Consider the following 42,139-nt stretch of genomic DNA (forward strand, 5'->3'; position numbering starts at 1 on the left):
GAGGAAGCGGGGCTTCTTGTCGTCCGACGACCGGTGACTGGCATGGACGCGGATCAGGTAGGGGCCGACTCCTGCGGTGGCGAGATTTTTTTTGCGCACAGGTTCGTATCCGCTGTCGCACAGGGCGAGGAAGCCGGTTGTGGAGATCACGGTGATCTCTTCGACCTCGTCCCAGCCGCTGTCTGCTCCCGGGTCATCTCCGGCGTAGAGGGTGACGATGGGGTTCTCCAGGGTGCTGCCGGCATCGATGTGCAGCCAGTCTTTCTCGGCGGCCAGGAATCCGCGTCCGCGTGGCGGCTTGCCGGCGTCGGGGTCCATGACGGCCAAATCGCCCCACTCCTTCATCTCGAGCGGCCGGGTGCGGCCGTCGAGGAGCGGCCAGTTGGAACGCTGCATGGAGAACCCCTCGTGCTTGCATGCCTGCCGGTTGAGCTTCTGCAAGGGACTGTAATTTGTTCCGCCTCCGCTGAACCGTTGCGGTGCATGATTTCGGTTGGAGTTCGCTGTCGGGCTGGACCACGGGCGTCGTGACCGTTCGCGCAGTCCGTCCACACCTTCGGTTTCATATCGGCGCAGCCATGTGTAGTACATGGGACGGCTGATCCCGAAGTACCGGCAGGTCATCGCGACGTTGCCGGTGACTTCCTCGACATGACGAAGGACCGCCAGGCGCCGACGCACCTCGCGGTCCATCAGGTGTCGCGTCCGGCCGAATACTGGATCCGGCATGCTTTCCCTGATTGATCCAGGCGAATTGTTTGCTGCAGCATGATGATTGATCATGTGTCCGGCGTTCCGAGGTTGGACCGTGGACGGTCTTGTTCCCGCAGCTGAACGGGTTGCGGATTGATGGAGCCGGTGCGACGGCGCAGGTGATCGCGATTACGGCCGGGGCCGGTCGGTCCGGTCGAGTGTCCGGGATGTTCGGTCCCCTCTCGGCGGATGCACAACCGCTACGAGCGGCGGTTGTCCGACACTGCCGTGGGCGGGCTCGAGGTGGAAATACCTGCACCGGCGACCAGCTCGCATGGACACCGCCCAAACCGCCGACAGTGAGGCGAGCCGCATCATGGCTCATGACCGATCCCGTCGGGCCGTCGACGCCGATAACCACCCCGCCCTGCACTCGTTCGTTCGCGGTCTACGCCGCGACCAGGACGCCGCCACCGCAGGCTTCAGCATGGAATGGAATAGCGGCGCGGTCGAAGGCCACGTCAACCGGATCAAAATGATCAAACGCCAGATGTTCGGGCGCGCCAACCTCGACCTGCTCGGCCCGCCTGCGGGGATCCACCTGATGACCGGCTGCCGTCGGTGGCCTGTGCGTCCGTCGCGGAACTGGTTCGTCTGGGGAAGTGAACTCTCATCCGCCCGGGTGGGAGCACACCTTCTTCGGAGAGGAACTCTGCGATGACGATGCACCTGTTCAACCAGCTGCCCGACCGCGTCGGGGGTGTGCGATGAGCGCCGCGGCTGTCGTGGTCGAGGATCTGCATGTCGCCTACGGCAGAGCCTGGGCTCTCGACGGTGTCGATCTCGAAGTCGCCGCGGGGACGACGCTGGGCGTGCTGGGCCACAATGGTGCGGGCAAGACCACCCTGATTCGCGCCCTCACCACGCTGGTGCGGCCCACTGTCGGCCGCGTGCAGATCGGCGGCCGCGACGTGGTCGCCGACGCCACCGAGGTCCGCCGCCGCATCGGGGTGACCGGTCAATATGCCGGGCTCGACGAATTCCTCACCGCCCGGGAGAATCTCGAGCTGATCGGCCGCCTGGCCGGGCTGCGCCGCACCGCCCGCACACGAGCCGATGCGCTGATCGACCGGCTCGAACTGGGTGAGTACGCGGCCCGGCGGGTAGGGGAATTGTCCGGCGGTTCGCGGCGTCGAGTCGATCTGGCGGCCAGCCTCGTCGGTGATCCGGCGGTGCTGTTCCTGGACGAGCCGACCACCGGTTTGGATCCGCTTGCTCGCGCCGGGTTGTGGGGTGTTGTCGAAGAGCTCACCTTCGCGGGCACCACCGTCGTGCTCACCACCCAGTACCTCGAGGAAGCCGACCGGCTCGCCGACCACATCGTGGTCCTGTCTCGCGGCCGGGTCGCCGCACGTGGCACTCCCGCCGAGCTGAAACGGGTCGTCGGCGGCAAGGTCCTGCACGCCACCGTGCCCGCCCACCAGATCGCGGATCTGCCGTTCACCCCGGACACCGACCGGGCCGACGGCACCGGGGTGCGGGTGTCGATCACCGTCGACGACGTCCGCACCGCGACCGCGCTGGTCGCCGACCTGCACCGCGACGGCATCGACGTCGCCGACCTGGACGTGACCTCCCCGAGCCTCGACGACGTCTTCACCCATCTCGCCCACACCACCGGAGCCCACCGATGACCACCACCACAACCACGATCGGGCGTTCCTCGATCATCGACCAGCTCGCCGCCCTCACCGTCCGGAACCTGCGCACCAGCGCCCGCGTCCCGCAACTGCTGATGTTCTCGCTGACCATGCCGATGGCGATGCTCGTGCTGTTCAGCCAGGTGTTCCGCAGCGTCGCGACCGGGCCCGGTTTCCCGGCCGGGGTCAGCTACATCGACTTCCTCACCCCGGCCATGCTGGCGGTCTCCACGGTGATGGCCGGCACCAACGCCGGGGTCTCCGCCGCGATCGATCACACCAACGGCCTGCACGACCGCTTCGCGGCCCTGCCGATGCGGGCGACGTTGCCCGGGGTGGCTCGCACCATCAACGAGGCCGTGTTCACCCTCGCCCGAGCCGCGCTGCTCGGGATCGCCGCTGTCCTGTTGGGTTTCGACTTCCACGGCAGCGCAATCGACGGCGTCGCCGCGGTGATGGTCCTGGTCGTGCTGGCGGGGGCGATGAGCGCCCTGTTCGGGCTGATCGGCGACCGGCTGCGCCGCCCGGACGTGGTCCAGTTCGCCGGAATGATGGTGATGATGCCGCTGATGTTCATCTCGAGTGCGTTCGCGCCGATCCACACCATGCCTGGCTGGATGCAGGCGATGGCCACGGTGAATCCGGTCGCGCACGCCACTGATGCCCTGCGCGGGCACGTGCTCGGCACCGCCACCGCCGCCGACACTGCCACAGCACTGGTCGCGGCGATCGGGCTGTGGGTCGCGGTCACCGTTGTTCCCATCCTGGCCCGCCGGGTTGGACCGGCGCGCGTCCGCTGAGCGACGACACGCGCGACCGCCCCGTCCTTCTCCTCCGGCAGGAGAATGGACGGGGCGGGTTTGCGGGGGCGCTTTTTCGGACGCCGGGCATCCCGATGGCCTCTATCCCGCGAGGGGATAGAGGCGCTGGGAGTGCTGTTTCAGCGGATGTGCCCGGTGTGGGCGTCGGCGGCGCTCATTCGGTGGCGTCGAGCAGATGCAGTTCCTCCGCGACGATCAGATCGACCTCTTCGCTGGTCAGATCCGACAACAGGTGTGTCGTCAGCATCGCTCTCACCTCCTCACGGCGCTTCGGGGGAGTCCGTCGAATCGGGAAACCCGGAATCGACATCGACACCCATACAGACGTGACACACCGGATCAGGACGCAGGATGCGTCCGAACGCGATCACCGTCGTCGGTACCGGGGACCGCAAGACCAAGGCTCGCCACCACAGCGGTGGGCGAGGATGCTGGAGGGGGAGAGGAAACCCGATCATGAGCGAGACCACGGCCACCACCGTGACCACATCACAACCGCGACACGCTGATCTCGACCAGCTCTGGCGCCGCTTCTCCGACGACCTGCGGGCCTTCATCGCCCGCCGGGTCCCCCGGCCGGAAGACGCCGACGACATCCTGTCGATCGTGTTCCTGCGCATGGCCAAAAGCCTGGACAACGTGCGCGATCACGACCGGCTGCTGGGCTGGATGTATGCCATCACCCGCAACGCGATCACCGACTACTACCGATCCGCGCCCCACCGCCGCGAACTACCCGTCGACGCCGTCCCCGACAACCTCTCCCCGGGCGAGGAGGGACCCGACACCGGCGAGAAGGCGGAGAAGGAACTGGCCTCGTGCCTGGTGCCGATGCTCGCCGGGTTGCCTGCCGAGCAAGCCGCCGCGGTGAGGATGGTCGACTTCGACGCTCGCACGCACGCCGCCGCTGCCGGTGAGGTGGGTATCTCGGTGTCCGGGATGAAATCTCGCGTGCAACGCGGCCGCGCCGCACTCAAGGCCCAACTGCACGCCTGCTGCCAGATCAGCCAGGACCGCACCGGCCACGTGCACGACTACCAACCCCGCGACGGAGCCTGCGGCGGTGCAGCCGGCAGCGACACAGGCTGCGGCTGCGGCGCCACACCACCGTCCGACCAGTAGACCGGCCCACCGGTTCGGGATCCCGCCGCCGATCAGCTGCGGTTTTCACCACGATCAGACACAGGTGCGGTGCGAGCCGTTCGAGGCTCGCACCGCACCGTCCAGGGTCAGGCAGGATTACTGGCAGCCGCACCCGCCGCCGGCTGTGGCCGCCGGAGCGCAGCACGCCGCCTTTTCGCTCTGGTCGCAGCACGTGGTCTGCTGTTGGGTGCTGCAACACGAGGGCGCCGCAGGCTGCGGTGATGCGTCCGTCCGATCTGCCGCAGAGGCCTCGAAATCTTTCGGGTCGGTCATGGTGACTCCTTGATCCGTGGGGATGGGTACCAGGACAGACGAAGGAGAGCAGGAAAGGATGCACCCCCGGGGCCCTCGCGAACCTGTATGCAGGCATCGAAGGTGACCTCGAGATCGAAACGAACTACGGACGCCGCTGTAGCGCGCTCACCGCATCAGGTGGCCGTTGAGAAGTCCGAGGCGTCGGGTGGACGATGGAGACTGCCACGTGTGCGGCGCATTTCGGCCATGGAATCGAGGCGCGATGCCGGAACCGGTGACGGATCGAGGTGTGCTCGCCGCCGATCTGGAGCGAGTGCGGGCCGATTTCCACACTCTGCTGGCGATGGCGGGCGAGGACGACTGGGGCAAGGCCACGGCGGGGACTCGCTGGAGCAACGAACAGTTGCTGTTCCACATGCTGTGACCCTCGCCGATATCTACGCCTACCCCGGCCGCCATTACGACCACCATCGGCGTCAGCTCACGCTCACCGGCATGCGCTGAGCGCGGGCTCAAACCACCGGGCTGCGGCGTTCGAGGAACACGCTGTCGCGCCACTTTCCGTCGATCTGGGCGATGCGCTCCCGCATTCCGACGGTGCGGTAGCCCGCGGAGTGGTGCAGGGCGATCGCGGCACGGTTGTCCGGGAAGATCGAGGTCTGCAGCATCCACAGCCCGGCTTCGTCGGCTGCGATGACCTGCTTGTGTAGCAGCGCTTTGCCGACACCGCGCCCACGCATCCGCTCGGCCACATACACCGAACTCTCGGCCACGCCCTGGTAGCCCTCATCGCAGGAGGCGGGGCTGAGCGCGGCCCAGCCCACGACGTCGCCGTCGATCTCGGCCACCCACCGCTGCTGCGGCAACCATCGCGCCTCGAGGGTGTCGCGGTTGGGGACCTCGGTGGCGGGGGTGGCCGTGCGGGTGGCGATGCCTTCGCCGTAGATGCGGCGCACCGCCTGCCAATCGTCTGCGCCCATCTGCCGGACGGTGACGTCGGCGGGCAGGTCCTCGGGGCAGCAGGGGCGTGGGGTCAACACGCCCATGACCGCGTCGGCGGCATGCGGCAGACCGGTGCAGCAGGTCGGGTTGACCATCACGACGGTGGAGGTGCGGTCCTTGTGGACGCTGACGAACCCGACATCGGCGAGTTTGCGCACGTGATGCGACACCGTGGGCTGCCCGATTCCCAGTGCTTCGGCGAGTTCACCGACGGTGATCCCGGCCGGGCGGGTGGCGACCTGATGCAGTAGCCGCACCCGCGTCGGATCGGCCAGGCAGGCGAACCACTGCGCGTAGGTGGTGGCATCACCCACCGTCAGCGCGTCCACCCGGTCCGCACCGGCGGCGCGCACGACCGGCATATCCAACGAAGTCATAACCACCACTATATCGACCGACATCGATGCTTGCATTCATCGACGTACGTCGATAGAGTCCTCCATCAAGTTGATCGATGACCGTCGATGAAAGGATTTCTCATGGTGAACCAACTGCCCGTCGTGGTGGTCGGAGCCGGACCGGTCGGTCTGGCCGCTGCTGCTGAACTGCGTGAACGTGGACTGAACCCGCTGGTGTTCGAACGCGGCGCCACCGCTGGGGCGGCCGTGGGCGAGTGGAATCATGTGCGGCTGTTCTCCCGCTGGGCCGAACTCGTCGCCCCGGCCGCGCGCCGCCTGCTCGAGCCCAGTGGCTGGGCCGCCCCGGCCGAGAACACCTACCCAACCGGTCGGGAATGGGTGAACGATTACCTGATGCCGCTGGCGAAAGCCCTCGGCGAGGACGTGGTCGTCCTCGACACCGAAGTCGTGGGCGTAGCCCGCCGCGGCCGCGACCGGGTCGTGAACGCCGGGCGTGACAGCGAACCGCTGTCGGTGCACCTGCGCTACGGCGACGGCAGCGAAGACCGGGTGCTGGCGCGTGCGGTGATCGACGCCTCCGGCACCTGGGGCGCACCGAACCCGCTCGGCGGCGAAGGGCTGCCCGCGCTCGGCGAAACCGCTGCCGCGGCGGTGATCGACTACCGGGTGCCCGACCTCGATGACGACACCGTTCGCGCCCACTACGCGGGCAAGCACACCGTGATCGCCGGGAGTGGGCATTCGGCGTTGACCGCGATCATCGCACTGGCCGAGGTGGCGAAGAACGAGCCGGGCACCCGGTTGACCTGGGTGCTGCGCCGCGGGGAGGTCGGGTCGACTTTCGGTGGCGGTGAGGCTGATCAACTGCCCGCCCGCGGCGCGCTCGGGCGGCGCGCCGAACAAGCCCTCGACGCGGGTCTGCTCACCGTGGTGACCGGATTCCGCACCGCCGCAATCGAACCCACCGGCAACGGACGGCACGCGCTGGTGTCGGATGCTGGTCGGCGGATCGAGGATGTGGACCGGGTGGTGGTGTTGACCGGGTTCCGCCCGGAGTTGGCGTGGTTGTCGGAGATCCGTCTCGGCCTCGATCCAGTGCTGCAAGCGCCGGTCGAGCTGGCGCCGTTGATCGACCCGAATGTGCATTCCTGCGGCACCGTCTACCCGCACGGTGTGCGTGAGTTGTCGCACCCGGAACCGGATGTGTTCCTGGCCGGGATGAAAAGCTACGGCCGCGCCCCGACGTTCTTGGCGATGACCGGTTACGAACAGGTCCGCTCGCTGGCCGCCGCCCTGGCCGGAGACAACGAAGCCGCCGAACGCGTCGAACTCGTCCTGCCCGACACCGGCGTCTGCGGCGGCGCGGGCGTCTTCGACGAGGCGACCGCCGAGAAGACCGCCGAGGCACGGGAAGCCGCCGATGCCGCCACCGCCGCGGGCAATGGTGGTGGCTGCTGCGGTGGGGCAGCGACGGCACCGCAGGTGGTGTCGCTGACAGCACCGACCGCGCTGCAGCAGCTGCCGTTGACCGTGCCCGCTCGCTGAGTCGGACTGTAGTGATTGAGGCTGTTTCGGCCCCACCACAGCCGGTGACCACCCCGGCCGGGCTGCGCCGAGTGTTGGTGGTGCTGTGTGTCACCGAGATCACCAGCTGGGGAATCCTGTTCTACGCCTGCCCTGTGCTGCTCGGGCACATCACCACCGACACCGGCTGGTCGGCCACCACGCTGACCGCCGCCTTCTCCGCCGGACAACTCCTGGCCGCCCTCACCGGCATCCCCGTCGGCCGTTGGCTCGACCGCCACGGCCCGCGCGGGATCATGACCACTGGATCGGTCCTGGCGATCCCCGCGGTGATCATGGTCGCGGCGGCGCCGACGCTGGGATGGTTCGTCGCCGGGTGGCTGCTGGCCGGGGTCGCGATGGGCGCGGTGCTGTATCCCCCCGCGTTCGCCGCGTTGACCCGCTGGTACGGCCCCAACCGCATCCGCGCGTTGACGGTCCTGACCCTCGCCGCAGGATTGGCCTCCACCGTGTTCGCACCGTTGACCGCCGGCTTGGTCGCGCACTCCGATTGGCGGACAACGTATCTGGTGCTCGCGGTGATCCTCGCGGTAGTGACCGTGCCGGGGCATTGGTGGGGGCTGCGGTTGCCGTGGCCACCTCGTCCGGCCGCCGAACCCGAACACGCCCACCTCATCCATCCCGGGCCCGTGGCCCGCAGCCGCCCGTTCGGGGTGCTGGCGATCTCGTTGAGCGTCACCGGTTTCGCGTCGTTCGCCGTCGTGGTCACCCTGGTGGGGTTGCTGACCGAACGCGGCCTCGACACCACTCTCGCGGCGGTCGCTCTCGGACTCGGTGGCGCCGGACAGGTTGCCAGCCGACTGGGCTACGCGGCACTGGCCGCCCGCACCAGCGTCCGCACCCGCACCGTCGCGATCCTGCTGGCCATCGCCGCCACCACCGCCCTGCTCGGCTTCTTCACCACCGCGTGGGCGTTGATCGCCGCTGCGATCGCCGCGGGCATGGCCCGGGGCGTGTTCACCCTGCTGCAAGCCACCGCTGTCACCGACCGCTGGGGCAGCGCCCACTACGGCCACCTCACCGGCCTGCTGTCCGCGCCCCTGACCGTCACCATGGCACTGGCCCCCTTCGGCGCCACCGCCCTGGCCGCCGCGGTCGGCGGCTACGCCACCGCCTTCCTCATCCTCGGCGCCCTCGCCGCCGTGGCCGCGCTACTGGCCACCGCGAGCATCCCCGCGAAAGAACCACTCCCATGACCAACACTCTGCAGCCCGCGCCGTCGCCCGGCCGGTCACCGTCTACGCGGACCCTGGTCCGCGGCGGGCGAACCAGCGCCGCGGACGGCACGACGATCACCTACCTCGCCCGCGGCGAGGGCTGGACATCACTCCCGCTGCCGGAGGGTTCTCCACTGCCGAACTCGCCGCGCTACACAGCGACCCGCTGTGGATGTCGGAAATCGCGCACGGCCCCACCCTCGTCCCCACCATGCGGATCATGGCAAGCCTGCCAGCCGCCGTCGACCGGTACGCCGCGCTCACCCTGCCCACCCGGCTGATTGTCGGAACCGCCAGCGCCCCTACATCCTCGACGCGGCCGACCACCTCGCGGCTGCCGTGCCAGGGCTGACCCGCGAAACGCTGCACGGGCAAGGCCACCACGTCGACCACCACCTCCTGGCCGCCTCCCCGGCCGCGTTCACCCGATCCTGACAAACCGCTGAACACATAACTGAAGGAACGACCTTCATGAGCGACGCCATCGTCATCGGCGCCGGCCAATCCGGCCTTGCCGCGACCCACCATCTCCGCCGCCGCGGGCTCACCGTCACCCTGATCGAAGCAGGCCCCGAACCGGTCGGCTCCTGGCCGCGCTACTACGACAGCCTCACCCTGTTCTCACCCGCCGCATACAGTTCGCTGCCCGGCATGCCGTTCCCCGGCGATCCCGACCGCTACCCCCACCGCGACGAAGTCGTCGACTACCTGCGCCGCTACACCGCAACCCTCGACGCCGACATCCGGCTCGGTCACCGCGTGGACACCGTCACCCACGACGGACACACCTTCACCGTCCACACCGACACCGAAGCCGTGTTCACCGCGCCCCGCCTCATGGCCGCCACCGGCGCATTCGCCTCCCCGAACATCCCGTCCCTGCCCGGCCAGGACACCTTCACCGGAAAAATGCTGCACGCCAGCGAATATCGCGCACCACACGAGTACGCCGGACACCATGTGATCGTGGTCGGCGCAGGAAATACCGCCGTTCAGATCGCCGTCGAACTCGCCGCGCACGCCACAGTCACCCTCGCCACCCGACAGCCGGTGAAGTACGCGCCGCAGCGGCCACTCGGCAAAGACCTGCACTTCTGGTTCCGGATCACCGGCTTCGACACCCTCCCACTCGGACGATTCCTCATCCACCCGCCAACCCAACCCGTCCTCGACACCGGCCGCTACCGCACCGCCCTCGCCACCGGAAACCCCGTGAGACGGCCGATGTTCACCCATCTCGACGGGGACAAAGCCATCTGGGCCGACGGCGCACACCAGCCCGCGGACACCGTCATCCTCGCCACCGGCTACCGACCACACCTGCCGTATCTCACAGACCTCGGCGCACTCACCGACCACCACACCCCCCGCCACCGGCACGGACTATCGACAACCCACCCCGGCCTCGGCTACCTCGGCCTCGAATGGCAGCGCACCCCCTCCTCCAACTCCCTGCGCGGAGTCGGCCGCGACGCCCAACACCTCACACGACACCTCGAACGACTCTCCACCAGGCCCGAACGCGGCCAGCCGAGACGATGATGACGGACCCCCACCACGGCTGCTCACCCCTCCACGGTGGTGAGCAGCGAGTGCCATATCGAATCATTCAGCTGAATCTGAATACAGAAACGTATGTATTATCGATGTATGGAAACCGCGCTGCACAGCGACGCGCTGGCCCGGTTCGGGCACGCGTTGTCGGATCCGACCCGCACCCAGATCCTGCTGCATCTGCGCACCGCGCCGGGCTATCCCTCGGATCTGGCCGAGCGGATCGGGGTGTCGCGGCAGATCCTGTCCAACCATCTGGCCTGTCTGCGCGGGTGCGGGCTGGTCGTCGCGGTCCCCGAGGGACGTCGGAGCCGCTACGAGCTGTCCGACGCCCGCATCGCGGCCGCGTTGGAAGACCTGCTGGGGCTCGTACTGGCCGTCGACCCGGCGTGCTGCCCGGCCTCGGATGCGGAAGGGTGCTGCTGAATGGCCTCCCTCGGCATGCCCTCGTTGCCGTCGGCGGTCGGGCTCGGACCGGACCGCAAGGCGGTGCTGGCGCGGCGGATCCGCTGGCTGGTCGCCGCGACGATCTCCTACAACGTCATCGAGGCGATCATCGCCCTCACCGAGGGCACCCGGGTGTCCTCGACCGCGCTGATCGGGTTCGGGCTGGATTCGGTGATCGAGGTGTCCTCCGCGGCGGCGGTGGCGTGGCAGTTCGCCGGCCGGGACCCAGAAGCGCGGGAGAAGGTCGCGCTGCGGATCATCGCGTTCTCCTTCTTCGCCCTGGCCGCCTACGTCACCATCGACTCGATCCGCGCCCTGCTCGGCCTGGGCGAAGCCCAGCATTCCCCGATCGGGATCGGGCTGGCCGCAGCCAGCCTGGTGATCATGCCGGTGCTGTCGGCCTCGCAGCGCCGCGCCGGACGTGAACTCGGCTCCGCCTCCGCGGTCGCCGATTCCAAGCAAACGCTGCTGTGCACCTACCTTTCGGCGGTGCTGCTGGTCGGTTTGCTGCTCAACAGCCTGTTCGGCTGGTCGTGGGCCGACCCGATCGCCGCGCTGGTGATCGCGGTGATCGCGGTGCGCGAAGGCATCAACGCCTGGAAAGGCGACACCTGCTGCCCCGCTCCGATCACCCTCGGCACCACCGGACACAACTGCGACTGCTGCGACTAACTATCCCGAAACCGGAAGGACCTGCCATGTCCCGAATCCCGCAAACAGCTCGCAGTCGCTACCACCAGGAGATGGCGGCCGCGAAGTCTGCGCCCGCTGAGGATCAGCGGTGGTCACATCTCGAGCGGGCGCACATCCTGTCCCAGCCCGACCCATGGCTGCACACCCGCAACCACATCGCGATGTTCGCCCTGGCTGTGCGGCAGCGCGACCGCCGAGAAGCCGTCGGCCAGGTCATTCGAATCATCGTTGCGGCGCCCGGGTCGCTGTCGGGCCGATACCCGGAAGGCAACACCGGCCGCGCTCGTGTCGGCCTGCGCCAACCCATGCCGATCCCACCGGAGCTGGCCGCAGCGCTCGACCCTGCCGCCTGAGCCCATAAGCCGTTGCAACGGCTGTATCCAGCCAATCACCGCTTGGCACTACGCGACGCGGCCGAGGTCGAATTCGACAGATTGACATGGGAATCCCCCCGACCGGCCGCGTCCCTGAACGGCGTCAGCGTCCTGGCGCAGTTCGGCCCTGCGGGCAAGGGGGCGACCAATCAGCTCCCCGCCGGAACCCTGGGCGGCAAGATTTCGACCGACCGGCTCCGCGTCGGCGTCCACCTCCGCCCGGAGCGCTCACATGGGCAGTACACCCATTCCAGCATCCAATCCCGGGCGGGAAGTCGATCAGATGATGAGACCCGGGCTTAACTGTCCGTCGCGTGCAGGGACGCGGCCACGACCGGACACCTCTCGGCCATCTGTTCACCCGCTGTTAGCTTGCCCGGTAGTATCGATATCGATCAATATAGGTGTATGTCGAAATCGCAGCTTCCGATCGTGCCGGTGCAGTCGTGCACCGCCGCGCCGATCGTGCGTGAACCGTTGACCACCCAGGCCGTCGCGGAGCTGGCGGGGGTATTCAAGGCGCTGTCGGATCCGATCCGGTTGCGGCTGCTGAGCGCGATCGCTTCACGCGCCGGGCAGGAAGCGTGTGTGTGCGATTTGTCCGAAGGCATCGATCTGACGCAGCCGACGATCTCGCATCACTTGAAGGTGTTGCGTGAGGCCGGGTTGCTGGCCAGCGAGCGCCGCGCCTCCTGGGTGTATTACCGGGTGATTCCCGAGGCGCTGCAACGGTTGTCGGATGTGCTGCTGGTCGAAAGCGGCGCCGCGGCGGGGGCTGACGCGTGAACTCGGGTACCGCGCCACGGGACGATGTCGTGGTGGCGAAGCTGTCCACGCTGGATCGGTTCCTGCCGGTGTGGATTGGTATCGCCATGGCCGCCGGGCTGCTGCTCGGGCGCGTGATCCCCGGGTTGGGGGACGCGCTGGGAGCGGTCGAGGTCGACGGCATCTCGCTGCCGATCGCTATCGGATTGCTGATCATGATGTACCCGGTGCTGGCGAAGGTCCGCTACGACCGCCTCGACACCGTCACCAGCGACCGCAAACTGTTGGTCGGGTCGCTGGTGCTGAACTGGCTGCTGGGTCCGGCGTTGATGTTCGCGCTGGCGTGGTTGCTGCTGGCGGATCTGCCCGAGTACCGGACCGGCTTGATCATCGTCGGGTTGGCCCGTTGCATCGCGATGGTGATCATTTGGAACGACCTGGCCTGCGGAGACCGCGAAGCCGCCGCCGTACTGGTGGCATTGAACTCGGTGTTCCAGGTGGTCATGTTCGCCGTGCTGGGCTGGTTCTACCTCTCGGTGCTGCCCGGCTGGCTCGGTCTCGAGCAAACCACGATCGATACCTCGCCGTGGCAGATCGCGAAATCGGTGCTGATTTTCCTGGGTATCCCGCTGTTGGCGGGCTATCTGACCCGCCGCTTCGGCGAACGCGCCAGGGGCCGCGACTGGTATGAATCCGCGCTGCTGCCGCGGATCGGACCGTGGGCACTGTACGGTTTGCTGTTCACCATCGTGATCCTGTTCGCCCTGCAAGGTAAGCAGATCACCTCCCAGCCCTTGGATGTCGTGCGGATCGCGGTTCCGCTGCTGGCCTACTTCGCGATCATGTGGGGCGGGGGCTACCTGCTCGGCGCGGTCATGGGTCTGGGCTACGAGCGCACCACCACCCTGGCGTTCACCGCCGCGGGCAACAACTTCGAACTCGCCATCGCCGTCGCCATCGCCACCTACGGCGCGACCTCCGGTCAAGCACTGGCCGGAGTCGTCGGACCCCTGATCGAGGTCCCGGTCCTCGTCGGCTTGGTGTATGTGTCCCTAGCACTGCGCACACGCTTCCGCGCCACCACCACTGGCGCGCCCGCCGGTACTGCCTCGGCCGAGGAAAGGGTGCTCGAGCGATGACCACGACACCAGCGGTGCTGTTCGTCTGCGTCCGCAACAGCGGCAAATCGCAGATGGCCGCCGGGCTGATGCGTCGCGCCGCGGCCGGGCGCGTCGAGGCGTACTCCGCGGGAACCGACCCGGTACAGGGCCTGAACGCGCTGTCGGTGCAGTCGCTGCGGGAAGTCGGTGTCGATATCGGCGACGAAGTACCCAACCCATCGATCCGCGTCTGCTGCGCAGCGTCGATCTGGCCGAAGTCTGCATCGACATCACGACCGAATTCCCGAACCGTGAACCGAGGAAATCCTGCAGGCCGCCGACGTGATCATCACCATGGGCTGCGGCGACGCCTGCCCCCTCTACCCGGGCCGCCGCTACGAGGAATGGACCTCGACGACCCCGCCGCCATCCGACCCATCCGCGAAGAAATCGAAACCCGCGTCCGCCACCTGCTTGCCGAACTGGACATCCCCACCAACTGAAAGGCCAACTCGCTCATGGCATCGAAGCCCAGCGTCCTGTTCGTCTGCGTCCACAACGCCGGACGCTCCCAGATGGCCGCCGGATTCCTCACCCACCTCGCCGGAGACGCTATCGAAGTCCGCTCCGCAGGCAGCGCGCCCGCCGAGGCGATCAACCCAGCCGCGGTCGAAGCCATGCGCGAGGTCGGCATCGACATCTCGGACCAGTCACCCAAAATCCTCACCTTCGACGCCGTCGAAGCCTCCGACGTCGTCATCACCATGGGCTGCGGCGACACCTGTCCAGTCTTCCCCGGAGTCAGTTACCGCGACTGGGTGCTCGAGGATCCGGCGGGCAAGGGGGTCGAGGCGGTGCGCCCGATCCGCGACGAGATCAAAGCCCGTGTCGAGGAACTCGTCGCCGAACTGCTGCCCGCTCGCGCTTGAACTGAGGACATCGACACAGTCAGTGCATCTGGCGTCTACGAGAGCGCGCCCGAGGCAACGGCTGCGGAGCCGTCGTTCCGGTAACCTGGGTGCGGGAGAATCGGCGGACAGGTCGTCAGGAGACTGTCATGTCCGTGCCCAGCTCATCGCTTCCCTCGTGCGCGCCGCCGAGCTGGGGGTGTTTCTTTCCGACCAAGCGAGTTTCGAGTACGACCGGGGGGTCGTGGGCTGCGGTTCACCGAATCGCATGATTCGGCGCGGAATTCGACACGCTTTCGGGCGTAGCAGGCATCACCTTCAGCGGAGTTCCGCGAGTTCGTATTCTCGCCACTGGTCGGTGCTGATATCTGCGCTCGTTCAGGTTATCCGGGACCGCATCGCAGTCGTGGTGACGGAGTTAGGCCGCGGCGTCGGCCTTCTTCCGTAAACGCACCGCAGGACAGAGCCTTTCGCGCTCGGTCGGCTGGCATCGGATTTCGGCTCACGACCGTGCGCTGCTGCGGGTGGTCCGCACATCCTTCTTGCGGACATGCGCCGAACCTTCCGTGGCGATCGCGCGCGTTCTGCCATCTCGAGCCCAGCACTGGGGTTGAAGACGCGGTGTCCCAGCATGCCTACTGAATCCAGCAATCGGAGGGTTGACAGAGCAGGCGATGAGCCTGGCATCACCGAATTGGTTTTCCCCGATAGCCCGCCCGCGCTGACCGATGACGCGGCCAGGGCACTGCTTGCGCTTCTGCTTCGACATTCCCGCGAACACTCCCGCGAGAGGGACGACGATGCCGACCGAACCCAACGAACGGGCCGTGCCTGGACGAACTGCTGGGACTGGTCCCCGAAACCGTCGAAAACGCCGGTGATCAACGGTTCCCGTTCTACGGGCGCTGCTCGACCGAGGACAATCAGGATCCGGAGACCTCGTATGCATGGGGCGGAGGTATGGGTCCCGGAACTCGGCGGGCGTTTCGACCCACGCAACGTTACGCACTCGATGATGATCAGCATGCTCGGCGGGCTGAGTGAGTCCGAGCGCCAGCATGTTCAGCAGCGCACCCGCAGCTTGCGAGCCGTGCTCGGGCTGGTAAAGCAGGTGATCCGGATGCTGGCCCGATCCAGCGATTTCTGGCTGGATGACTGCTGGATCGTGGACTCCACCCCGAGTGCCGTGCGGCATGTCGCGGCCCACGGTCGCGCGTTCGGAGCTGGCCGGGTGGGCCGGGTACGGCTACTGCGCCTCGCATACGCGGTTCTACTGGGGGCTGAAGTTGTATCTGATGTGCAGGCCGGTCGGGATGCCGATCCTGCGGGCGCTGGCAGACCCGAACTTCGAGACACTGCTGGACGAGTACGGGATCACCATGCTGCGCCCGGCGCGCCAGTCATCCGGTCGCTGATCGCCTACGACCCCTGACTGACACCCGGATCAGGTGAGACATGCTAGAACCACGTGCATGGTGTACAGGTTCACGGCGCTGGTCGCGTGCGGACTCGATGATCCAGATGTAGACGACTGCATGATGGCGGGCGTGGCGGAGTCCGATGACGAAGATGGGTTCTCTTTGTTGTTCATGTGTGACTTCGACGAGCCCGACGAGCAGCAGGTGTCGCTGGGCATGGACACACACTGCCTTGTCACGCCCGACCAGGGCACTGCCTACGGCTGCGTACGCGCCGTGGAGTTGACCGACGACGTGTTGCGGGTGACTTTGGATCCCGAGTCGCTGGACGATCTCGGCCTGACCGATCCCGTTGTCGAGGCGTTACTGCGGGCACCGGCAGCGGACGTGGCACGCTTGCGGGCAGTACTGCCGCGCATCCTGATCTACGGACACCCTGATACCCGTCCGCGCCTGATCATGCCGTAGCGACTCACCAGCGGAGACAGCCGCCATCTGCCCCAACCGCACCGCCTCCCACGCGGCCACCCATCTCCTACGATCACCGACCGAGCTTCGGACTTACTCGTCTAGTTCCCGTGCGGTCGCGGCCACCTCGCTGCCGATGAAGCCGCCGCCGACGACCAGCAGCCTTGCCTCGGTGCCGAGTTCGGAGCGCAAAGCGAGCGCATCGTCCCGGCCGCGCAAAGTGTGCACGCCGCGTGGAGAGCGGTCTGGCGGCATGAGCTCGGGCGAGCGGCGGTGAGGTCATGCCTGTTGCTCATCGGGTTGGGTGCGGATGGCGAGAAGGTAGACGATTCCGAGTTCGTCGCCCGCCGCGAGGACCGGTTGCGTGGGTGACACGGCCAGGACCGTCCCGCGCCCTCGCAAGGGGAACGTTCGCTCGGGCCTGAGCGTACGAAGGTTCCACAGTCGCAGGGTCTGGTCCAGCGACACCGTTGCCAACCACGGTGTGCCGGGAACGACCGCGCTGCCGGTTACGTGGAAGCCGTGGCCGCGCAGGGTGGCCCGGGGGCGGAACGTCGGCAGGTCGAAGACGAGCACATCCCCGCCGCGGGTGACGACAAACGAGTCCGCACTGAACAGCGGCGCACGCAGGTCCCCTTCCGGAATATAGAGGGCGCTCTTGCCCTCGGCGAGATCCCAGCATCGCAGTTCCCGGTGCATTTCTCCGCCACTGCTGAGCCGACCGTCGGACACTGCGGCCAGATAGCGCATGTCCGCTGACGAGGCGAGCGACGCTACGCCGGTCTGGAATGCCGGCCCCCAGCGTGTGAACCTGCGCTGGCGCGGGATCTCCTGCCGCGAGCTGCTGGATGCGCGTCCCAGCTCGTGCACTATGACGCGGCCCGCGTCGTCGCCGGTGGCGACGAGCCCGGCGGACTCGCTGATCACGCAACCGCCGCGGCCCTTGGTTCGCTCGACCTTCCAGCCGTCGTCGAGACGCACCAACCGGGCCTCGTTCGCGCGTGCGTAGTCGCCCACGGCGGGCACGAAAATCAGACGGCGGCGGCGATCTACCTTCCATCTCGGCGGGAAATAGCGGTCGAGTCGGACGGCGGTCACGCCGGAGTGCACGTCGATGTCGAGTACCTGCGGTCCTCGCGCGTACCCGCCGTCGGTGGAGACGACGATCTGGAAGTCGTCGACGAAGGCGCATGCGGTGATCCCGTTGTGCCCGGCAAGCAGCTGCGCGCGGTGCGCGCCGGTCCGCGCATCCCACAGCTGCACCGAACCGGTCGGGTCGCTGTGTTCGTCGCTGTCGCCGCCACTGACGAACAGCGACCCGTCCGGGGAGAACACGCCGACGCTCACCTGTAGTTCATGGCGGGGAGCGTGCGAAGCAGAGCCGGTCTCGGTCGGCGGCAGCGGCCACGTCCGCACGGTGCAGTCCCGCGAACCGGTAATGAACACCGGTCGGGTCGGGGAGGCATCGCAGGCCTCCACCCAACTTCCGTGCCCCGCGAGCGTCACCCTGATCGCCCCGGTCGCTGCGTTCAGGACATACAAGGACTGGTCGCGTGAGCCCACCGCCACCCACCGACCGTCCGCTGACATTGCCACACTGGTGGGCGAGGGCACGGGGGTGGTCCATTCGACCTGGCTGAGCTCGCCGCGCGCGAGATTGACCGTGCCCGAGAGATTTCCGTGCATTTCGGTCCAGACAGTCGTTCCACGCGCAGGGCAGGCGATCGCGGTGATCTCACCAGCGCACGGACGCCGGGCAAGTTCCGCACCCGTCTCCCGGTCCCACACCGCCAGGCTGTTGAGATCTGACCGGTACCCGCTGTCTCCTGATACCACTGTGGCGCTGTCCGCGGCGAAGCGGACGCACGAGACCTCGTTCTCGTGGCCGACCACCGCGTGGTGCGTCGACCAGTCTCCGGTGTCCCAGATGACGACCTGGCGGCGATACCGGTCGCGCGCAGTCTCGCCGCTGTAGTCGAAACTGCCGCCACCCGTGACGATTCGGCGGCCGTCGGCCGACCAGTCACAGCTGCGCGCACTGAGGCCGGCACGGCCTCGCAGGACGGCGACGCGTTGGCCTGTCAGCGCGTCCAAGACCATCGGCGAGCCGCCGCCGACGACCACGAGGTGGCGGCTGTCGGGTGCCCAGGCGCACTCGGCGTTCCCTGATTTCTCCCCGTTGATGATCCGCCGCAGGGCGCCGGTCTCGGCGTCGCGGACGTGGAGGGACCCCCTGTAGTCCACCGATGCGATCCAGCGGCCGTCCGGGGAGTGGCGGCAGGCGGTGATCCAGTTCGATGACCCGCCTCCGCCCTCGCCGGGCTTGCGATGGCCGTCGTAGGTCAGCCCGAACTGCGGCGATGCGGTGTCCTTGTTCAGGTGTTGCAGCCAGAGACGGCGCTCCTGCCGCGCCGCCCAACGGCGCCCGGCCGCCGCGGCGACCGCGCTGGAATCGGGCTCGTTGGCGGCAACCTGAAAAGTGCCCGCGGGATCGTGGATGAGATCGGGAAGGGAGCGTGACACGAAGCGGGCGAACTCCATGGTGTGCCCGTCGGGTCTGAAAGCGACTTCCGCTGCGGCGTATTCGGCCAGCAGCTGCGGCGCCAACCGGGCCCCGATCTTGACCTCGATATAGTCGAGGTCGCATAGCGTCGCGAGGCTGCGCTGCCGGTCGCCGGACTGTAGGCGTTGCGCCATCAGTTCCTGAGCCTTGCGGAGGTTGGGTGCGGTCCGCGCCTGATCGAGGAAGCTGGGCTGGGCCTGGAAGTAGTCCCCGATGCGGGTGCGCACGGACCGCTCGCGCTCCGGGGTCGCCAGCACCCGCCGGTGCACCGCGGCAGCCAGGCTCTCGTGCAGAAAGCTCAGCAGACCCGAACGGTTGGCCAGTAGCGGCTCGGCTGCGAGATGGAAGGGGACCCAGTGCGCGGCCGGCAGCGGCTGCGCGCCCTCGCCGAGCAGGTCGAGCAACTCGGCAGGCGACATCCCTGCCGCGGCGCAGGCCAGCACAGCCAGGGCGGAGTCGACGACAGCGGCGCCGAAGTCATCGGCCCACCGCTGGATGATCAGGTCGAACAGCGCGGCCGCATCCTGGACACTCAGATAGCGCTCGATCATCTCGTCGAGCCGGTCGTGGTCGCCGAACTGCCGTAGCTCGTCGAGCATGCTGCAGGTGAACAGCGGGACTGCGGACTGTTCCGCGGCGACGATGCGTTCCAGCCGGGCATGGTCCAGTTCGCGGCGGTGCGCGGCGAGCAATCGCACGACCAGCGCCCGGCGTTCGGCGGTGTCCAAGGGCTGGACGGTCAGCCGCGGCCAGGAGGGATCGAGCGCGTCGAGGATGGGCCCCGGCGTCGTGGAGACGACCAGGCGCACCCGCGGATCGGTGCGGGCGGGGATCCAGGTGAGGTCTTCGCCGCCCTCCAACTGGTTGACCGCGTCGATCACCACAGCGAGCGAGCCGCCTGCCACGGCCTGCTCCAGGAATCGCGGGAAGGCTGCCTGTAGCTGCGGCAGACCGAACGGGACCTCCTCGGCGATGCTGTGCCGGCGGCGCAGTTCCACCATGAGCTCGCGCAGCAATTGGGCGGGTGTCGTGATGGCCGAGGTCACCCCGACGAAGTAGCCGAGCGCGGGCCGCTCGGGGTTCCGTCGCTGTCGGTGCGAGATCCAGTTGGCCAGCAACGCCGTTTTACCGAGCCCGGAATCCCCGCATACCACCAGCGGTGGCCCGCTGCCGTTGAAATGCGCGTCCAGGCGCGCGAAGTCGCGGTCGCGGGCGATGTAGACCTCGGTCAGCCGCCGACGTTGATCCCAGCCGGCGTCGTCGAAGCGATCCTTCGACGCCTCGGCGGCGGGAAACAGTGAGTCGATGAGGCGGGTGAAGTCCTCGAGAACCCAGGAGCCGAGTTCGGCCGGGTCGCGGTATCCCTCCCGCAACCGACACCGGCCGCTGGCTGCCGCTTCCCGAATCCGCTCCTCGAGCTGCTCGAGCCGGCCTTGCCTGTCTACGGACTCGACCGCGCTCAACGGACTGTCCGGCGCCGCGGAGTGTGGTGCCCGGAAGTAGAAGTGCCGACCTCCGACACCCGGCCCACCGGCCTGCAGGCCCTGCAGAATTTCCAACTCGGTGACCGATCGATCGCTTCGATCGAGGACCCACGGTCGCTCGGCCGCCAGCGGCCCCACATCCTGCGGGATCCAGCCGTAGCGATCGCCCAGCAGTCCGATGAAGTACGGCGCGCACCGCTCGACCTCGGCAAGACAGATCGGCAATACCCGGCCTTCCGCGGTCGCCTCGTCGGTGATGCCCCACCGCAGGTCCACCTCCGACCAGGACACCCCACGCGCGGCGGCGAGTTTGCGCAACTGCGGAAAGACGACCTTCACCAAGTGGTCGCGCTCGCCCTGCATGTCTCGGAACGTCGAGGACACGAAAACGCGCAGCTCGCGCTCTGCCACGCCGCCTCCCCTTCGAACTGATCAGCCGGGCTCGCCCTGCTATGACGCCTCGGGCACCCTTCGCTACCTGCGCACCGCGCCCTACATCGCCTGATACGACCCCTGCTTCATTCTGACTCAGAGATCAGTGCAGTGCAGCGGGAAGCGAAGATCGAAAGCCATCACACGGATCGGAGTGTCCGATCGTCGGTGGATCTGATACCGGTCCGACCGGCCGAGCCCGAGGGTTCGGTTCCGATGTCTTGAATGCCGTGGACACCGGCGAAGTTCACCCGTAACGAGTGAATCGACTACCGCCGGGCGCTTGGGAGTCTGGTTTCGTCACCGGTTCGACTATCAAGGAGGACGCAATGAGGTTTCTCGATGCTGCGGTTCAACTCCCGAACGACGACGGTTGTTGGCGCACTCTGCTGTTCCGTGGTGATCGGTTACTCGACCTCAACTGGAATCACGGCTACCAGGAATACAGGATCACTGACTACCAGAAAGAGTGGCAGAACCTGCCCCAATATTTCACGAGCGACCTCGATGCCGCCTGCCCGATCCCCGATGATAACGGCTGTTGGCGGACATTGCTTTTCAAAGGCGATCAGTTGCTCGAGTTGAACTGGGATCACGGCCCCAAGCAGTACACGATCAACCATTATCAGAAACAGTGGAAAAACATCCCCGCGTACTTTGCGAGCAACCTCGACACCACCTGTCAAATTCCCAATGATAGCGGTGGTAGTTGGCGGACACTGCTTTTCAAGGGCGATCAGTTGCTCGAGTTGAACTGGGATGACGGATTCGATCAGTGCCGAGTCCAGTTTTACGAGAAACAGTGGAAGAACATCCCCGACTTCTTTGCGAGCAACCTCGACGCCGCCTGTCAAATACCCAATGACGGCGGCAGCTGGCGCACTATGCTGTTCAAGCAGGACCAGATGTACGTCTTCACCTGGGATTACGGCGTACAATACGAAGGCCGCGTAGTCGATTACCCTGAGCCGAATAACACATACGTCTGGGAAAGGGCCTACCGCGCGCTCACGGAAGACTAAGTTCAGTCTCCCAATCGTCTGATTAGTCAGCTTGGGGGGTGGGCCGGTGGTGCATCATGTCCGTTGTGGCGAGGTCGGCGGGTGATCGGTTTCAGGTGTTGACGGACGGGCAGTGGGAGTTGCTGGAGCTGCTGTTGCCGAAATCCGAAGGGCGGGTATGTCGTAACTTCGCCGACAATCGTCTCGTGGTGGAGGGGATGCTGTATCGGTTGCGCACGAGTTCGCCGTGGCGGGATCTGCCGGAGGTGTTCGGGCCCTGGCAGGCGGTATGGAAGCGGCACCGCCGCTACGCCGAGGACGGCACGTGGGATCGGGTGCTGACCGCGTTACTCGCACTGGCTGATACGACCGGTGACCTGGACTGGGTGGCCTCGATCGATTCCACGGTCGTGCGGGTGCACCAGCACGGCGGCGGTGCCAGGCGCGACTCGGTGTCTGGGTTATGAACCCGCCGATCATGCGATCGGGCGCTCACGTGGTGGGTCGACGACCAAGGTGCATCTGGTCACCGATGGCCGCGGGCGGGGCTTGGCGGTGCAGCTCACGCCGGGACAAGCGGGCGACTCACCGATGCTCGCGCCCAGAACCTAGCCCTGCCCGACCAGGGGCGCGGTGCGCGTAAGCGGTCGCGGGCCAGGCCGCGGCGGTGGTCTGAACCGTCACGGGTTGGGGGCCGCTGATGGCCGGCCGGAGATTACTCGTCCTGCTCAATCCCATTGCACCGCGCCAGGTGGTGCGTGTCGACTCTCACCCTGCGATGTTTCGGATCGCCGCCAGCGCGTCGTTGATCTCCTCTTCGTAGAAGCCCGTGCGGTAGCGCGCTTCCTGGCTGCCCAGAAACTGAAAGGTGAGATCCAGCAAGCGTGGCCACACGTCGGCGATGGACGTCGGCAGGTGCCGCACGAGCTCACCGGTCGAGTCGGCCGCCTCCTCGTTGCCGTTGGACTGGCTCGCCGATGCTGAATTGTTCCCTTCGCCTTCGGCGGCGACCACTCTCACTCGCGCATCCGGGTCCAGTTGGCGGGGCACGAAGCGGACGAGTCGCTGCAGGCAGTCCTGGACTCCAGGGTTCCAGCCCAAGGGAATCAGGAGATCTTCCCGGACATTCACTATCTGAAGAGTGAGCTGTCGAACCGCTTTGAACTGTTCGACAGTGAGAAAAACCTCTCGTTGCGGCCGACCCGAAATCATCCGCGGCTCCACTCTGCGTCACTCCAGATCGTCAAAGTATTCCTTCCCTTCCTTCGGAGTGTGTACCGTTCCGCCCTCACCGTCTGATCGACAAATATAGAGCACTGCCGGAATACCGAGTCGGGTAAGAGCAGCCAATTCTGGTGCCGTCAACAGAAGTTAGGATCAATTGGTGCAAACCCTGGAAAGCGTCATGTCGATGGGTGTGTGCCACCGCACCATACTCGCTGAACTCGACTCCCTCTTCGCATCCCTCCAATCCCGCGTCTTCCGAGGCGAGCTGTGACCGCGCCGGTGTCGGCTATGCCGGTGTGGTCGGGCTTTCTCACGGCGGTGCTGGAAGTCCTCGCCGACGGCCACATCTGGCGTAAGCGCGACCTGCACACGGCGGTGGAGGATCATGTCGGGCTGACAGCCGAGCAGCGGGCCGAGGTGCTGCCGTCGGGGCAGGGGCGCGCTGACAACCGGATCGGGTGGGCCCTCAGCGGGCTGTACCGCGCGAAGCTCGTCGACAAGCCCCGAATTGGCGACGCTGGCCGGCCATATCCGCAGATTCGCCGACATGATGCGTCACCGACGCGGCAGCGACCTGGAAACCTGGATGAAGGCCGTCGACGCCGATAACCACCCCGCCCTGCACTCTTTCGTTCGCGGTCTACGCCGCGACCAGGACGCCGCTACCGCAGGACTCAGCATGGAACGGAATAGCGGCGCGGTCGAAGGCCACGTCAACCGCATCAAAATGATCAAACGCCAGATGTTCGGGCGCACCAACCTCGACCTGCTCCGCAAACGAATCCTGCTCAGCGACTGAACCATCCAGCCCGCCGAAATCACGGAAAGCTTGCCAGATCCACATTTCGAAGAGCGTCGACATGTCCCCATCATCTGTGTCGAACCGGGCCATCGGCTGGACTGGTCCTGAATCCGGCGCGCATTCCCGGACCGACTGAGAGTTCGTCAGCGGAAATGGCCGCGTGCAGCGTCTGGCGCCGCACCGAGTGAAGTAGGCCGCGCGCAACCACCCGGATCGGTGGGGTGTGCGGCGCGGTGGCAGGGCTCGCTGTGGTTGTGCCCCTCGGGGGTAGCGAGCCGGACACGTGTGCAATTCGCACCGCGATCCTCGCCAACACGCCACGACTCACCATGGTGGCCCTATGAAGGGATGGCGATAGTGGAGGAAGAGTTCGTGTACCGACAACGGACCCGGTTACGTGATCTCAGGGAGGCTTCCGCCGCACCGTCATACCCACTATTCGAGGGAGATCAGGACAGCATGAGAACCGACACCACCAGGTACAGTAATTTCACCGGCTGGATCGATCGACCGGACGATGTACGGCCCGCCTTGGACGGCGACCTCACCTGCGACATCGCCGTCGTCGGCGGCGGCATGGGTGGAATGGCGACCGCGCTGCGCCTCGCCGAGCGCGGCCAGGACGTGGTCCTGCTGGAGTCCGAGTTCTGCGGCTATGGCGCGGCCTCGCGCAACGGCGGTCAGATCGCCGGGGCGCCGGGTGGCGACTTGCGGATGCTCGGCCTGTTCTCCGGCAGCAAGCTCCCGATCATGGCCAAGCTGGCCGAGCACGCAGGCCACTATGTGGAAGATCTCATGAAGACTCATGACATCGACTGCGACTACGTGGCGAACGGTCTGGTGTGGGGTGCGGTCTCTCCCATCATGATGCTCAGGGTCCGCACGCAGGCGGCGATCCTGCGCGCCGCCGGTGGGCAGGGGACCGTCGGCACCAGTGAGCAGCTCGGCCTTCCGGCCGGTTTCGTCGGCGGCATGCGAGAGTCCATCGGCGGAATGCTGAACCCGGGCAAGCTCGCTCGCGGTGTGCGGCGCGCCGTTCTCGACTCGTCGGTCAAGCTCTTCGAGGAGTCGCCGGTGAGCGACGTCCGGCGGGTGGGCGGCATCGTCGAGCTCACGACACCGAACGGCACGGTGCGGGCCGACAAGGTGGTGCTCGCGACCAACGCATACTCCGGCGAATGGGACATCACACCCAAGAACCTCTCGGTGCCGATGTACGTCATAGAGATCGAGACCGAACCCATCGCGCCCGAGCGGATCGCCGAACTGGACTGGACCAGCCGGTCCGGAATCATCACCCAGCACCAGCTCATGACCCACTACCGGCTCACCGAGCGCAACACCATCGTCTGCGGAGTCCGCCGCCCGGAGCGTGGCCTGAGCTACCCGCTCCCGGATCGGGTTCCGTCCCCCAGCCTCGTGCAGGACATGGCGGCCGACCTGTCCGACCGATTCCCGACGCTGTCCGACGTGTCCATCGCGCGGGCCTGGGGCGGTTGGATCGGCATCACCGCCGACTGGCTGTCTGTCGCCGGTCAGGTAGGCAACAACATCTACTACTCGATGGCCTGCAACGGCCACGGCCTCTGTCAGGTGCCGTACGTGGGCAAGATGATCGCTGACTACATCGTCGACGACGAGATGCCGGAGGACCTCGCAGGCATCTGGTCGGACGTCCCGAAGTACCCGGCATCGATGGCGCGTCTCTTGAGTCCGTTCATGATCCGGCTCACCTGGAGCGTGGACCGGATCAGCGACTTCTTCAGCGGCAGCGGGACGCTGGCGCGGCGGAAGCTACGTCGCCGAGGACGCGCGAAGCGCTGAGTAGGCGGCGTCGGGGTCAGGCCGTGCCGCGGATCCGGAGGACTGTCAACGCCGTCGCGACTTCGGTCGGCCGGTCGGCGAAGGGGCGGGGGAGGAGTTCGTCGACGCGGGCGAGACGCCGGTCGATCGTGTTGCGGTGGGTGAACAGCCGCTCCGCGGTACTCGACCGGTTGAGGCCTTCCTCGACGTAGGTGAGCACCGTCTGATGCAGGACCGGGCTCGCGGCCTCGAAGTCGCCGAGGACATCCGTGACGAACTGATCGAGCTGGCTGACATCGGCCGACATCAGGTCGATCATCTGCACGTCCTCGTAACGGATCACGGTGAGGTTCGAGCGGAGCCGCGACAGAAGGCGTTGCGCTGCCGCGGCATCCAGGTGCGTTCGCCGGAATCCGTTGGTACCCGACGCCGCGCGGCCGAGCGCTACGCGAGCGCGGGGGTGCCGACTGAATATCTCCTCGAGCTCCGCCGCGGGTGGTACGGTCTTCGCCGGAATCCACAGCCACTGCGCAGAAGTCCCCGCCACAACGGTGAGTCGACTTCCCGCGCCGCAGGCCCGCATCAACTGCTCGCTCGCGGCGTCGAGTGCGTGCGCGTTGCGCTCCGAATCCGTCCACACGACTGCGCCGATGTGCGAGCCGGTCAGCGCGTATCCCAGCTGGGCCTCGGCCCTCGCCGGCGCGATGTCGGCACCCTGCAGCAGCAATTCGACGGTTGCGTAGCGCTGAAGTTGCGCGCCGCCCGCGAACTCCTCGCGGACCTCGTCGACCTGTTGTGCGAGTGCCGCGATGGCGTCGTCGACGGCGGTGGTCAATGAGCAGGCCGAGACCGCCACGAGCGACTCGAGCTCGTCGAGATCACCGGCCACCCTGAAGCATTCGGCGAGCCACCACCGCCACACGACGTACTGTCCGGCCCGCCACGAGGTGACCTCGTCGGTGGTGAGGCCGCGGAGAACGACGTTGCGCGCGTAGGTACGCGTCTCCTCACTGTCCGGTGGCGGGACCCGCACGCCGGGTGCGGCGATGTTCGACGTCAGCCACCTCTTGAGTGCGAAGACGCCGACGCGGTCGCTGGACTCGGCCAGCACGGGGTCCTGTGAGATCGCCAGGTAACGGGGGTCCCGGAGCGTCGCCTCCTCCATGTCGGCCAGAATCTCGGTGTGCCTGGCGAGCATGGTCTCGGCGACGTCGCGGAAGAGCTCGCGCACCCGGTCGGAGGGCACGGGCCACAGCTCGTCGGATGCCACGGTCATTCCACGAACCTCCATTGCTCGCCGTGACAACGAGTATGCGCCGCCCGCCCCGGCGATCGGGCGGCGCGCAGACCGCACGAGTCAGTCGAGACCCAGGTACTCGCCGAGCTCGCGGTAGTCGACCTGCCAGAGGCCGGGCGACCCCAGTGGATACTGGGACCGGAAGCCGAGGATGCGCTGCACGCGCTCGGGCAGGGTCTTCACGAGTTCCCGGTCCACGAGGAAGGGATACGCCTCCTCGCCGACCAGGTAGCCGGGGTTGAAGGCGAACGCGAGCCCGCGGCGGTACTGGTCCGTCGTGATATTGGCACCGCCGCCGTGGGCGGTCTTGCCGCTGAAGAACAGTGCGTCACCGGCCTTCATCGTGGCCGGGACCGTCTGATCCGGGGTGCCGCGATCCTGGAAGTCCGGCCAGTGATTGCTGCCGGGGATGACGCGGGTGGCGCCGTTGTCCTCGGTGAAGTCGGTCAGCGCGATGAGGAAGTTGAGGGTCACCTCCGGGCCGGCGGGACCCATCCCGACGAACGGGAACCAGTTCTCCAGGTCGCGGTGGAGCATCTGGGCGCGGTTGCCGGGGCCGATCTCGATGACCTGGGCGGTGGTCATCCAGAACGTACCGGACTCCTCGAGGAAGATCGCCTCGCACAATGCGTGCACCAGGTCGTGGTCGATCACCTCCTCCCGGAACACCTGGCTGTGCGTGACGAGGTTGGTCAGGCGCTTGGTGTTGGCGCCGTGGAACTCGTTGACGATCTCCAGCTCGTGCTTCCCGCCGGGGGTGAGCGCGGCCAGGGGTTCCTCGATCTGGGCGTTGAACCGCGCGACCTGGTCGGGGGTGAGCAGGCCCTCGATGATGACGCCACCGTCGCGATCGACGATCTCTCGGATCTCGGCGATGTCCGTGGTGTTGCTGACCCTCTGGAGAGTCGCATCGATCGATGTCATGGTGTGTTCCCTTCTACTGGTGAGGATCTGAGGCTGTCAGTCCGTCTTGGTCATCACGTGCTTGACGCGGGTGTACTCCTCGAGCGCGTAGATCGACATGTCCTTGCCGTATCCGGACTGTTTGAACCCGCCGTGGGGCATCTCCGAGAGGACGGGCATGTGGTCGTTCACCCAGACGCAGCCGAAGTCGAGGTCGCGTGCCGCGCGTGCCGAGTGATGGAGGTTCTGCGTCCAGATCGACGACGCCAGGCCGAACTCCACGTCGTTCGCCCACTCGAAGGCCTGGTCGATATCGGCCGCACGCTGCACGGTGACGACGGGGCCGAACTGCTCCGCCTGCACGAGCACGTCCGCCTGGCTCGGGTTCGCCACCACCGTGGGCTCGAGGAAGAAGCCGTCGCCGGGCAGGGCCTTGCCGCCGGTCAGGATGGTGCCGTCGGTCTTGGCGAGGACGTCGAGGATGGACTTCCGGTGCGCGGCCGAGATGAGCGGACCCATGTCGATGTCGCCCCCGGCATGGGGATCGCCGACCCGGATCGCCTGGACCGCGGGGACCAGCGCCTCGAGCAGCCGGTCGTAGATCCCCGGGGTGGCGATGACCCGGCACGCCGCGGTGCAGTCCTGGCCGCTGTTGGCGAAACCGGCGGTGGCGATGCCCGCGACGACCGCGTCGAGATCGGCATCGTCGAGGACGATGACCGGCGCTTTGCCACCCAGCTCGAGATGCGTCCGCGCGACGTGCGACGCGGCCACCTCGGCGATGTGCCGCCCGGTGCTGGTATCGCCGGTCAGGGAGACCAGGCCGATGCGGGGATCGGAGACCAGGTGGTCGCCGATGTCCGACGCCGACCCCGACAGAACGTTGAACACACCAGCCGGGAAGACGTCCTGTGCGAGCGCGGCGACGTAGAGGGCGGTCAGTGGGGTCTGGCGGGAGGGCTTGAGGATGCTGCAGTTCCCGACCGCGAGGGCCGGACCGAACTTCCAGGTCGCCATGAGCAGCGGATAGTTCCACGGTGCGATGCCGGCAACGACGCCGATCGGCTCGCGCCGCACGTAGGACTCGTAGCCGCGCAGGTACTCACCGCCCGCGCGTCCCTCCATCGTCCGCGCCGCACCCGCGAAGAATCGCAGATTGTCCACCACGAAGGGCACCTCGTCGCGGGCGACCGGGAGGGGTTTGCCGACGTTGCGGGACTCGAGCAATGCGATGTGCTCGGCGTGTTCTTCGATCTTGGACGCCAGGGTCAGGAGCATCTCCGCACGCTCGCCCGGGGTGGTGCGCCGGAACGAGCGGAACGCCTGCCCGGCTGCGGTCACGGCCGCGTCGACGTCCGCCTTTCCGCTGGCAGGAACCCGGGCCAGGACCTCGCCGGTCGCGGGTTCCAGGACATCGAGCAGCCGTCCGGATTCGGCGGCGACGAGTTCGCCGTTGATGAGGTTCTTCGCGCTGTAGGCACTGGGGTCGAGCATGGTGATCTCCTGTTGTCGGATGCGGTGGGGTGAGGTGGCTGGCGGAACTCAGCCCGGCGGGTGAGCGATCAGCTGTTGCTCGAGCTGGAACTTCTGGATCTTTCCCGTGGCGGTCTTGGGGAGCGTCGCGAACTCGATCCGGTCGGGGACCTTGAACTTCGCGAGGCGATCGAGCAGGTGGGCGCGCAGGTCGCCGCTGCTGAGCTCCGCGCCCGGGCGGAGGGAGACGAACGCCGCGGGGCGCTCGCCCCAGTGCTCGTGGGGAAAACCGACCACCGCGGCCTCGAGGACCGCGGGGTGCTCGAGGATCGCGCTCTCGATCTCGATGGAGCTGATGTTCTCCCCGCCGGAGATGATGAGGTCCTTCGCGCGATCGCGGATCTCGATATACCCGTCGGAATGTCGAACGGCGAGATCCCCGCTCCGGAACCATCCATCGGGCACCGCCGCCGCTGTGGCCGTGGGGTCGCGGTAGTACTCGGCGGTGACGTTGTTCCCGCGCAGCACGATCTCGCCGATCGTCGTCGCGTCGGCGGGCACGTCACCGCCGACCTCGTTCACCACGCGGACGCCGCCGGTGATGATGTTGCCGACGCCCTGGCGCGCGTTGAGGCGATCGCGTTCGGCCTCCGGCGCCGCGTCCCACACACGGTCCCACTCGTTGATCACAGCGGGCCCGTAGGTCTCGGTCATGCCGTATAGGTGGGTGACGTCCAGGCCGCAGAGGCGGGCCCGCGCCAGCAGTGCGGGTGCGGGTGGGGCGCCGCCGGTGGCGACCCAGACTCTCCGGGGCGAGATCGTCGTCGGAGGGTCCGAGGTGATGGTCGAGATGACGGTCGGCGCAGCGCACATGTGAGTGACTCCGGCATCGTCGATCGCCTCCCAGATCGCGTCCGCTTCGACCTTGGGCAGGCAGACGTGGGTCGCTCCCGCTGCGGTCACCGCCCACGTGAAGCACCACCCGTTGCAGTGGAACATGGGCAGAGTCCACAGGTAGACCGAGTTGAGGTCCATGCCCGAGTGGAAGGCCATCGCCACGGACTGCAGATAGGCGCCGCGGTGGGTGTACACCACGCCCTTGGGCTTCCCTGTGGTACCGGAGGTGTAGTTGATGGCGATCGGTGCGAGCTCGTCGTGCGACGAGATGTCCACCGGCGCACCGGAGGACACGATCGTCTCGTACTCCTCACCACCGGCGACCATCGTCATCCGACCCCGGGTCAGCGCGACAGCCTCGAGCGCGAGCGAGGTCAACGGGTCGGTCGCGATCAGTACCCGCGCCCCACTGTGATCGAGGATGAAGGCGATCTCCGTCGCGCTGAGCCGGGCGTTGAGCGGCACCAGGACGCCTGCGGCATAGGGGACCCCGTAGTGGGCTTCGAGCATTTCGAGGGTGTTGTGCGAGAGCACCGCGACGCGATCGCCCGGCTGGACGCCGCGGTCGACGAGAGCGCCGGCGAGACCGCGACAGCGGTCGTGCAGCCCGCGGTACGTGAGCGTGCGCGGGCCGTCGACGACAGCGGTCCGCTCGCCGTGGACGGATGCTGCGCGGTCGAGGAATCGCACCGGAGTCAGCGCGGAGAACGCGTGTGTCACAGCGATTCCGCCTCGGCCAGGTGGGTGCCCTTCGACGCGATCCGCGCGACCGGGAGGTCGCCCATGGAGAGGAAGCCGGGGGGAGCGTCGACGACCGCGGTCACGACGTTCACCGCTGCCGCAATCGTGCTCACGAACGACTCGAACCCGACGGGTGAGGACAGCTCGATCACCTGGTCGGCCCCCTCGATGCGGTAGTCGTCGCCCGCCCTTACCGGGTCGCTGCCGTCGAAGAAGCCGAACATGATCTCGAGGTCGATCACCGTTCGACCGCCCACCGTGCCGCGCGCGGCGTGGGTGACGGCGGCGATCCCACCGGGCTCGATGACGACGTGGTCTCCGGCCCGGACGGTGTCGCTGACTATCGCGGGGGAGACCCGGCCGACGACGATCGCGTCGAGCGACCAGCCGAGACCGGCGGCGAGCGCGCTGATGGCCTGCTCGAAGCCGTAATGGCCGACCACCGCCCCGGAGGCCTGCGCATCGTCGAATCGCGTCGGCGTGAGCCCGAGGCCGAATTTGGACAGGATCGCGCCGTAGCGCGACATGTTCGTCCGGCGGCGGATGACGACCCGCTCGACGTGCTGGGTCAGTGTTGTCAGTAGGAGCGGGAGTGTGTCCATCAGGACGCCGGGGTTCGCGCCCGTACCGAGGACGGTGACGCCGTGGGCCTTCGCGGTCTCGTCCAGGCGGCGGGCGATATCCGGGTGGCTGGACCACGGGTATGACAATTCTTCGCAGATGCTCATCACGTTGTACGAGCGTTCGAGCAACGGCATGAGGGTGTCCACGACCAGGCTCAGGTCCGAGGTCGTTGCCACGATGGCCAGGTCGGCCGTGGGAAGACGGGAGGGTTCGTCGATGACGGTGACCCCGCTCGCGCTGAGGCCGGCAAGGGTACCGAGGTCGGCGCCGACGACGGCGGGATTCCGGTCGGCCGCACCGACGATCTGCACGTCGGTGCGCCGCAGGAGGGATTCGGCCATGGCGAGCCCGGTGGCGCCGAGGCCGACCATGACGATCGTGTGAGTCAAGGTCTTGTCCTTCGGTGAGAATGGTTGCCGGAGTCGGCGACGGCTACTCCAGCGTTCCGGCGGTCGGTCGGAGGCGTCCCACTACGGGTCCGAGGGCGAGGGAGCCGACGAGCAGCACGATGATGGTGACCGAGACGCTCTGCTCGGCTCCCGCGAGAAGGTCGAGATCGAGCAGCATCGCCGCCAGGATCACGAGCAGTCCGCCGAGGCCGAGCAGGGGTGCGACCAGGGTCCGCAAGGCGGAGGTTCCGTGGGACTTACGGCGGAAGTAGGCCAGCACGGCGGAGCACGTCAGCACCAGCAGGATCACGTATCCGACCGAGCCGAGCCCTGAGGTCCAGGTGTACAGCTGACTCATCGGATCGAGGCCGATCGCGACGGCGAGCACCACGACGACGACCATCGTCGCTGTCACCGCGAGCGAACCGCGATGCGGTGAATCGTGTCTCGGGTGAACCGCCGCCAGGCGCCGTGGAAGCAGGTCCCGGGACGACAGCGAGAGGGTGTACCGGGGGAGGATGTTGTGCCAGGTCAGGGCCGCGGCGAAGGTGCTGGTGACGAACAGGGGCACGATCAGATCCGCGCCGACCCGGCCGAGGTACTGCAGCGCGACCGACGACAGCAGTCCCTCGGGATCGGCGGTGGCGGCCGCGACGACCTGACTGTCACCGATCCCGCTGATCGCCGACCACGAGCTGATCGTGTAGAACAGGCCGACGACGGTCACGGAGACGACGGTCGCCCGGCGGACGGTGCGCACGGGGTCCTTCGCCTCGTCGCGGAACACGGCGGCTGCCTCGATGCCGATGAAGCTGAGGACGGCGAAGATGAGAGCCACACCGGGCGCGCCGCTGAAGACATCCTCGAGGGAGACGGCGCCGTCGGACAGTCCCTCCGGTCCGCCGCCGCGCAGGATGATCGAGGCGTTCAGCACGACGACGAGGCTGACCTCCGCGACCAGTAGGACGCCGAGCACTTTCCCCGACACCTCGACGTTCCGGTGGCCCAGGAATGCGATGATCCCCAGCCCGACCGCGGCCCACACCCACCATGGCATCGAGGGGCCGCCGTAGGACCTCACCATCGCGTCGGTGCCGATCCCGAGCAGCACGTACAGCCCGATGTAGATGCATGTGTAGGACAGCATGGCCAGGTAGCCGGTGCCGATCCCGGCCACCCGGCCGAGCCCCGCGTGCACGTAGGAGTAAAAGGCTCCCGCGGATCGGACGAAGGGCATCATGGTGGTGAATCCGACGACGAAGAGGAGGAGCACGGCGAGCGTGGCGAGGTACGCCGCCGGGAGGCCCGCCCCGTTGCCGAGCGAGAGCCCGAGTGCCATCGGCCCTCCGACGACGCAGAGCGGGGCCGCGCCCGCGATGATGATGAGCGAGATCGAGAGGACGCCGAGATTGCCGTGAAGGCGGCCCGGACGCTCTGACGCAGCGTTCTCGTGGGTCCCGGTGATCATGTCTTCCCTCATGAGATGGTTCGCCGCACTGCCGCGGTCAGGGGATCAGCAACTGGCGCAGCTGGGCACCGCTGGCGAGATCCGACAGAGCCTGCGCCGCCTCGTCGAGCGGCCTGCGGGCGGTGATCAGCTCGTCGAGGAGAAGTTCCCCGGTCATGTACAGGTCGACGAGCTTCGGGATGTCGAACTGCGGCCGGATGCTGCCGTAGTTGGAACCGAGGATCCGCGCGTCCATCTCGGCGAGCGCGAGGGGCTCGAAGGAGGCCGTGGCGCCCGCGGCCGGGAGTCCGACGACGACGGCGGCACCGCCCAGGCCGAGCGCGCGGATCGCGGCCTCGGTGGTGGTCACATGCCCGATCGCGTCGAAGGCGAAGTCCACCCCGTCGGGCATCAGGTCGCGCAACGCGTCGACCGCGTCCGCACCATCGAGGCCGATCGCGTCAGTGGCGCCGAAGGTCTTCGCGAGCGCGGCCCGTTCGGGGGAGAGGTCGACGGCGACGATCCGCTCCGCACCCTGCAGGCGGGCGCCCTGGACGATGTTGAGTCCGACTCCGCCGCAGCCGATCACCGCGACGGTGGCTCCCGCTGTCACCTTGGCCGTGTTGACGACAGCGCCGACGCCGGTGGCGGCGGCGCAGCCCACCAGCGCGATGGATTCGAGCGGCGCGTCTGTGCGGACCTTGATCGCGCCGGTCGCGGGGACGACGGCCTCCTCGGCCCAGGAGGACACTCCGAGGTAGTGGTTGACGCGCTGCCCACCGCGGCTGAGCCGGCTGGTTCCGTCGAGCAGGCTGCCAGTGGCGTTGATGACCGTCGCAACCTGATGGCAGCGGGTCTCCCGGCCGGCGAGGCATTCGCGACACTCCCCGCAGTACGGGTTCCACGACAGCACGACGTGGTCGCCCACGGCGAGGTGAGTGACACCCGGGCCGACCTCGGTGATCACACCCGAGCCCTCGTGACCCGGCACCAGGGGCGCGGGGACCTCCCACTCACCTCGGACGAGGTGCAGTTCCGAGTGACACACCCCCGCCGCCGCGATCTCGACGCGGACCTCGTTGCGCAAGGGCGCTGCGAGGTCGATGTCTGTGATCTCGACGGATGTGTCCTCGTCGGTGAACAGTGCGGCGCGCATGGCTCGACTCCTTTGTTGGGCAACGTGATTGGCGGGACCGCACACAACGCGTTCCGTCATGGGAGGGCGGCTCAGCTGCTGAAACGATGTGGCGTGGATCTCACTGTGACGGCTCGGTGGGCGGATCGGCCACAGCATGTTTCAGCTACTTGCGCGGCGAAGCGGTGCAGATTGCACTCCGCGCACCAGTCCTCGTGCGGCGCGAGCCGGGAGGGGTGAGATTTCCACCACTGCGCCCCACAAGACGCTGAGATTCGATGTGGTGTGGCCCACATTCGGACCGGCAACCTGAACACCTCACGACGCGCTCGGCGCAGGAAGGCAGCGAAGGATGAGCAACACAGCACCCGGCCCGGAGTATTTCGACGTCGTCATCATCGGTGGAGGGATCTCGGGTATCGGCGCCGCGACGTACATCACCCAGGAGTTCCCGAACAAGAAGGTGGTGCTCCTCGAGGGGCGCGATTCCATCGGCGGCACGTGGGACCTGTTCAAGTACCCCGGCATTCGCTCCGATTCGGACCTGCACACCTTCGCTTACGAGTTCAAGACCTGGAAGGACGAGAACGCGATCGCCGACGCCCCGCTGATCCTCGACTACCTCGAGGAGACCGTCGAGGAGTACGGCCTCGCCGATCGCGTGCGCTACCGGCACAAGGTGGTCTCCGCCGCATGGTCGAGCGATGACGCCCAGTGGCTGCTCAACGTCGACGTGACGGAGACCGACGGCACCATGCGCCGCGAGGTCATCAGGGCAGGCTGGGTGTTCGGCGCCACCGGCTACTACGACTACGAGAAGGGCTTCACCCCGGAGTTCCCGGGCCGCGAGGACTTCACCGGCGACATCATCCACCCGCAGCACTGGCCCGAGGGCTACGACTACTCCGGTAAGAAGGTCGTGGTGATCGGCAGCGGCGCCACCGCGATCACGCTGATCCCGTCGATGCTCGAGGGCGACGGCGCGGCCGCGCACGTCACGATGCTGCAGCGCACGCCGACCTACATCCTGACGCTGCCGCGGGTGGACGCCCTGAGCCTCAAGCTCACCCGCCTGCTGGGCGAGCGCGGCGGCTACCTGGCCACCCGGTGGAAGAACATCTTCATCGACTGGACCATTGTCGAGCTGCTGACCCGGTTCCCGAACGCTTCCCGCCGCTACATCCGCAGCGTCAACGTCAAGGAATTGCCCGCCGATTTCGACGTCGACAAGCATTTCAACCCGCCGTACAACCCGTGGGAGCAGCGCCTCTGCCTCGCGCCCGACGGCGACTTCTTCAAGTCCATCCGCGACGGTAGCGCCTCGGTCGTGACCGACCGCATTCGCCGGTTCACCGCCACCGGTATCGAACTCGAGTCCGGCGAGCACCTGGACGCCGACGTCATCGTCACCGCGACCGGGCTGAACCTGCGCCTCTTCGGCGGCATCGACCTCACCGTGGACGGGCGCCCCGTCGACCTGCCCAACACCGTGGTGTACCGCGGCATGATGCTCTCCGGCGTGCCGAACTGGATGAACGCGATCGGCTACACCAAGTCGTCCTGGACGCTCAAGATCGGACTGCTCGGCAAGAGCATCATCGAGCTGCTGCGCCACATGGACACCCACGGCTACGACACCGCCGTCCCGCACGCACCCGCAGGCGTCGGAACCCGCTCCATGCTCGACCTCAACTCGGGCTACATGCAGCGCGCCAAGAACGATCTGCCGCGCCAGGGCGATGTCATGCCTTGGAAGACGGAGAACGTTTTTCTCGATGACCGGAAGATGTATCGCGGCTCCGTGATCGATCAGAACCTCCGGTTCAGCTCCCGCCTCGAGCGCGAGCTCAGCGACCGCACCGTCGTGGAAGAAGCACGGCCATGACCGTGACCGCGCAGGCTCCCGCGCCCGTACAGGCGCCCGTCGCGCTGAGCATTGCTGAGCGGCTGCAGCGCGCCGCGTTCACCGCGCTCGGCAGCATCCCCGGCGGTCTGCTCCGCCGGATCGCGCCTCGGGTGGTCAACGCCGACGGCGACGTAATGGCGCCCGAGATCGCGCTGCTGCTGAAGGCCACCGCAGGCGCACCGGACTTCAGCGACGGCACTCCGGAACAGGCGCGCGCGATCGTCGCGAACGACTCGCGGGTGTTCGCCGACAAAGCACCCGAGGGCGTGCGTGTCGAGCCCGAGATCGTGATGCCGACCGGGCTGCGCGCGACCATGTATCGGTCGGCGGCGCCCTCGAATGCCCTGGTCCTGTTCCTGCACGGCGGAGGTTTCGTCCTGAGCAGCAGGCAGGACTACGACGTGCCCGCCCGCTTGATCGCCGACGGCGCGGGCGTCAACGTGCTCTCGGTCGAGTACGGCTTGGCGCCGGAATCCCCGTTCCCCGGGCCTGTCGACGACGCGGTCGCCGCCTGGCGGTTCGCCGTCGAGCACAGCGCCCAGTGGGGGATCGACCCCGCACGGATCGTGCTGCTCGGCGACAGCGCCGGCGGCAACCTGTGTGCCGTGCTGGCCAACATCGTGGCGGGCGAGCAGGTCCGGCCCTTCCTGCAGGTGCTCATGTACCCGGTCGTGGACGCGGTGGGGAAATACGCATCGAGGACGGAGTTCGCCGGCAGCACCGCACTGTCGGCCAAGCAGATCGACTGGCTGACGGACATGTACCTGCCGGACCGGATCGACGGACTCGACCCGCGGGTCTCGCCGATGCTCGCGGAGGACCTGTCCGGCGCGCCTCCGACGCTGATCACCGTGGCCGGTTTCGACCCTCTCCGGGACGAGGCGCTCGCGTACGCCGCGCGCATCGAGGCGGCCGGAGTCCCGGTACGCGTCTTCCGTGAGAGCGGCCTGGTGCACGGCTATGTCTCGATGACGCGCATCAGCCCCACGGCCCGCGCTGCGCTCGATCGGGTCACCGACGCTGTCCGTACCGCACTCGAGGAGTTCTGATGAGCACCCCCCGCATGATTCTCGTCCTGCTCGCCGACCTCGCGATGGTCGGGGCCGGTTTCTACTACGGCATCAAGTTGCTCCGCGGCTTCCGCAACTTCCTACTCGGTCTCGAATGGGTCGTGATGGCGGTGTCCGGCGTGAACGTGCTGTACCTCGCCGCGATCAACGTGGACCACGAGAGCCTCAGTTACCACGTCATGGTCTTCTTCGACGCCTTCTCCCGCTCGTTCGGTATGACGGTGATCCTCATCCTCGGCATGATGGCGGTGACCCACCGATATCGCCCGACCTGGGTGGTGGAGGCCCTCGCCATCTCGGCCGGCATCGCGGTGGGCCTCAACCGTGCCCTCGAGCCCCGAGCGGTGGAACCGAGCTGGGCGATCTTCTACCTCGTGATGAACCTCGCCGCCGCGCTGTTCATGTTCGTCTACATGGTGCCGAAGCTGTTTCGCGCGGGCGATCACAGCAACGCGACATGGCTGGCGCTGGGCGCCGCGCTCGGCGCCTATGTGGCCATCATCTACGACTACTTCCCGATCCCCGGCGACGACGCGGATCACACGCTGTTCTACATCATCTCGCTGACGATCTGGGCACTGATGATCGTGACCTTCTCGCGCGGCTATCTCGCCCTCGAACGGTTCAACGCGCAGGTGGACGCGCGCACATCGGCTACGGAAGACGTCATTCGACGGGGATCAATCGCTTGACCAGCCAACATGCGCTCGACAACGGCGGGGTCGTCGGGGTCATAGCCTTGGTGTCGACCATGAGGTGGTCGATCTCGCGGTGGTTGTCGACCGATTCGGTGGCCAGAAGCGTCCGGTCGCCGGGTACGAGGCAGCGGGCGATCTCGGCGACGACATCGGCGGGCCGTGTGGAGTGGTAGAGGCAGAACGTCGCCACGAGCACATCAAACGTGGTGTCAGGTATCGGGAGGTGGCGGAAGTCGCCGGGCACCGTTCCACTGCGAATCCTGCGGTGGCGCGCTTGTTCACGGTGGACTGGAACGCCGGGGAAACGTCGACGACGGTGTGGTGGTCGAGTGCGAGCGTTTCGGCAAGGGTGAGGGTGATTGTTCCGAAGCCGAGGCCATCGAGCTGGCCAACAGCACTCCGTACGGCATTGGCTCCCATGTGTTCACCACGGACCCCGGGCAGGCGATACGGGTCGCCGACGAGAGGAAGCGCGGCATCGGCGTCCGCTCGGTGATCAAGTACTGAAATCCCAAGCCTGCCAGGCTCCTGAAGAAAGGCGCTGGTCATCCCATGGCCCTGGAATCCTCACGGACCGCATTCGAACGAGCCCGCCGCAGCGTCGGCGGCGGCGTGGGGTCCGGCCTGCGCGCCGCGATGCGTCCCCATCCGCTCTTCGTGCGAGAAGCGCGGGGCGCGCACATCTGGGACCTGGACGGCGACCGCTACGTCGACTACGTGATGGCCTGGGGCCCGCTCGTGCTCGGACACAGCGATCCGCGCATCCTGTCCGCTGTGTCAGAGGCCGCGACGACGATGCAGGTCGTCGGCACGGGCCACGCCCTCGAATACCTCGCCGCGGAAGCGGTTCTCGAAGCCGTACCGCATGGCGAGCGGCTGCTGTGGAGCAACACCGGAACCGAAGCGGTGCAGGTCGCCCTGCGGCTCGCCCGAGCCGCGACCGGGCGGCGCCGCGTCCTCAAGTTCGCCAAGAGCTACCACGGCTGGCACGACACCGTGTACGCCGGGATGGCCGAGGACGACAGCGACCGACCCGCGCGCCCAGGCAGCAAAGGCCAGTCGCCCAGCGTTCTGGACGATCTGGTCGTGGCGCGCTTCAACGACGTCCATCTGGCCGAGCGTCTCCTGCGCGAGTCCGTCGAACGCGACATCGCGGCGGTGCTCATCGACCCGGTGATGAGCAACGCCGGTGTCGAGGCGCCCGCGCCGGAGTTCCTGTCCACGCTGCGAAATCTCTGTGACCGCCACGGCGTCGTCCTCGTTTTCGACGAGGTGATCGCCGGGTTCCGGATCGCACGTGGCGGCGCCGCCGAGAAATACGGTGTGCTCCCCGACCTGGCGGTCTACGGAAAGGCGATGGCCGGCGGATTCACCCAGAGCGCCGTCGTCGGCCGAGCGGAACTGGTCGACCAGGTGACCAACGGCGTCATCCACGCCGGAACCTTCAACGCCAACCCCATCGCGCTCGCAGCCGTCGAGGCGACGATGCGCGTACTGGCCGACCCCGATGTCTACGAGGCACTCGAGACGATCTCCGCGGAGTTCGACTCCGTCGTCGGCGCTGTTCTCGGTTCGGTTCCCGGCAGCGGCAGCTTCAACCGCGTCGGCTCGCTCCTCCAATACGTCCCCGCGGGCGGGACCACCGGACTCCATGGCACCGGCGGGCTCTGGACAACGATCACGGAAGGGATGCTGCGGCAAGGTTTCCTGTTCATGCCTTCCGGTAAAATATTCCTCAGCACAGCGCACACCACCGCCGACGTCGAGGCAACGGCCGCGGCACTCTCCCAAGTCATTTCGATGCACTGAATTCGGCATGAGCGTGACCGGCCGGGCGACAACGGGCGCGAGCCGCTTGTCGTACAGCTCGGGCAGGAAGGCGGTCGCGTAGAATCTGAACCTCGAAAGGACACTATGCAAGCTCCTACCTTTGTTTCAGTCCTCGCTAGCGGCGTCGTCGGTAGCGCGCTCCTGTTTCAAGCTGCGCCGGCCTCAGCGGAGTCGCACACCGCTATGCCGACGCTGTTCGCGCAGTTCGATGGCGGCCTGTGCGCGACGACCATCGACGCCAAGGCCAACATCTTCGATGACAGCAACCAGGTCTCCATCGGCTACCAGACCAACGACATCGCAGGCACCGGCAGTGCCGGATGCGGGTCGTCGCTGGTCGCGGTCGTCAGCTGGCGCAATCTGAACAGTGGCGGGGTCGGTAGCGTCTCGCGGCACATGTTCCACAACGAGACCAACTCGATATCCTTCGCCCCCGGCCCGGGATGGATCGCGATCGAGCTGACCACTCTCAGTGCTCATTTCCCCGACGCTTCCCGTCTCGAGGTCGTCATGCACGGTTGATCGCCTAGAGCGATGGCCCGGCCCCAGCGGAGTCGGGAGGTGCCGGTGTTGGCGGCGCAGCGTGAGATGCATGCTGGTGGGCGGATAGAACACCAGGAGTCGTTGTTCGGGTGCGGCGACAGCCAGTAGCCGGTCACCGGACTGGATGCGTTAGGAGCGGCGGACTTCAACGGGCAGATGCAGATGATGCTGGGATGTCACCGAATAGGGTCCGTCGCTGCACTCGGTCACGACGATCACCTTATCGACCACCTCGATCGCCACAGCCTGATCCGCTTGCCAGCCAAGCTTTTTCAGTGGCGAGCTGTCGGCTACGCGACCGTTGCCGCCGATGGTGGTCACCGTGTAGTACAACGCAGCAGCGTCCTCGTCTGCGACAGGTGGTCCCGGCTTGCGGAACGGGCGGAACACCGGCTGCCGGTCGGTGACGGGATCGGCGGACTTGGAGTTCATGCCACCGTACATTCGGGAAATCGACTGGCCAGTTCACGCGTCTCCTCGTCGACCGAGATCATCGAATGAATCCCCCGCAGCGCTGCCACCGACAGGTAGCGCTCTTCCAGCATCCAGGCACCCCGAAGCCTGGTCAACCGATACAAACCCCATCGGGCACGGTCCGATGCCGGCGACCGCTTGCCGACTTCGCGGATGTGTCCGGGCAAGTCTTCAAACACCCCAACAGGGCATCCATGCCCTGAAACAGAGCAGAAAAGGCCGGAACATGTGCGAGAACACACACTCGGAGCAACAAAAAACACGCATTCAGTGCATAAATGCACTGAATGCGTGTTTTTTCGTGTCCGGAGGGGGAGTCGTACACCGGAATTGCAGCAGCTGTGCACGGCTAGTGTGCATATGCCATCACCATACACATTTCTCTCGTTTTTGGCCTTCTTCCGACACGCCTCTGAGGCAGACGACTTCTGCTGCGGATTTGCTGAAGTGCGTTGCGTTGCAGGGGTGTTGAGCAGTACGCCCGGTGCCGATGGACAGCTGCAGACGCTCCAGCGACCGAGTGCCCGCCCGGAGTGGACTGCTCTGGTCGGGCGTCGATTCGGGGGAGTCCTCGCTGGTATACGGTGCGCAATCTTGTCTACTTGCCACGCGTAAAGCATTGCGTCCGGTCTTGGTGCACGTCAATGCCTGTAAGACACCCGTTCGGGTGCATTTTGCTGGTTCGGTAATGCCTGCAGACGAGCACGTGGGAAGTGTTGGTCGTAGCGAGCTTCTGATGCAGCGGATAGTAACTCTGCTGTCACCGAGTCAAACGGCTTGTCCCTACGACTGATACGATCCACTTTCTCAAGTCGTGGCCATGAGAGCTTCTTCACGCGGACGTAGACGCACAAGATAGACTGACAATATCGGCGGTATCGGCGATGTTGGACCATGTG

The 42,139-nt window shown here is 67.0% G+C and carries 42 protein-coding genes and 2 pseudogenes; 29 read left to right on the plus strand and 15 right to left on the minus strand.

What is annotated here, in order from left to right; all coding sequences use genetic code 11:
• On the minus strand, nt 1–783 hold a 783-nt coding region (locus tag NNI01S_RS35810; RefSeq protein ID WP_218019286.1), incomplete at its 3' end, for a helix-turn-helix domain-containing protein.
• 244 nt (nt 784–1,027) lie between these two features.
• Here NNI01S_RS35810 and NNI01S_RS36250 point away from each other — a divergent pair.
• From NNI01S_RS36250 to NNI01S_RS35035, 5 genes are all read left to right on the plus strand, one after another.
• On the plus strand, nt 1,028–1,414 hold the full coding sequence (locus NNI01S_RS36250; protein WP_084489444.1) for a transposase: 387 nt from the start codon (nt 1,028–1,030) through the stop codon (nt 1,412–1,414).
• Nucleotides 1,415–1,460: 46 nt separating this feature from the next.
• Complete coding sequence (locus NNI01S_RS31350) at nt 1,461–2,387, plus strand: ATP-binding cassette domain-containing protein (RefSeq protein ID WP_063024896.1); 927 nt, start codon at nt 1,461–1,463, stop codon at nt 2,385–2,387.
• A complete protein-coding gene (locus tag NNI01S_RS31355) occupies nt 2,384–3,193 on the plus strand; it encodes an ABC transporter permease (RefSeq protein ID WP_063024899.1) in 810 nt (269 codons plus the stop codon). The genes NNI01S_RS31350 and NNI01S_RS31355 overlap by 4 nt, the downstream gene beginning before the upstream one ends.
• A gap of 477 nt (nt 3,194–3,670) precedes the next feature.
• Nucleotides 3,671–4,336, plus strand: a complete 666-nt coding sequence (locus NNI01S_RS31360) for a sigma-70 family RNA polymerase sigma factor (RefSeq protein WP_084489445.1) — start codon at nt 3,671–3,673, stop codon at nt 4,334–4,336.
• A 538-nt stretch (nt 4,337–4,874) separates the two neighbouring features.
• A complete protein-coding gene (locus NNI01S_RS35035) occupies nt 4,875–5,036 on the plus strand; it encodes a hypothetical protein (RefSeq protein ID WP_157115120.1) in 162 nt (53 codons plus the stop codon).
• An 88-nt stretch (nt 5,037–5,124) separates the two neighbouring features.
• Here NNI01S_RS35035 and NNI01S_RS31365 read toward each other — a convergent pair whose 3' ends face one another.
• A complete protein-coding gene (locus NNI01S_RS31365) occupies nt 5,125–5,991 on the minus strand; it encodes a metalloregulator ArsR/SmtB family transcription factor (protein ID WP_063024901.1) in 867 nt (288 codons plus the stop codon).
• Between the two features lie 105 nt (nt 5,992–6,096).
• Between NNI01S_RS31365 and NNI01S_RS31370 the strand changes: the two genes are divergently transcribed.
• The 13 genes and pseudogenes from NNI01S_RS31370 to NNI01S_RS31430 all read left to right on the plus strand — a co-directional run bounded on the left by NNI01S_RS31370 (nt 6,097) and on the right by NNI01S_RS31430 (nt 16,501).
• The gene (locus NNI01S_RS31370) at nt 6,097–7,518 is read left to right on the plus strand and encodes an FAD-dependent oxidoreductase (protein WP_157115126.1); all 1,422 of its coding nucleotides are present in this window, start codon (nt 6,097–6,099) and stop codon (nt 7,516–7,518) included.
• Nucleotides 7,519–7,532: 14 nt separating this feature from the next.
• Entirely contained in the window at nt 7,533–8,753 is a 1,221-nt protein-coding gene (locus NNI01S_RS31375) for an MFS transporter (RefSeq protein WP_218019287.1), read from the plus strand.
• Nucleotides 8,754–8,994: 241 nt separating this feature from the next.
• Nucleotides 8,995–9,126, plus strand: coding sequence for a hypothetical protein (locus NNI01S_RS36435; RefSeq protein WP_281180709.1), 132 nt, complete (start codon nt 8,995–8,997; stop codon nt 9,124–9,126).
• Nucleotides 9,127–9,245: 119 nt separating this feature from the next.
• The gene (locus NNI01S_RS31385) at nt 9,246–10,316 is read left to right on the plus strand and encodes a flavin-containing monooxygenase (RefSeq protein ID WP_063024909.1); all 1,071 of its coding nucleotides are present in this window, start codon (nt 9,246–9,248) and stop codon (nt 10,314–10,316) included.
• Between the two features lie 108 nt (nt 10,317–10,424).
• Complete coding sequence (locus NNI01S_RS31390) at nt 10,425–10,754, plus strand: ArsR/SmtB family transcription factor (RefSeq protein WP_063024911.1); 330 nt, start codon at nt 10,425–10,427, stop codon at nt 10,752–10,754.
• On the plus strand, nt 10,755–11,447 hold the full coding sequence (locus NNI01S_RS31395; protein ID WP_063024913.1) for a cation efflux transmembrane domain-containing protein: 693 nt from the start codon (nt 10,755–10,757) through the stop codon (nt 11,445–11,447).
• A gap of 26 nt (nt 11,448–11,473) precedes the next feature.
• Nucleotides 11,474–11,821, plus strand: a complete 348-nt coding sequence (locus NNI01S_RS31400; protein WP_063024915.1) for a DUF3703 domain-containing protein — start codon at nt 11,474–11,476, stop codon at nt 11,819–11,821.
• A 429-nt stretch (nt 11,822–12,250) separates the two neighbouring features.
• Nucleotides 12,251–12,628 carry an ArsR/SmtB family transcription factor gene (locus NNI01S_RS31405; protein ID WP_063024917.1) on the plus strand — a complete coding sequence of 126 codons (378 nt, stop codon included), beginning with the start codon at nt 12,251–12,253 and terminating at the stop codon, nt 12,626–12,628.
• Nucleotides 12,625–13,746: an ACR3 family arsenite efflux transporter gene (gene arsB, locus NNI01S_RS31410; RefSeq protein WP_063024919.1), complete on the plus strand. Its 1,122-nt coding sequence runs from the start codon at nt 12,625–12,627 to the stop codon at nt 13,744–13,746. Before NNI01S_RS31405 ends, arsB begins: the two co-directional genes overlap by 4 nt.
• Entirely contained in the window at nt 13,743–14,210 is a 468-nt protein-coding gene (locus NNI01S_RS31415; protein WP_063024921.1) for an arsenate reductase/protein-tyrosine-phosphatase family protein, read from the plus strand. Before arsB ends, NNI01S_RS31415 begins: the two co-directional genes overlap by 4 nt.
• Before the next feature lie 15 nt (nt 14,211–14,225).
• Entirely contained in the window at nt 14,226–14,636 is a 411-nt protein-coding gene (locus NNI01S_RS31420; RefSeq protein WP_063024923.1) for an arsenate reductase ArsC, read from the plus strand.
• Between the two features lie 1,054 nt (nt 14,637–15,690).
• Nucleotides 15,691–15,958 (plus strand): annotated as a pseudogene (locus NNI01S_RS36715) (IS982 family transposase); the annotation flags it as partial.
• A 129-nt stretch (nt 15,959–16,087) separates the two neighbouring features.
• Entirely contained in the window at nt 16,088–16,501 is a 414-nt protein-coding gene (locus NNI01S_RS31430) for an Imm10 family immunity protein (RefSeq protein ID WP_063024925.1), read from the plus strand.
• A 93-nt stretch (nt 16,502–16,594) separates the two neighbouring features.
• Here NNI01S_RS31430 and NNI01S_RS35040 read toward each other — a convergent pair whose 3' ends face one another.
• Together NNI01S_RS35040 and NNI01S_RS31435 are read right to left on the minus strand one after the other, a co-directional pair.
• On the minus strand, nt 16,595–16,729 hold the full coding sequence (locus NNI01S_RS35040) for an FAD-dependent oxidoreductase (protein WP_369689717.1): 135 nt from the start codon (nt 16,727–16,729) through the stop codon (nt 16,595–16,597).
• A 51-nt stretch (nt 16,730–16,780) separates the two neighbouring features.
• Nucleotides 16,781–20,959: a DUF4062 domain-containing protein gene (locus NNI01S_RS31435; RefSeq protein WP_063024927.1), complete on the minus strand. Its 4,179-nt coding sequence runs from the start codon at nt 20,957–20,959 to the stop codon at nt 16,781–16,783.
• 350 nt (nt 20,960–21,309) lie between these two features.
• Here NNI01S_RS31435 and NNI01S_RS31440 point away from each other — a divergent pair, with 350 nt between their 5' ends.
• A complete protein-coding gene (locus tag NNI01S_RS31440) occupies nt 21,310–22,002 on the plus strand; it encodes a hypothetical protein (protein ID WP_063024930.1) in 693 nt (230 codons plus the stop codon).
• A 65-nt stretch (nt 22,003–22,067) separates the two neighbouring features.
• On the plus strand, nt 22,068–22,448 hold the full coding sequence (locus NNI01S_RS31445; protein ID WP_169813049.1) for an IS5 family transposase: 381 nt from the start codon (nt 22,068–22,070) through the stop codon (nt 22,446–22,448).
• A 301-nt stretch (nt 22,449–22,749) separates the two neighbouring features.
• Here the strand turns inward: NNI01S_RS31445 and NNI01S_RS35045 are convergent, their stop codons facing one another.
• Entirely contained in the window at nt 22,750–23,193 is a 444-nt protein-coding gene (locus NNI01S_RS35045; protein ID WP_157115122.1) for a hypothetical protein, read from the minus strand.
• Nucleotides 23,194–23,475: 282 nt separating this feature from the next.
• On the opposite strand from NNI01S_RS35045, the gene NNI01S_RS36260 reads away from it, so the two are divergent.
• From NNI01S_RS36260 to NNI01S_RS31465, 3 genes are all read left to right on the plus strand, one after another.
• The gene (locus NNI01S_RS36260; protein ID WP_245676456.1) at nt 23,476–23,817 is read left to right on the plus strand and encodes a winged helix-turn-helix domain-containing protein; all 342 of its coding nucleotides are present in this window, start codon (nt 23,476–23,478) and stop codon (nt 23,815–23,817) included.
• A complete protein-coding gene (locus NNI01S_RS31460) occupies nt 23,795–24,007 on the plus strand; it encodes a transposase (RefSeq protein ID WP_169813050.1) in 213 nt (70 codons plus the stop codon). Before NNI01S_RS36260 ends, NNI01S_RS31460 begins: the two co-directional genes overlap by 23 nt.
• 462 nt (nt 24,008–24,469) lie before the next feature.
• A complete protein-coding gene (locus NNI01S_RS31465; RefSeq protein ID WP_063024938.1) occupies nt 24,470–25,834 on the plus strand; it encodes an NAD(P)/FAD-dependent oxidoreductase in 1,365 nt (454 codons plus the stop codon).
• 16 nt (nt 25,835–25,850) lie between these two features.
• Here NNI01S_RS31465 and NNI01S_RS31470 read toward each other — a convergent pair whose 3' ends face one another.
• The 7 genes from NNI01S_RS31470 to NNI01S_RS31500 all read right to left on the minus strand — a co-directional run bounded on the left by NNI01S_RS31470 (nt 25,851) and on the right by NNI01S_RS31500 (nt 34,740).
• On the minus strand, nt 25,851–27,089 hold the full coding sequence (locus NNI01S_RS31470) for a PucR family transcriptional regulator (RefSeq protein ID WP_439956160.1): 1,239 nt from the start codon (nt 27,087–27,089) through the stop codon (nt 25,851–25,853).
• Between the two features lie 81 nt (nt 27,090–27,170).
• A complete protein-coding gene (locus tag NNI01S_RS31475; RefSeq protein WP_063024941.1) occupies nt 27,171–28,034 on the minus strand; it encodes a phytanoyl-CoA dioxygenase family protein in 864 nt (287 codons plus the stop codon).
• Between the two features lie 36 nt (nt 28,035–28,070).
• On the minus strand, nt 28,071–29,507 hold the full coding sequence (locus NNI01S_RS31480) for a gamma-aminobutyraldehyde dehydrogenase (protein ID WP_063024943.1): 1,437 nt from the start codon (nt 29,505–29,507) through the stop codon (nt 28,071–28,073).
• Between the two features lie 48 nt (nt 29,508–29,555).
• Entirely contained in the window at nt 29,556–31,103 is a 1,548-nt protein-coding gene (locus tag NNI01S_RS31485) for an AMP-binding protein (RefSeq protein ID WP_063024945.1), read from the minus strand.
• Nucleotides 31,100–32,137 carry a dihydrodipicolinate reductase gene (locus NNI01S_RS31490; RefSeq protein ID WP_084489447.1) on the minus strand — a complete coding sequence of 346 codons (1,038 nt, stop codon included), beginning with the start codon at nt 32,135–32,137 and terminating at the stop codon, nt 31,100–31,102. Before NNI01S_RS31490 ends, NNI01S_RS31485 begins: the two co-directional genes overlap by 4 nt.
• Nucleotides 32,138–32,180: 43 nt before the next feature.
• Nucleotides 32,181–33,605, minus strand: coding sequence for an APC family permease (locus NNI01S_RS31495; protein WP_063024949.1), 1,425 nt, complete (start codon nt 33,603–33,605; stop codon nt 32,181–32,183).
• Nucleotides 33,606–33,642: 37 nt separating this feature from the next.
• On the minus strand, nt 33,643–34,740 hold the full coding sequence (locus tag NNI01S_RS31500) for an alcohol dehydrogenase catalytic domain-containing protein (protein ID WP_063024950.1): 1,098 nt from the start codon (nt 34,738–34,740) through the stop codon (nt 33,643–33,645).
• Nucleotides 34,741–35,071: 331 nt separating this feature from the next.
• Here NNI01S_RS31500 and NNI01S_RS31505 point away from each other — a divergent pair, with 331 nt between their 5' ends.
• Genes NNI01S_RS31505 through NNI01S_RS31515 form a run of 3 tightly spaced genes read left to right on the plus strand, consistent with a single transcriptional unit; the run spans nt 35,072 to nt 38,387 of the window.
• Nucleotides 35,072–36,604 carry a flavin-containing monooxygenase gene (locus tag NNI01S_RS31505; protein WP_063024952.1) on the plus strand — a complete coding sequence of 511 codons (1,533 nt, stop codon included), beginning with the start codon at nt 35,072–35,074 and terminating at the stop codon, nt 36,602–36,604.
• Nucleotides 36,601–37,674, plus strand: a complete 1,074-nt coding sequence (locus NNI01S_RS31510) for an alpha/beta hydrolase (RefSeq protein ID WP_063024957.1) — start codon at nt 36,601–36,603, stop codon at nt 37,672–37,674. The genes NNI01S_RS31505 and NNI01S_RS31510 overlap by 4 nt, the downstream gene beginning before the upstream one ends.
• Nucleotides 37,674–38,387, plus strand: a complete 714-nt coding sequence (locus tag NNI01S_RS31515; RefSeq protein WP_063024959.1) for a hypothetical protein — start codon at nt 37,674–37,676, stop codon at nt 38,385–38,387. Before NNI01S_RS31510 ends, NNI01S_RS31515 begins: the two co-directional genes overlap by 1 nt.
• On the opposite strand, the pseudogene NNI01S_RS31520 reads toward NNI01S_RS31515, so the two are convergent.
• Nucleotides 38,362–38,664 (minus strand): annotated as a pseudogene (locus NNI01S_RS31520) (class I SAM-dependent methyltransferase); the annotation flags it as partial. The gene NNI01S_RS31515 and the pseudogene NNI01S_RS31520 overlap by 26 nt on opposite strands.
• A 50-nt stretch (nt 38,665–38,714) precedes the next feature.
• On the opposite strand from NNI01S_RS31520, the gene NNI01S_RS36720 reads away from it, so the two are divergent.
• From NNI01S_RS36720 to NNI01S_RS31535, 3 genes are all read left to right on the plus strand, one after another.
• Nucleotides 38,715–38,900 carry an aldehyde dehydrogenase family protein gene (locus NNI01S_RS36720; RefSeq protein WP_439956161.1) on the plus strand — a complete coding sequence of 62 codons (186 nt, stop codon included), beginning with the start codon at nt 38,715–38,717 and terminating at the stop codon, nt 38,898–38,900.
• Nucleotides 38,901–38,945: 45 nt separating this feature from the next.
• Nucleotides 38,946–40,202 (plus strand): aspartate aminotransferase family protein, encoded by a 1,257-nt coding sequence (locus tag NNI01S_RS31530; RefSeq protein ID WP_063024965.1) that lies wholly within the window; start codon nt 38,946–38,948, stop codon nt 40,200–40,202.
• A 105-nt stretch (nt 40,203–40,307) separates the two neighbouring features.
• On the plus strand, nt 40,308–40,745 hold the full coding sequence (locus tag NNI01S_RS31535) for a hypothetical protein (RefSeq protein ID WP_157115124.1): 438 nt from the start codon (nt 40,308–40,310) through the stop codon (nt 40,743–40,745).
• A 150-nt stretch (nt 40,746–40,895) separates the two neighbouring features.
• Here NNI01S_RS31535 and NNI01S_RS31540 read toward each other — a convergent pair whose 3' ends face one another.
• Both NNI01S_RS31540 and NNI01S_RS35055 read right to left on the minus strand, forming a co-directional pair.
• Complete coding sequence (locus tag NNI01S_RS31540) at nt 40,896–41,198, minus strand: hypothetical protein (RefSeq protein WP_063024968.1); 303 nt, start codon at nt 41,196–41,198, stop codon at nt 40,896–40,898.
• Nucleotides 41,195–41,419, minus strand: a complete 225-nt coding sequence (locus NNI01S_RS35055; RefSeq protein WP_157115125.1) for a hypothetical protein — start codon at nt 41,417–41,419, stop codon at nt 41,195–41,197. The genes NNI01S_RS31540 and NNI01S_RS35055 overlap by 4 nt, the downstream gene beginning before the upstream one ends.
• Nucleotides 41,420–42,139 lie beyond the last annotated feature (720 nt).

The sequence above is a fragment of the Nocardia niwae NBRC 108934 = DSM 45340 genome, assembly GCF_001613465.1.
Taxonomy (GTDB): Bacteria; Actinomycetota; Actinomycetes; order Mycobacteriales; family Mycobacteriaceae; genus Nocardia; species Nocardia niwae.

What these genes read in the sequence shown, in the direction of transcription:
- NNI01S_RS31530 (WP_063024965.1), top strand. Translation starts at nt 38,946, where the DNA reads ATGGCCCTGGAATCCTCACGGACCGCATTCGAACGAGCCCGCCGCAGC.
- NNI01S_RS35045 (WP_157115122.1), bottom strand. Translation starts at nt 23,193, where the DNA reads ATGATTTCGGGTCGGCCGCAACGAGAGGTTTTTCTCACTGTCGAACAG.
- NNI01S_RS31390 (WP_063024911.1), top strand. Translation starts at nt 10,425, where the DNA reads ATGGAAACCGCGCTGCACAGCGACGCGCTGGCCCGGTTCGGGCACGCG.
- NNI01S_RS31480 (WP_063024943.1), bottom strand. Translation starts at nt 29,507, where the DNA reads ATGCTCGACCCCAGTGCCTACAGCGCGAAGAACCTCATCAACGGCGAA.
- NNI01S_RS31395 (WP_063024913.1), top strand. Translation starts at nt 10,755, where the DNA reads ATGGCCTCCCTCGGCATGCCCTCGTTGCCGTCGGCGGTCGGGCTCGGA.
- NNI01S_RS31385 (WP_063024909.1), top strand. Translation starts at nt 9,246, where the DNA reads ATGAGCGACGCCATCGTCATCGGCGCCGGCCAATCCGGCCTTGCCGCG.
- NNI01S_RS31460 (WP_169813050.1), top strand. Translation starts at nt 23,795, where the DNA reads ATGAAGGCCGTCGACGCCGATAACCACCCCGCCCTGCACTCTTTCGTT.
- NNI01S_RS31540 (WP_063024968.1), bottom strand. Translation starts at nt 41,198, where the DNA reads ATGAACTCCAAGTCCGCCGATCCCGTCACCGACCGGCAGCCGGTGTTC.
- NNI01S_RS36250 (WP_084489444.1), top strand. Translation starts at nt 1,028, where the DNA reads ATGGACACCGCCCAAACCGCCGACAGTGAGGCGAGCCGCATCATGGCT.
- NNI01S_RS31495 (WP_063024949.1), bottom strand. Translation starts at nt 33,605, where the DNA reads ATGATCACCGGGACCCACGAGAACGCTGCGTCAGAGCGTCCGGGCCGC.
- NNI01S_RS31535 (WP_157115124.1), top strand. Translation starts at nt 40,308, where the DNA reads ATGCAAGCTCCTACCTTTGTTTCAGTCCTCGCTAGCGGCGTCGTCGGT.
- NNI01S_RS31465 (WP_063024938.1), top strand. Translation starts at nt 24,470, where the DNA reads ATGAGAACCGACACCACCAGGTACAGTAATTTCACCGGCTGGATCGAT.
- NNI01S_RS31500 (WP_063024950.1), bottom strand. Translation starts at nt 34,740, where the DNA reads ATGCGCGCCGCACTGTTCACCGACGAGGACACATCCGTCGAGATCACA.
- NNI01S_RS31420 (WP_063024923.1), top strand. Translation starts at nt 14,226, where the DNA reads ATGGCATCGAAGCCCAGCGTCCTGTTCGTCTGCGTCCACAACGCCGGA.
- NNI01S_RS31515 (WP_063024959.1), top strand. Translation starts at nt 37,674, where the DNA reads ATGAGCACCCCCCGCATGATTCTCGTCCTGCTCGCCGACCTCGCGATG.
- NNI01S_RS31350 (WP_063024896.1), top strand. Translation starts at nt 1,461, where the DNA reads ATGAGCGCCGCGGCTGTCGTGGTCGAGGATCTGCATGTCGCCTACGGC.
- NNI01S_RS31510 (WP_063024957.1), top strand. Translation starts at nt 36,601, where the DNA reads ATGACCGTGACCGCGCAGGCTCCCGCGCCCGTACAGGCGCCCGTCGCG.
- NNI01S_RS31470 (WP_439956160.1), bottom strand. Translation starts at nt 27,089, where the DNA reads ATGACCGTGGCATCCGACGAGCTGTGGCCCGTGCCCTCCGACCGGGTG.
- NNI01S_RS31430 (WP_063024925.1), top strand. Translation starts at nt 16,088, where the DNA reads ATGGTGTACAGGTTCACGGCGCTGGTCGCGTGCGGACTCGATGATCCA.
- NNI01S_RS31475 (WP_063024941.1), bottom strand. Translation starts at nt 28,034, where the DNA reads ATGACATCGATCGATGCGACTCTCCAGAGGGTCAGCAACACCACGGAC.
- NNI01S_RS31415 (WP_063024921.1), top strand. Translation starts at nt 13,743, where the DNA reads ATGACCACGACACCAGCGGTGCTGTTCGTCTGCGTCCGCAACAGCGGC.
- NNI01S_RS31365 (WP_063024901.1), bottom strand. Translation starts at nt 5,991, where the DNA reads ATGACTTCGTTGGATATGCCGGTCGTGCGCGCCGCCGGTGCGGACCGG.
- NNI01S_RS31405 (WP_063024917.1), top strand. Translation starts at nt 12,251, where the DNA reads ATGTCGAAATCGCAGCTTCCGATCGTGCCGGTGCAGTCGTGCACCGCC.
- NNI01S_RS31505 (WP_063024952.1), top strand. Translation starts at nt 35,072, where the DNA reads ATGAGCAACACAGCACCCGGCCCGGAGTATTTCGACGTCGTCATCATC.
- NNI01S_RS35035 (WP_157115120.1), top strand. Translation starts at nt 4,875, where the DNA reads ATGCCGGAACCGGTGACGGATCGAGGTGTGCTCGCCGCCGATCTGGAG.
- NNI01S_RS31355 (WP_063024899.1), top strand. Translation starts at nt 2,384, where the DNA reads ATGACCACCACCACAACCACGATCGGGCGTTCCTCGATCATCGACCAG.
- NNI01S_RS31360 (WP_084489445.1), top strand. Translation starts at nt 3,671, where the DNA reads ATGAGCGAGACCACGGCCACCACCGTGACCACATCACAACCGCGACAC.
- NNI01S_RS31400 (WP_063024915.1), top strand. Translation starts at nt 11,474, where the DNA reads ATGTCCCGAATCCCGCAAACAGCTCGCAGTCGCTACCACCAGGAGATG.
- NNI01S_RS31440 (WP_063024930.1), top strand. Translation starts at nt 21,310, where the DNA reads ATGAGGTTTCTCGATGCTGCGGTTCAACTCCCGAACGACGACGGTTGT.
- NNI01S_RS36435 (WP_281180709.1), top strand. Translation starts at nt 8,995, where the DNA reads ATGGCAAGCCTGCCAGCCGCCGTCGACCGGTACGCCGCGCTCACCCTG.